The organism is Methylobacterium sp. CCH7-A2 (assembly GCF_001557075.1).
GTDB lineage: Bacteria > Pseudomonadota > Alphaproteobacteria > Rhizobiales > Beijerinckiaceae > Allobosea > Allobosea massiliensis.
Genome location: NZ_LSKN01000088.1, coordinates 55022 through 111330 on the forward strand (window position 1 = coordinate 55022; position 56309 = coordinate 111330).

Here is a 56309-nt window from a genome sequence, read left to right on the forward strand (position 1 = left end):
TGATGGTGACCACCTACATGGCCTACACCATCAAGGCGACGGAGTGGCGCATCGCCATCCGCACCCAGATGAACGAGTCCGACACCGACGCCAATTCGAAGGCGATCGACTCGCTGCTGAACTACGAGACGGTGAAGTATTTCGGCGCCGAGGCGCGCGAAACCGCCCGCTACGACCTCTCCATGGCGCGCTATGAGCGCAACTCGATCAAGGCCTACACCTCGCTCGCCTGGCTGAATTTCGGCCAGGCGGCGATATTCGCGATCGGCCTGACGATCTCGATGGTGATGGCGGTGCAGGGCTTCCGGGCGGGCACGCTCACGGTCGGCGACTTCGTGCTGATCAACGCCATGCTGATCCAGCTCTACCAGCCGCTGAATTTCATGGGCACCGTGTATCGCGAGATCAAGCAGGCGACGCTCGACATCGAGCAGATGTTCTCCCTCATCGGCAAGGACCCGGAGATCCAGGACAAGCCGGGCGCGAAGCCGCTCATCGTCCCCGCCGGCGAGGTCACCTTCGAGGACGTCCACTTCGCCTATATCCCCGAGCGGCCGATCCTGAAGGGCATCTCCTTCACCGTGCCGGCGGGCAAGACCATCGCCATCGTCGGCCCGTCGGGGGCCGGCAAGTCGACGATCTCGCGCCTGCTCTTCCGCTTCTACGAGCCGCAGAAGGGCCGCATCCTGATCGACGGCCAGCCGATCGCCGACGTCCAGCAGGTCTCGCTCCGTGCTGCCATCGGCATGGTCCCGCAGGACACGGTGCTGTTCAACGACACGATCGAATACAACATCCGCTATGGCCGGCCCGAGGCCAGCATGGCGGAGGTCGAGGAGGCCGCCCGGCTCGCCCAGATCGACCGCTTCATCAAATCCCTGCCGGAGGGCTATGCCACCTCGGTCGGCGAGCGCGGCCTGAAGCTGTCCGGCGGCGAAAAGCAGCGCGTCGCCATCGCCCGTACCATCCTCAAGGGCCCGCCCGTGCTGGTGCTGGACGAGGCGACCTCGGCGCTGGATTCCTTCACCGAGAAGGAAATCCAGGACGCGCTCGATCTCGTCAGCCGCGGCCGCACCACGCTGGTCATCGCCCACCGGCTCTCCACCGTGATCAATGCCGACGAGATCATCGTGCTCGACAAGGGGCTGATCGCCGAGCGCGGCAGCCACGCTACGCTGCTGGCGGCGGAGGGCATTTACGCCTCGCTCTGGAACCGCCAGCGCCAGGTCGACGAGGCCAAGGCGACGCTCCAGCGTGCCAGCGCCGAGGAAGAGCCGAGCGTGCGGGTTTCTCTGGCGCCCTGACGGCGGGGAGCGCGTCCGCTTGGCCCCAACGGCGCGCTTCCTGCATGCTGCCAGCGCCAACTCCGGCCCACCCGACGAGGCGAAGCGATGTTCAATCCCCTGAGTTTCGTCGGCTTCCACACCTGGCTCAGCCTCATCGCCATCGTCGCCGGCTTCCCGGTCGCGGCCGGGCTGCTCAGGGGCCATATCAGCCCGCGCTGGACGGGAATCTTCCTCTCCACAGCCTTCGCCACCAGCGCGACCGGTTTCGGCTTTCCGTTCAACGGCCTGTTGCCTTCGCACATCATCGGCGCCGTCGCGCTGGTGCTGGTCGTCGCGGCGGGCTTTGCGCTCTATGCCCGGATGCTCGAGGGCCGCTGGCGCGGCGTCTATGCCGTCACGGCGATGCTGAGCTTCTACCTGCTGCTCTTCGTTCTGCTAGCGCAGCTTTTCCAGAAGGTGCCGGCGCTCCATGCGCTGGCGCCGACCGGGTCCGAGCCACCCTTCGCCATCGCCGAGGGGCTACTCCTCGCGGCTTTCCTCGGCCTGACCTGGCTGGCGGCCAAGCGCTTCACCACCTACCGCCCGGTGACCTGAGCAGCCGCAATCTCAGCCGCGCGCGCTGGCGCGCATCTGCAGCGGGTGCTTGGGCCGCAGCGTGATCTTTAGCGTTGGTTCCGGCGCCTGGCCGGGCAGGGGCTCCAGCCGAAGCGCCGGCAGCAGCACGGCCAGGATCGCGACCGCTTCCATCGTCGCAAAGGCGCTGCCGATGCAGATGCGCGGGCCCGCGCCGAAAGGCAGATAGGCGTAGCGGTGGCGTCCGCGCCCCGCCTCGCTGAGGAAGCGCGACGGGTCGAACCGCTCGGGTTGCTCCCAAAGCTTCTCGTGACGATGCACCGCCTGGATCGGCACATAGAGCACCCAGCCCTGCTTCAGCGCGACGCCCCCCAGCGTGAAGGGCTCCTCCACTTCGCGTGTGATGACCGGAGCGGGGGGAAAGAGCCGCATCGCCTCCTGGAACACGGCTTTTGTCAGCGGCAGCGAAGCGACATGGCGCGGCTGCAGAGGTCCGCCCTCCGTGACGGCCGCGATCTCCTCCAGCACCCGCGCCTCCCAGTCGCGATGTTGGGCGAGGAGATGGAAGGTCCAGGCGAGACCCAAGGCCGTCGTCTCATGGCCGGCGGTGACGAAGGTCAGCAGATTGTCGACGATCTCCTCGTCGCTCATCGCCCGGCCGGTCTCGGGGTCGACGCTCGCCAGCAGCATGTCGAGCAGGTCGCCATGCTCGGGCGGTTCGGCCCGGCGCTGCGCCACCAGTGCCCGCAGGTTCTCGCGCAAATAGGTGACCGAGGCGCGCGCTTTCGCCCGGCCGGGATAGGGCAGCCAGCCCGGCAGGCCGAAGAGATTGTAGAGGAACATGAAATTGGACGGCTCAAGATAGTCCGAGATCGCCTGTTCGACCTTGCCGACATCGAGCGCCTGCGCGCCCGAGAGCATCGTCTCGATGATGATGTCGAAGGTCGTCCGCATCATCTCATGGCCGATGTCGAGCGGGGTAGTGGCCGCCTGCCAGCGCCCGCGTGTCGCTTCCGCCGCCTCGATCATCGCCGGCAGGAAGCCAAGCAGCTTCTCGTGCTGGAAGCCGGAGGCCACCGCCTGGCGCTGCCAGCGCCAATGCCCGCCATCGGCCGTCAGCAGCCCCTCGCCGATGGCCGGCCCGAGCACCTTGCGGATCAATTCGCCCTTGCCGAGCTTTCCGGCCTGTCGGGTCAGCGCCTCCTGGATCAGAGCGGGATCGCAGACATAGAGGCTCGTCCGCCCGCCCGTCTTCGCCAGCACCAGCCGCTCGCGATAGACCTCCGGCGGCAGCGCCTGCAGCGGGTTGCGCAGCAGCGAGGCGATCACCGAGAGCGTCGGTCGGCGGCTCTCCACGAGACCCGGGGAGGGGGGCATGTCGAGGGCGTCGAGTGTCGTCACGGCCGGTCTCCTGTTGAGGGCACAGCGTCGGCGTCGAATGGGGCGCGGCGATGACGCTCTTCCCTGCGCGGCCCGAACCCCCTAAACAGCGCCCAGACTAAGGCGGCCTGTTCCGCCGCAGACCGCATCGGGAGGCGCGACGGCCGCGCGCTCCGCATCACGGATTTCAAAACCCATGTCGCTCGTCGATTCCGTCCGCAAGGTGATCGTGCCCATCCACAAGGAGGGCTACGTCTTCATCGCCATCGCGCTCGTCGCGACGATCGTGCTCGCCAATCTCTGGTCGCCCTTCGGCTGGATCGGCGCGATCATCACGCTCTGGATCTGCTATTTCTTCCGCGATCCGGTCCGCATCACGCCGCAGCGCGAGGGGTTGGTGATCTCGCCGGCCGATGGCCGCGTCAGCCAGATCGCCTCGGCCCTGCCGCCGCCGGAGCTCAATCTCCCGGCCGAGCCGATGACGCGCATCTCGATCTTCATGAACGTCTTCGACTGCCATGTGAACCGCGCCCCCGTGCCGGGCCGCATCGTCAAGATGGCCTATACGCCGGGCCTCTTCCTCAATGCCGAGCTCGACAAGGCGAGTGACGACAACGAGCGCAACGCGCTGGCGATCGAAACCGCCCACGGCATCGTCGGTGTCGTCCAGATCGCGGGGCTGATCGCCCGCCGCATCGTCCCCTTCGTCAAGGAGGGCGAGGTCATCGGCACCGGCGAGCGCTTCGGCCTGATCCGCTTCGGCTCGCGCGTCGACGTCTATCTGCCACTCGGCGTCGTGCCGCTCGTGGGCGAGGGCCAGACAGCCTTCGCGGGCGAGACGGTGCTGGCCGATTTCGCCGGCAGCGAGCCCGCCCCGCGCAGCTTCCGGGGCCTCTGACGGCGCCCCGGCCGGGCGCCCCGCCTAGCCTCCGCTTCGAAAACGGCGTATCCCGGCTCGCATGAGCGACCTGTTTCCCCCCTTCGAGCCCGAGCGCGTCGAATCGAAGCGCGCCCGCTTCAAGCCGATTCCGTTCCGGCTGATCGCGCCCAACGTCATCACCCTGCTGGCGCTCTGCCTGGGGCTGACGGCGATGCGCCTCGTCGTCGAGGGCAAGCTCGAGCCGGCGACGATCTGCATCCTGATCGCGGCCGCATTGGACGGCGTCGACGGCCGGCTCGCCCGCATGCTCAAGGGCACGTCGCGCTTCGGCGCAGAGCTGGATTCGCTCTCCGACTTCGTCAATTTCGGCGTCGCCACGGGCTATGTGCTGTGGATCTTCGTCCTGCACGATTTGAAATCCTTCGGCTGGATCATCGTGCTGACGCTCGCCTGCGCCATGGCGCTGCGCCTGGCGCGCTTCAACGTCATGATCGACGATCCCAACCGTCCGGAATGGCAGAAGAACTTCTTCGTCGGCATGCCGGCTCCGGCCGGCGCGATCACGGCCATGCTGCCGCTCTACCTGCATTTCATCGGCGTGCCGGTGCAGGAATACGGCGCGGTGCCGGTCGGGCTCTACATCCTCTTCATCGCCTTCCTGACGATCTCGCGCATCCCCTGCTACGCCGGCAAGACGCTCGGCACGCGCATCCCCCGCGACAAGGTGCTGCCGATCTTCGTCGCGGTCGTGGTCGTGGCGGGGCTGCTCTTCGCCTACCCGTTCGAGATGCTGGCGCTGGTCGTGATCGCCTATCTCGCCCTGATCCCGCTCAGCGCCGCGCGCTATCGCCAACTGGATCGCGAGCACATGGCGTCGATCTCGGCCGCCCCGGCGCCGGCGGAAGGGCAGCCCCCCGCGGCCTGAGCCGGATTTCAGCCGCGGCGGCGCGAGCGGCCCAGCCGGGCGGCGTTGGCGCTGGTGCGGCGGGAGAACGGCTCAAGCGTCGAATGGGCGATGTCGGCCGCCGCTTCTGCGAAGTTGACGCTGCCGGGCGGGCTGAGCATCAGGCCCCACCAGAACAGGGCGCCGGCCTGGCCTGCGGCGAAGCCGCTCTCCAGCACCGCCGTGACTTTCTCCGTGACGGCCTTGGCCGCTTCGCGCTGGCCACGCCGGTCGCCGAGCGCGCCCTGCATCAGGATCGGCATTCGCATCGCGATCGTCAGGCCTGCATCGGCCTGCATCGTCGCCATCCGCGCGGCCAGCGCCTGCGCTGCTCCGCCCGCCGCGATCGCGGCGCGGGCCTTGCGTGGTGTCGGGGGCATGGGGGGAAGACTCCGGAACTGGCTGCGCGGATCGCCCTGAACCCAACGCGGGGCGGGCCTTGATGATCCAGCGACCCGTGACTGTGCGCCCGCCGTCGGCGACATGCAATCGCACAGAGGGCGATGGCCTGCATCAAATATGCGCACAGGGAATGGTGTGGCCAAAATCGGGGCAGTGAGGCGCGTCCGACGCGGGGCGAAGAAGGGCGGATTTATCCGCCATCAAAAATGCTCTAGAGCCATGGCAGTGCCGCGCGGCGCCCGGTCCGCGCCCAACCGGTTGGTTTCCCTTGAATCTTTTCGCCGCTCCCAAACATCCCGGCTGGCGCCCGATGCTGGTCCTGGCCTCGGCCTCGCCGCGCCGGCTCGCTTTGCTCGAACAGGTCGGCCTCAAGCCCGATGCGCTGCTGCCGGCCGATCTCGACGAGACACCGCTGAAAGGCGAGCGTCCGCGCGATCTTTCGCGCCGTCTCGCACGCGAGAAGGCCCAAGCCGCCCGCATCGGCGCCGCCGCACGGCCGGACCTCGAAGGCTGCTACATCGTCGCGGCCGACACCGTCGTCGCGGTCGGTCGCCGCATCCTGCCCAAGGCCGAGATCGTCGATGAGGCCGCCGCCTGCCTGCGCCTGCTCTCGGGCCGCGCCCACCGGGTCTACACCTCGGTCGCCCTGGTGACGCCGGGCGGGGCGGTGCGCGAGCGCGTCGTCGAGACGCGGCTGCGCTTCAAGCGGCTGTCGACCGAGGACATCGAGACCTATCTCGCCTCGGGCGAGTGGCGCGGCAAGGCCGGCGGCTATGCCATCCAGGGTATCGCCGGCTCCTTCGTCGTCAAACTCGTCGGTTCCTACAGCGCCGTCGTCGGTCTGCCCCTGCACGAAACCGTCAACCTGCTGGGCGGCGAGGGCTTTCCGGTCCGCTTCGGCTGGATGAATGTCGGCTGAACCCCGGCCGGGAGCTGCCGCAGGGGAGAGTGTCAGCAGCATTTGACGGTAGCAGTGTAAAATTGAATAGACGCTGTGTAAATTTGAGATGACGTAATGGAATGCACGTTTGTTAGTGTCTAAAATTTCGATTTAATCATTTATTAGTGTTTTCTTATTGTAATCTGTCGGCTGGCGGGTGTTGCCTGCTGGCGCCGGCGCGCGTGCAGCGGCCGTTCGCCCAAAACTATGCCAGATAATTCTCGTTCCCTGGAGGAGCCCCTGTGACGTCGCCCATTCACGACCGCCTGGACTTTCTGCAGATCGACCAGAAGACGAAAGACGACGTCAAGCGCCTGAAGCCCATCGTGGCCGCCCAGATGCCGGTCGCTCTGGCGCGCTTTTACGAACACATCAAGCGGTATCCCGAGACGCGCAAGTTCTTCTCCTCGGAAACCATGATGAAGTCGGCGCGGGATCGCCAGATCTCGCATTGGGACATTATCGTCGAGGGCGAATTCGGCGACGATTACTATCGGCGCGTCTCCACCGTTGGTCAGACCCATGCCCGCATCGGCCTTGAACCCCGTTGGTATATCGGCGGCTATGCGCTGGTCCTCGAGGATCTGATCCGTGCCGCCATCTCCGCCCAGAGCCGTCGCAAGGGCTGGTTCGGAGGCGGCGACGACAGCGACCAACTCGCCGATTCGCTGGCCAGCCTGAGCAAGGTGGTTCTGCTCGATATCGAACTGGCGGTCAGCGTCTATTTCGAGGCCGCCGAGAAGGCGCGGCTCGAAGCCGAGGCCAAGCAGGCCGAAGTCGCGGCGGAGGCGATCCGCACCTCCCAGCAGGAGGTCGTTGGTCTTTTCGGCGACGCGTTCGACAGGCTCGCCGCCGGCGATCTCGGCGTCCGCATCGATCGCGCGGTGCCGACGATCTTCGAAGGCATGAAGGACAACTTCAACCACACCGTCGAGACGCTCGCGCGCACCATGACGACGATCAAGGCGGCGTCCGCCGAAGCGCAGGCCAAGTCGGCCGACATCAAGTCCGGCGCGCATGACCTGTCCTCGCGCACCGAGCAGCAGGCCTCGGCCCTGGAGGAAACGGCGGCGACGAGCGAGGAGATGGCGGCTTCCGTCAAGGCCTCCGCCCAGGCGGCCCGGCAGGCCGCCGACCTCGCCGCTCGCGCCATGTCGAGCGCCCGCTCCGGCGGCGAGATCGCAACCCAGGCGGTCGAGGCGATGGGGATGATCGAGGACGCCTCGCACAAGATCTCCGACATCATCCGCGTCATCGACGACATCGCCTTCCAGACCAACCTGCTGGCACTCAACGCCGCGGTCGAGGCCGCCCGCGCCGGCGAGGCGGGTCGCGGCTTCGCGGTCGTCGCCAGCGAGGTCCGCACTTTGGCGCAACGGTCGGGCGAGGCCGCCAAGGACATTGCCGCTCTGATCGCCTCGTCGAACGTCCAGGTTCAGCAGGGCGTCTCGCTGGTGCGCCGGGCGGGCGACGCGCTCACCCAGATCGTGGTCGATTCGGGCGCCGTCTCGGACACGATCGTCGAGATTTCGGCCGCCGCCGCGCAGCAGGCCACGGGCGTCGACGAGATGAGTCAGGCCGTCGCGCAACTCGACCAGATGACCCAGCAGAACGCCTCGCTCGCCGAGCAGAGCGCCGCTTCCGCCGGTTCGCTCTTCGCGAAGATCGGCGAGCTCAATGAACTGGTCGCTGCCTTCCGCACCAGTCACCAGGCCGGTCTCGCGGTCATCGCGCGGTCGGGAGGCGATGGCAGAAGCGGCGCCCCGGCCTCCGAGCCCGAGCGACTGCGCAAACTCGCGGCGGCGGCTTTCGCCCCGACGAGGGCCGCGAAGCAGGTCGTCAACGGCGCTCCGCAGGCGAGCGGCTGGGACGAGTTCTAGGGCTTCCCGTCAGAACACCGCGTGGTCGCCGCGCTCCGGCGCGGCGGCTCCGCTGAGAACGGCGCGGTAGAAGTCGAACAGCGTATCCGTGCCGGTCGAGGGCGTCGCCGTCGCATCGTAGCGGCCCGTCTGCGGGTCCAGCACCAGCATCGACTCGGTGGCGTAGTAGCGGCCGATCCGGGCCAGTTCGGCCTTGGCGGCGAGGGACGGGATCACCCGGCCCCCGATGTTCAATCCCGCGATGATCGCATCGAGCAGCGCGACGGGGACATGGCGGAAGCGGGGCGGGCGGTCGAGCAGCGCAAACAGCGCCTCGCCCTGCTGCAGGGGCGTGATCGCCTCGCCCGGCCCCCCGATCGGCAGGATGCGGTTCCACCGGCTCTCGTCATCGAGGCAGCCTGCGATGAAATCCGCGAGGTCGCGGTCGCTGATCGGCTTGCAGGCGGTGAGGCGCCCGTCGCCGAAGAGCAGGAAGGGCTTGCCCGCCCGCACGCGCCCGATCTGCCCCGAGAGCGACTTGAAGAAGGCGGTCGGCCGGACGATCGAGTAGCGCAGCCCCGAGGCGGTCAGCGCCGCTTCGAAGGCGAGCTTCGCCTGCTGGAAGGCCAGCAGCGGCTTCTGAACGCAGATGGCGGACAGCAGCACGAAATGCGTGACGCCCGCCTGCCGGGCAGCCTCCAGCAGGGTCAGATGCGCCCGGTAATCGACCGCCCAGGCGTCGGCGGGCGCGCCCGTGCGCGAGGCCATGCACGACACCAGCGCGTCGAAGCGCTCTCCCGCAAACCCGTCGCGCATCAGTGCCGCGAGGTCCGACGGATCGACCACCCGAATCGCTGCGCCGGGAGGAGGTTCGGTCCGTCCCGGTGGGCCCGGCCGCACGACACAGACCACCTCATGCCCCCTGCCCAGCAGCGCCGCTGCCGTGGCCCGGCCGATCGTCCCGGTTGCGCCGGCGAGACAAACCCGTTGGCGCCCTCTCGCGGGCGGCTCGTCCGGGGCGCGATCGGCGGGCGACATGGGCTTCGGCGTGTCCTTCGCTGCGCTCGCCTGGGGCGGGCACAGACAAGTTCGGGCTGTCCGGATCAGACCCCCGGCTGCACGCTCTGACAAGTACTCACGAACCGCGCGTCTTGCACCGCAGGCCCCGAGCCCCGATCCTGCGGCCATGAGCAGCGCGCCAGCCTCACAAGGCGCGCCACAGGGAGGAGCGCGCATGTCGGGACGTCTGAGGGGCAAGGTCGCGATCGTGGCCGGGGCGGGGTCGATCGGGCCGGGCTGGGGCAATGGCAAGGCCACCGCCACCGTCTTCGCCCGCGAAGGCGCCAAAGTGATCTGCGCGGACATCAACCGCGACGCCGCGGAGGAGACGGCGGCGATCATCCAGAACGAGGGCGGCCAGGCCTTCGCCGTCCACGCCGATGTCACCAAGGCCGAGCAGGTCGCCGATCTCGTCGCGCGGACGCTCGGCCGCTATGGCCGCATCGACATCCTCGACAACAATGTCGGCATCGCTGAGGTCGGCGGTGTCGTCGACCTGCCGGAGGAGGTCTGGGACCGCGTCTTCAGGGTGAACCTCACCGGCGCCTTTCTGGCGATGAAGCATGTCATCCCGGTCATGCTGCGCCAGTTCGAAGAGAGCGGGCAGGGCGGTTCGATCATCAACATCTCGTCGATCGCCTCGATCCGCCACACTGGCGTTCCGTATGCCAGCTATTCCGCCACCAAGGCGGCCCTGAACCAGCTGACACGGACAACCGCCGTGCAATACGCCCCGCAGAAGATCCGAGTGAACACGATCCTGCCCGGCCTGATGAAGACGCCGATGGTCGCGCACTCCGCCGGTCTCGCCCAGGCCTATGGCGAGGGTGATGTCGAGGCGATGTGGGCGGCGCGTGACGCGCAGGTGCCGATGGGCCATATGGGCGAGGCCTGGGATGTCGCCTACGCGGCCCTGTTCCTGGCGAGCGACGAAGCGCGCTATGTCACCGGCCTCGACATGGTCGTCGATGGAGGGATTACGCTCAAATATGGCTGACAACGAGAACACGCCGCCAGCGATCCAACCGCCGCCGGCGAAGCCGCTCAAGCCCTGCGCCATCTGCGGCAAGCCGGCGCAGCCCCGCTACAAGCCGTTCTGTTCGGCGCGCTGCGCCGACATCGATCTCGGGCGCTGGCTGAAGGGAAGCTATGTGATTCCTGGCGCGCCGCTCGAACTCGACGAGAACGGCCCGTCGTCGCGAGAGCGTGACGACGACGCCTGAGGCGCGACGTCGCGCCGCGGCGCGTTTCAGCCGCCATTCATCCGGCTTGCGCTACGAAAGGCACAACGGCCATCCCCCCAAGCCACCGCGTGCGGATGGGCCACGCCAGGAGACTGCATGATGATGTCCAAGCTCGTCCGGATCGTCCTCGCCGGTGCGCTTCTGCTCGGCGCCCTGCCGGCGGGCGCGCAGGTCTACGATCCCTTCGCCAGCATCCGTCCGGGTGGCGGACGCGAAGCGCCGCCCCCGCCGCCCCCGTCGCAGCGCCAGTGGCAGCAGCAGGCCCAGCCCGATGGCCGCTACGACCGCGACGATGATCGCCGGAGATATGACCGTGGCTACGACCGGGGTTACGATCGCGGCTATGACCGGGGCTATGATCGCGGTCCTCGCTATTATGACGACCGTCCCCGTTATTACGAAGAGCGTCCGCGCTATCGAGAGGGCGGTCGGGGTGGCGCGTTCTGCGTGACCTCACGTGGCTCTTGCCCGGTGCCGCCGGCCCCGCGCGGCGCACCCTGCCGCTGCAACATCGACGGCCTGGACAAGCGCGGGGTCATCCAGTAGCCGACGGCCTGATCGTGTCGAGATACACCGACGAACTCGACGCGGTGATCGCAGCGGAGCAGCGGCTGCGCGGCGAGATCGCCGGCGTCATCGCCCGGGAAGAGGGCGCCACTGCGGCCTCAGCCCGTCATCTCGCGGCCGCCGATGCGGCGATCGACGCCTGGGCCGAGGAGGGCGAGGAGGCGCTGGACCAGCGCGCCTTCCGCCCCCTGACGCCGCTGCAGGGGTTGCTGGCCGAGCATCGCGCGCTGCTCGAGCGCATTGCCGACATCCAGGACCGGCGCCTGTCCTGATCCGGCCGTCGCTGCGGGGTCAGGCGCGCATCGTCTCCTCGATCCAGTTGGCCAGACGCTTTACGTCGGGCCGGCTGCGCAGATGCGGCGCGATCCAGAGATTGAGCTCGTGCGGCCCGTCGACGAAGCCGAAGGGCGCGAGGAGATGGCCGCGCGCAATCTCGCCTTCGACCAGAATCTCAGGGGCGATCGCGACACCGAGCCCGCAGGCCGCCGCCTGGTTCTGCAGGTAGAAATGCTCGAAGCTGTCCTGCGGCTGCAGGGGCTCGCCGCGATAGCCGAAGGCGTCCATCCATTCCCGCCAGGCATGGACTCGCGTCGCCGTCCCGAGGAGCCTCGCCTGCGCCAGGTCTGCGGGCTGCTTCAGCCCGAGCCGCTGCGCATAGTCCGGGTGGCAGACCGGGCCGACGCGCTCACGCAGCAGCGGCCGGATGATCACGTCCTGCGGCGCCTTGAACATCGTCGAGCGGATGGCGAGGCTGATCTCGTCGCGCAGGAAGTCGACCTCGCCATAGTTGAGGTTCAGCCGGATCTCGACATCCGGATTGGCGCGCTTGAACGCGCCGAGCCGGGGAATCAGCCAGTGCATGCTGATCGTGGCCGAGCAGGAAAGGGTGAGGGGCAGGGGTGCCAGCGCCGCCACGCCCTGCTGCATGCGCGCAAAGGCGTCGCCTAGCGTCGCGGCGAGCTGCCCGCCCTGCTGGGTCGGCTCGACCGACTTCGGCAGTCTCTTCAGAAGCGGCACGCCGAACTCGGCTTCCAGGCTGCGGACATGCCGGCTGATCGCGCCGTGTGTGACGCCCAGTTCGGCTGCGGCGGCGGACATGCTGTTGAGCCGCGCCGTCGCTTCGAAGGCGCGCAGCGCATTGAGAGGGAGGCGGGGAGATGCCATCGGGGAGGGGCCTTCTGCTGTGAGAAAACCTTACAGCAGCCGGCGTCGAATTGGGATGTCGTTCTCGCCGCCTCGTGTCTTAGCCTGTGATCAACGAGACGAACGAGCAGGCTCGGAAGACGCGAGGAGAGGGAGCGCCCCGACGGCGTGACCAAGCGAACGTCAGACGCCCGCCAAGAGGAAACGCCGATGAGTCCAGGCTCCGCATCCGCGGTGGCGTGGGACTGCGGCTGGAGGCGCGCATGGCCGGACGGCTTCAGGACAAGATCGCCATCGTCTTCGGCGCGGGTTCGGTCGGGCCCGGCTGGGGCAATGGCAAGGCGACGGCCGCCGTCTTCGCTCGGGAGGGTGCTCAGGTCGCCTGCATCGACGTCAGCCGCGCTGCCGCCGAAGAGACGGTCGCCATCATTACCGCCGAGGGCGGGCGCGCCAGCGCCCATGCCTGCGACGCCACGCGATCCGACGAGGTCGCGACGCTGGTGGCCGGGATCGTCGCGGCCCATGGTCGGATCGACGTGCTGCACAACAATGTCGGCTATGCCGGGATGGGCGGGCCGATCGAGCTCGACGAGGCCGACTGGCACCGCACGCTGGACCTCAACGTCACCACCTGCTTCCTCGCCGCCAAGCATGTGCTGCCGCATATGCTCGCCCGGAAGAAGGGCGCGATCATCAACGTCTCCTCGGTCGCTGCGATCCGCTACACGGGCTATCCCTACAGCGCCTATTACGCGGCCAAGGCGGCGGTGAACAACTTCACCATGGGTCTGGCACTGCAATATGCCCGCGACGGCATCCGCGTGAACGCGATCATGCCGGGCATGATGAACACCCCGCTGATCCACCAGCAGATCGCCGGGCAGTATGCCAGCACCGAAGAGATGATCGCGGCCCGCGACGCCGCCAGCCCGACGGGCAAGATGGGCACGGCCTGGGACATCGCCCATGCGGCGCTGTTTCTCGCCTCCGACGAAGCGGCCTACATCAACGGCGTGGCGCTGCCGGTCGATGGCGGCCTGACCTGCCGCGTGGCCTGAGAGGACGCGATCGATGCTGACGGACCGCTTCGAGGCCGATTATCTGCTGGAGACCCCGATCGATCCCGCGCGCGCCGCCGAGACGATGGCGGGCGAGCAGTCGAGTGGCACCTTCGTCGCCATTCCCGGCGAGACGCCGGAGCTGAAGTCGCGCGCCGCTGCACGGGTGGTGGCGCTCGATATCCTGGAGCGCGACGTTCCAGGCCGCTCGCTGCCCTCAAACGTCCCGAGCCCACCCCACGAGCGGATCACCCGGGCGCGCGTCACCCTGTCCTGGCCGCTCGCCAATATCGGCCCGTCCCTGCCCAATCTGCTCGCCACCGTCGCCGGCAACCTGTTCGAGCTGAAATCCGCCAGCGGCCTGCGCATCCTCGACATCCGCCTGCCGGCGGCCTTTGCCGCAGCCTATCCCGGCCCGCGTTTCGGCATCGCCGGCACGCGTCGCCTCGCCGGGGTGGAGGGGCGCCCGCTGATCGGCACGATCATCAAACCCAGTGTCGGGCTCGGTCCGGCCGCCACCGCCGCGCTCGTCGACGAGCTGTGCGGTGCCGGCATCGACTTCATCAAGGACGACGAGCTGCAGTCCGACGGGCCGGCCTGCCCCTTCGACCAGCGCGTCGCCGCGGTGATGGCGGTGATCGAGCGCCATGCCGACCGTACCGGCCGCAAGCCGATGTTCGCCTTCAACCTGACCGGCGATCTCGACCAGATGCGCCGCCGCCACGACACGCTGCTCGCCCATGGCGCCACCTGCCTGATGGCGAGCCTGAACTCGGTCGGCCTCGTCGGGATGATCGAGCTCGGGCGCTTCGCCCAGCTGCCGATCCACGCCCATCGCAATGGCTGGGGCTATCTCTCGCGCCACCCGATGCTGGGCTGGTCCTATGTCGCCTGGCAGAAGCTCTGGCGCCTGGCGGGGGCCGACCACATGCATGTCAACGGGCTCTCCAACAAGTTCTCGGAGACCGACGACAGCGTCATCGCCTCGGCCCGCGAATGCCTGACGCCGATGTTCGCCGACAAGCCCTGCACGGTGATGCCGGTGTTCTCGTCGGGCCAGACGGTGCGGCAGGCGCACGGCACCTATGCCGCGCTCGGCAGCACCGACCTGCTCATGACCGCCGGTGGCGGTGTGATGGCCCATCCCGACGGGGTCGCGGCGGGGGTGCGCTCGCTGCGCGAGGCCTGGGCGGCGGCGATCGCCGGCATTCCGCTCGCCGAGCACGCCCGCACCCATCCGGAACTCGGCCGGGCGCTGGAGATTGCGGCGTGAGCGCGCTGCGACCCCTCCCGGCGGGGCCGCTCGTCGCCTTCTATGGCGATGATTTCACCGGCTCCTCCGCCTCGATGGAGGCGCTCGCCTTCGCCGGTCTTGAGACGGTGCTGTTCCTCACCCCGCCGACGCCGGAGCGCCTGGCGGCCTTCCGGCATTGCCGCGGTATCGGCATCGCCGGCGTCGCGCGCTCGCGCAGCCCGGCCTGGATGGATGAGCACCTTCCGCCGATCTTCGCCGGGCTAAAGGCGCTCGGTGCGCCCATCCTCCACTACAAGGTCTGCTCCACCTTCGACTCCGCCCCCCATATCGGCTCGATCGGCCGTGCCGCGGAGATCGGTGCGCGGCTCTTCAAGGGCTGGATCCCGCTCGTCGTCGGCGAACCCGGCATGGGTCGCTTCCAGAGCTTCGGCCATCTCTTCGCGCTGTCCCATGGCCGCGGCTACCGGCTCGACCGGCATCCCGTCATGGCACGCCATCCGGTGACGCCGATGGACGAGGCCGATCTTGGCCGCCATCTCGCCCGCCAGACCAACCTGCCCATCGGCCTCGTCGATTTCGTCGCGATGAAGCGGGGCGCGGGCGACGCCGCGCTCGATACCGCCCTCGCGGATGGCGCAGCCATCGTCTCGATCGACGTCCTGGATGCGCAGACTCTGGAGGAGGCGGGCCGGCTGCTCTGGCAGCGCGCCGGACGGCCCTGTTTCGCCATCGGCTCGCAGGGCGTCGAGGCGGCGCTCGTCGCGCATTGGCGCGCCGCCGGCCTGCTGCCGGCCGCGCCGGCCCTGGCCTCGCCGGGGGCGGTCGTGCAGATCGCGGTCGTGTCCGGTTCGGTGTCCCCGGTCACTGCCCGGCAGATCGCCACGGCGCAGGAGCGGGGTTTCGCGCCGATCCGCATCGCGGCCGAGCGCGCGGTCGATGCTCGTGCCTGGGAGAGCGAAATCGAGGCTGCGACCCATCGCGCGCTGGCGGCGCTGGCGGAGGGCCAAAGCCCGCTCGTCTTTTCCGTCCAGGGGCCCGACGATCCGGCGGTCGCGCGGTTGCGCGAGGCGGTGGCTACCGCCGGGCTGACGATCGAAGCGGTCAACGACCGGATCGGCGCGGCGCTCGGCACCATCCTGGATCGCGTGCTGCGCGAGACCCGGCTGACGCGCGCGGTGATCTCGGGCGGCGACACCTCGAGCCATGCGGCAGGCCAGCTCGGCATCGACGCGCTGACCGCAATCGCGCCGGTTGCGCCCGGCGCGCCGCTCTGCCGCGCCCATGCGCCGGAGTCGGAGCGGGACGGGCTCGAACTGGTGCTCAAGGGCGGCCAGGTCGGCGGCGACGATGTCTTCGACGCAGTCCGCCGAGGCGGCGCCGCATGAACGGGCAAGGGACAGGAACGGACGCGATGGGCAGGCTCAAAGGTAAGATCGCCCTGGTGACCGGCGGCGCGCGGGGCATCGGCCTCGCCATCGCCCGCGCTCTGACGGCGCAAGGAGCCGTTCCGGTGCTCGCCGACATCAACGAGGAGGGCGCCCGTCAGGCGCTGGCCGGTCTTGGCGCGTCCGAAGGCATGGCGGCGGCGGTCGACGTCGCCGACCAGGGCTCTGTGACGGCGCTGATCGACGCCATCGTCGCCCGCTACGGCCGGCTGGACATCCTCGTCAATAATGCCGGCATCGGCGGCAACACGCCGTTCCTTGAGATCGACGCCGAGACCTGGAACCGCACCATCGCGATCAACCTGACTGGCGCCTTCTTCGTCGCCCAGGCCTGCGCGCGGGTGATGGCGAAGCAGCGCTCCGGCAAGATCATCAACATCGCCTCGCTCTCGGGCCAGCGCGGCGGCCATGGCCGCGGCGCCTATGGTGCAGCGAAGGCGGGGCTCGAGCTGCTGACCAAGGTGATGGCTGTCGAACTCGCGGAATATGGCATCAACGTCAACAACATCGCGCCCGGCGCCATCGAGACCGAGATGGCGAAGTTCGCCCATGATGCAGCCACCCGCGCCGCCTACAACTACCTGATCCCGATGACGCGCTACGGCACGCCGGAGGAAATCGCCGATGCGGCGGTGTTCCTCTGTTCCGACGAGGCCCGCTACGTCCACGGCCACACCCTCAATGTCGATGGCGGCTTCCGCGAGGCGGGACTGATGTTCCGCGGCGGCAAGGCCGCGCCGTCGTCCTGAACGGCCCACCAACCAAAAACAAACGGGAGGATACAACGATGACGCTTTCCATCAGCCGGCGCCGCTTCGCCACCCTCGCCGGCGCAGGCGCGATCTCTGCCGCGCTGCCGCTGCGCTATGCCCACGCTGCCGAGCACACGTTCAAGATCGGCACCAACGTTCCCGCCTCGCACCCGCTGAACGTCCACCTCACCAAGGCGGCCGAGCAGGTGAAGGAGCAGACCAACGGCAAATTCGAGTTCCAGCTATTCCCCAATAACCAGCTCGGCGCCGATTCCGACATGCTCTCGCAGCTGCGCTCGGGTGCGCTCGAATGCTTCCTGAATTCGGGCGTCAACGTGCTCTCGACGATCATTCCCGCCGCTGCGATCTCCGGCGTCGGTTTCGCCTTCAAGGACTATCCGGCGCTCTGGAGCGCGATGGACGGCAAGCTCGGCGCCCATCTGCGCCAGCAGATCACCCGCGGCGGCTTCGTCGTCATGGACAAGATCTGGGACAATGGCTTCCGGATGATCACCAACAGCTCCAAGCCCATCGTCCAGCCCGAAGACCTGAAGAACATGAAGATCCGCGTGCCGGTCAGCGCGCTCTGGCTCTCGCTGTTCAAGTCGCTGGGGGCCTCGCCAACCGGCCTGAACTTCGCCGAGGTCTATTCGGCGCTCCAGACCAAGGTTGTGGACGGGCAGGAGAATCCGCCGGCGATCATCTCTGCGGCCAAGCTCTTCGAGGTGCAGAAATACTGCTCCGTCACAAACCATATGTGGGATGGCTGGTGGTTCCTGATCAACCGCCGCGCCTGGGGCCAGGTGCCGGCCGATATCCAGGCGACTGTCTCCCGCGTCCTGAACAGCGCCTGCGAGGCCGAGCGCGCCGACGTCGCCGCCCAGAACATCGCACTTCAGAAGGATCTCGCCGCCGCCGGCATGATCTTCAACGATGTGAACCCGGCGCCCTTCCGCGACGCGCTGTCGAAGGCGGGCTTCTACAAGGAATGGCGCGGCAAGTTCGGTGACGAGCCCTGGGCCCTGCTCGAAGAAGCCGTCGGCACGCTCGCCTGACGCCCTTCATCATTCGGTCGCGCCGAGAGGCGCGGCCGCCTTGTCCAGCGTCGATCCCCAGCGAGACAGCGATGACAGACGCCACGCCGATCAGCGAAACCCAGGCCTTCGCCATCGAGGAACAGGTGCCGCCGCGCCCGTCTGCGCGGCTTCGCTTCCTGATGGCGCCGCTGGAAGCGTTCGCCGCGCTGTTGCTGGTCGGGCTGATCGGGCTCGTCCTCGTCGCCGTGTTCTGGCGCTATGTCCTGTCCTCGCCGATCACGGCGGCCGACGAGATCGCCTCCTTCCTCTTCCTCTGGATCGTGATGCTCGGCGCGGTCATCGCCATCGATCGCGGCGAGCATCTGCGCCTGGCGCTGGTGATCAACGCGGTTGGCCCGCGCGCCCGCGCGCTGCTGGAGACGACTGGCCTCGTCGTCATCGGCGCCTTCCTCGCCGCGCTGTTGCCCTCGGCGATCGAGCACTGGATCGACGAGTTTCCGGTGACCTCCCCGGCGCTCAACATCTCGACCGCCTGGCGGATCGCCGGCATCCCGATCGGCATCGCGCTGATGCTGTTCGTGCTGGCGGTGAAACTCTGGACCGAGGCGCCGCGCCGCGACCTCGTGACAGCGCTGGTGCTGGTGGCGGCCACCATCGGGCTGCTCTGGCTGCTCTCGCCGGTGCTGGCCGGGCTCGGCAAGGCCAATATCCTGATCCTGCTCGTCGGTGTCATCGCGCTCTGCCTCGCCATGGGCGTGCCGATCGCCTTCTGCTTCGGCGCGGGCGCGATGGCTTTCCTCGTCTTCTCGACCAAGCTGCCGGTGACGGTAATCGTCGGGCGCATGGATGAGGGCATGTCGAGCCTGATCCTGCTTTCGGTGCCGGTCTTCGTGCTGCTCGGCTGCATTCTCGATGCGACGGGCATGGGCAAGGCGATCGTCGATTTCCTCGCCTCGATGTTCGGCCATGTCCGGGCCGGCATGTCCTATGTGATGCTCGGTTCGCTCTATCTGGTCTCCGGCATCTCCGGCTCGAAGGTCTTGGACATGGCCACCGTCGCGCCGGCGCTCTTCCCCGAGATGAAGCGCCGCGGCAACAAGCCCGAGGAGATGGTCGCCCTGCTCGGCACGGGCGCGATCATGGCCGATACGGTGCCGCCCTCGATCGTGCTCATCGTTATCGGCTCCGTCGCGGGCATCTCGATCGCGGCGCTCTTCGCCAGCGGCTTCGTCGTCGCCTTCTTCCTGCTGCTGATCCTCGCCATCGCCGCCCGCTGGAAGGCGCGGGGAGAGGCGCTGGAGGGTGTGCGCCGGGCGCCTGTCTCGGTGATCGGCAAGGCGCTGGTGATCGCGGCGCCGGCGCTCGTCCTGCCCTTCCTCGTCCGCGGCGCGGTGACGGAGGGCGTTGCGACGGCCACCGAAGTCTCGACCATCGCCGTCGTCTACGCGCTGATCGCGGGCATGATCCTCTATGGCGGGCTCAAGGCCGCCCAGACGTACCGCATGCTGATCGAGACCGCCGCCATGACCGGCGCGATCCTGATCATCCTCGGCACGGCCTCGGCCGCCGCTTGGGTGCTGACCCAGACCGGCTTCGCGCAGTATCTCGCCGCGGTGATGAAGGGGCTGCCGGGTGGCTGGATCGTCTACATGGCGGTGACGATCGCGGTCTTCCTGACGCTGGGCTGCCTGCTCGAGGGCCTGCCGGCGATCGTGCTGCTGGCGCCGCTGATGTTCCCGATCGCCAAGGATCTCGGCATCCACCCGGTGCACTACGCCATGGTCGTGGTCGTCTCGATGAATATCGGCCTGTTCACCCCGCCCATCGGCATCGGCCACTACATCGCCTGCTCGATCGGCAAGGTCGATCCCGACGCGGCGATGAAGACGGTCTGGTTCTATCTCGGCGCATTGCTGCTCGGCCTGCTCGCCATCGCGCTGGTGCCGGCCATCTCGCTGGCGGTGCTCTGAGGCGCGCGCCTTACCCCTGCTGTCCGAGCAGATCCTGCAGCAGCGCGTTGCGGAAGGTTCGGGCCACTGTGACGGCGTAGAAGCGCTCGACGATGCCGGGCAGCGCGGCTCCGATCGCGAGCACGCCCTGCGCCAGCTCGTCCTGAATCACGATGGGCGGCAGCACGCCCAGGCCCACGCCCTCGCGCACCAGGAGGCGCATCATCGCCATGTCGTCGACCTCGGCGGCGATGCGCAGCGTGATGCCCGCCCGGTCGATCAGCGCGTCGATGTCGTCGCGCAGGCCCGTATGCAGCGGCGGCAGGATCACCGGATGGCGCGCGAGCAAGGCCTCGAAATCGCCGGCCTCAGCGACGAGGTCGCGCCGGCCGACCAGGCTCACCGGCTGCTCGGCCAGCTTGTGGGTGAGGAAGGCGCGCTCGGGATCCGCGGCCGGGGGTTGGTTGGTCAGCACCGCGTCGAGCTGATGCGCCGCAAGGGCGCGCAGCAGCTCCGGCGTCGCGCCCGACTTCAGGACCACCTCGACATCCGGCCGCCCGAGAATCGGGCGCAGGAAGGCGAGCTGGAAATTGCGCGACAGCGTCGCCTGCGCACCGACGCGCAGCACATGCCGCGACAGGCCGCTCTCGCGCAGCGTGCCGAGCAGATCGTCACCCGTCGCGAAGATGATATCGGCATGATCGCGGGCGATCCGTCCGGCTTCGGTCAGCAGCAAGCCGCGCCCGGCGCGTTCGAACAGCTGGTGGCCGAGTTGCTCCTCCAGCCGCTTGATCTGCACCGAAAGCGCCGACTGCGTCAGGTTCAGGCGCTGGGCCGCGCGGCCGAGATGGCCCTCCCGGGCGACCGTCCAGAAATAGCGCAGATGGTTGTAGTTGAGGCCAGCCATTCTTCGATGATAGCGAACGGAAACGCACAAACAATGAATTTTTAGCGCAGTGGGCCCGGTGATATTGCGGTGCGAGATCAACCAGCCCGTGAGACCGCCATGTCCCATCTCGCGCTACCCCTTCTGGCCCCGGCGATCTTCGCCGCCTTGGCGCTCCACCTGCTGCGCCGCGAGGCGACGCCGAAGGGGCCGGGGCCGTTGGCCGAGATCGCCGCGGCGGTTGCTTTCGTGGTGGCGCTTGCCGCTGCCGTCCAACTCGCCTGGTTCGGCCCCGCGACGCTGACGCTGCTCGCCCCCCGCGGCCTGGGCCTCTCGGCCCGCCTCGACATCGTCGGCGTGACGATGCTGCTGCTGATCACCTTCGTCGGCTGGGTCGTCCTGCGCTTCAGCCGCAGCTATCTCGCCGGCGAACCGGGGCAGAGCCGCTTCACGGGCTGGATCTGCGCCACGCTCGCCGCCGCGCTTCTGCTCGTGAGCGCCGGCAATCTGCTGCAGCTTCTCGTCGCCTGGGTCGCGACCAGCCTCTGCCTGCACCGGCTGCTGCTGTTCTATCCCGCCCGCCCGGCGGCGCAGCGCGCGGCGCGGAAGAAGTTCGTCGTCGCCCGGCTGGCGGATGGCGCGCTGCTGCTGGCCTGCCTGCTCCTGTTCGCGGGCTACGGCACCGGTGACATCGGCGCGATCCTGGCGCAGGCGCGCAGCGGGCCGGTGCCCGCCGGAACGGGCTGGGCGGTGGCGCTGCTGGTCATGGCGGCGCTGCTCAAATCGGCCCAGTTCCCGGCCCATGGCTGGCTGGTCGAGGTCATGGAGGCGCCGACGCCGGTCTCGGCCTTGCTGCATGCCGGCATCATCAATGCGGGCGGCTTCCTGCTGATCCGCTTCGCGGACCTGCTGCTGACGACGCCGGGCGCGCTGGCGGCGCTGGTGCTGATCGGCGGCTTCACCGCCCTGCTCGGCGGGCTGGTGATGCTGACCCAATCGGCGATCAAGACCTCGCTCGCCTGGTCCACCGTGGCGCAGATGGGCTTCATGGTGCTGCAATGCGGGCTGGCGCTCTTCCCGCTGGCGCTGCTGCACATCGTCGCCCACTCGCTCTACAAGGCCCATGCCTTCCTGTCGTCGGGCTGGGCCGTGGAGCAGGTCGCGGCCACGCGCCGGCCGGGGCCGGTCGCGGTCGCCAGCCTCCGCGTCGTCGCCCAGGCCTTCGCCTTCGCGCTGGCGCTCTATGCGCTGATGGGACTGAGCTTCGGCTTCGCCGACAAGTCGCCTCAGGCGATCGCGCTCGGCGCCATCCTCGTCTTCGGTGTCGCCTATCTGATCGCGCAGGGCCTCGCCGACGCCGCACCGCGCGCGCTGACGCTGCGGACGTCGGCGGCCTCGATCGCCGCCTCGCTGTCCTACTTCCTGCTGCAGCGCTTCGCGCAGTGGCTGACCTCGCCGACGCTGCCGCCGATCCCGCCGCCGACCGCGCTGGAATGGGCGCTGATCGTGTTGACGCTGCTCTCCTTCGGGGCCGTCGCCTTCGCCCAGGCGCTGTTCCCGCACTGGGCCGGGCATCCCGCTCTCGCGGGCCTGCGTGTCCATCTCGCCAACGGCTTTTACGGCAACGCCATCTTCGACCGTCTCACCGGCGGCTGGGCCCGGCCCGCATCATCCCACCTCACCAGCGAAAGGAGCCCGTCATGACCGCGCAGCCCGGACAGGACGCCCTGCAGGCCGCCCTGATGGCGCAGGCCGACCGTGCCGCCCGCATCATTCCGCCGCTCTGGCCGCTCTCGGCCTCCGTCGCGGTCAATCCCTTCCTCGGTCTGGCGGGGGAGACGCTGGCCGGCGCGGCGGCGCGCCTCGGCCGGGCCGGCGGCATCCCCGTCACCATGCCGCGGTCCTTCTACCGGGAGCGCTGGCGGGCTGGCGAGATCACGCCGGCCGACCTCGCCGAGGTGATCGCCGAGCGGCCGGGGGCGCCGGGCCACGCCGTAGTCGAGGCGGCCCTGTCCGAGAACCCTGCGCCCGCGGCGCCGATTCCGACCGTCGCGGCGCTCTGCGCCGAGGCCACCGGCGTCGACTGGCCGGGCTTCATCGCCGACCGGATCGGCGCCTGGGCCTCGGGCCATTTCGATCTCGGTCAGGCGATGTGGCCGAAGACCCAGGCCGCTGGCGCCTATGAATCCTGGCGCGCCTTCGCGACGCAGGATCTCTCGCCCGAGATCGCGGGGCTGAAGGGCTTCTGCCTGCGCATCTCGCGGGAGCCGCTGGGCGCCCCGGCGGCGATCCGGCGCGCCTGCCTCGCCCTCGGTCTGCCGCAGGCGGCGGCCGAGAGCTACTTCACGGCGCTGCTGACAGGGCTCGGCGGCTGGGCCCAATATGCCCGCCACCTTCAGTGGCAGGCGGAGCGCGATGGCGGGACCGACCAGACGATCACCGATCTGCTGGCCATCGCGCTCGCCTTCGAGGCGGCGCTGCACGCGCAGTTCGGGCGGCAGATCGCCGAGGCCTGGCGGCAGGCGATCGACGCCCATGCCGCGCCCGTCGAGCCGAGCGACGACCAGATCATCGACGCCCTGCTGCAGGAAGCCTATGACCGCGCTGCCCAGCGCCGGTTCTTCGCGGCATGGCAGCCGGCCGCCGCGAAGGCGGCGCCCGCGCGGCCTTCGGTCCAGGCGGCCTTCTGCATCGACGTCCGCTCGGAAATCATCCGCCGCGCGCTGGAGTCGCTCGATCCCGGCGTGGAGACGCTGGGCTTCGCCGGCTTCTTCGGCATCGGCGTCTCGCATCGCCGGCTCGGTTCGGTGGGCGGCGAGGCGCGGTTGCCGGTCCTGCTGAAGCCGGGCCTGGGGTCTTTCACCTGCGACGCTCCGGGCGAGGCCGCGGAAGAGAAGGTGCGCATCGGCGCCCGGGCCAAGCGCGCCTGGGGCCGCTTCAAGCGCGCCGCCGTCTCCTCCTTCGCCTTCGTCGAGGCCAGTGGCCCGCTCTATCTCTGGAAGCTCTTCCACGACTCCGTCACGGCCGATCACCGCCCGGAGAGCGACCGGACGGCACCGCGCCTCGACGCGACGCTGACCGTGGCGCAGCGGACGGAGATGGCCGCGGCGGTCCTGCGGGGCATGTCCCTGACCTCGGGCTTCGCCCGGCTGGTGCTGCTGGCCGGCCATGGCGCGCGGCTGGTCAACAACGCCCATGCCAGCGCCCTGCAATGCGGCGCCTGCGGCGGCTTTCCCGGCGACGTGAATGCCCGCCTGCTGGCCGGGCTGCTGAACGAGGCGGACGTCCGCGCCGGGCTGACGGGGCAGGGGATCGAGGTTCCGGCCGATACGCGCTTCGTCGCCGGCCTGCATGACACGGTCAGCGACGAGATCACGCTGTTCGACCGCGAAACCGTTCCGCCGTCGCACGCGGCCGATCTGGCGAAGCTGGACGCGCTGCTGGCCTCCGCCGGTCGGCTCGCCCGGACCGAGCGGGCGCTGCGGCTGCCCGGCGCGGCGGGCGAGGGCGACGTCGCGCGGCGCGGCCGGGATTGGGCGCAGGTGCGGCCGGAATGGGGTCTGGCCGGCTGCAAAGCCTTCATCGCCGCACCGCGCCGGCACACGGCAGGCGCTTCGCTCGCCGGGCGCGCCTTCCTGCACAGCTATGACTGGCGTGCCGACACCGAATTCAAGGTGCTCGAACTCATCCTGACGGCGCCGGTCGTCGTCGCGAGCTGGATCAGCCTGCAATACTACGGCTCGGCCGTCGCACCGGCGGCCTTCGGCGCCGGCAACAAGCTGCTGCACAACGTCGTCGGCGGCATCGGCGTCTTCGAGGGCAATGGCGGGCTGCTGCGCGGTGGTCTGCCCTGGCAGTCGGTCCATGACGGCGAACGCCTGATGCACGAGCCGCTGCGGCTGTCGGTGGTCGTCGCGGCCCCGCGCGAGGCGATCCTCGGCATCCTGGCGAAGCACCCGGACCTCCGGGCGCTGTTCGACCAGGGCTGGCTCGCCCTCTTCGCGATGGACGATTCCGGCCAGGTCTCCGCCCGTTATCGGGCCGGCGACGGCTGGATCGATATCGCATCGACACCGGGACCGGCTGCGCTGGCCGCCTGAACCTGGCGGCGCGGACAACCGCGCCGTTATGGTCCCACGGCCGCGGAGCGCTCGCAGGCTCCGCCGGCTCAGATCGCTAATCGTCAGACAATCTGTCAATCAGTTGACAGGGGGTCGACGCTTGTGGGATGCCTCTCCCCGCTGATGCCCGCAGAAGGCAGATCGTGGAGGAAGAGATGATCAAGCTGTCGCCCACCCGCCGTGGCCTCATGCTCGGCGCCGCCGGTGCCATCGCCGCCCCCTATGTCGTCCGCGACGCCATCGCCCAGGGCAAGGCCGTCAATGTCGGCGTCATCCTGCCGCTCTCCGGCGCCAACGCGCAGTTCGGCATCAATTCGCGCAATGGCATCGAACTGGTCGCGGACGAGATCAACGCCGCAGGCGGCATCAAGGCGCTCGGCGGCGCCCGGATCAATCTCGTCGTTGCCGACTCGACCTCGACCCCGACGACGGCCGCCAATGTCGCCCAGCGCCTGCTGACGCAGAACGACGTCGTAGCGATCCTTGGCGCCTTTGCCTCGTCGCTCACGATCGCGATCTCGGAAGTCACGGAGCGCCGGGGCGTGCCGCTGCTCACCATGTCCTTCTCGGACCAGATCACCGGCCGCGGCTTCGAGAACATCTTCCAGGTGGTCGCCAAGGCCTCGGTCATCGGCAAAGCGCAGTTCGACGGCACGGTCGCCATCGCAGCGAGTGCCGGCCAGAAGCTCGAGCGCATTGCGATCATGTATGAGGATACCGCCTATGGGACCTCGCAGGCCGGCGGTCTGCGCGAGGGCGCCAAGGCGGCCGGCGTCCAGATCGTCATGGACGACGCCTATCCGCTAGGCATCACCGACGTCACGCCGCTGATCAACAAGCTGCGCGCCTCCGGCGCCCAGGCGGTGTTCCCGGTTTCCTACCTCAACGATTCCCTGCAGATCATCCGCGCGATGCGCCAGCAGCGCATCACCATTCCCGCCATCGGTGGCGCGGCCGGCTATGTCATTCCGGATTTCGAGAAGGGGCTCGGCGAATTCGCCGAGGGCGTGCTCTCGATCTCGCCGGCCAATTACGACCTCGCGCCGGAGCTGACCGAGCGCTTCCGCAAGCGCTTCGGCTATTTCATGGTCCATGAGGCGCTCGAGCACGCCGTCTGCATGGATGTGCTGGCCCAGGCGATGGAGAAGGCCAAGTCGGCCAAATCCGAGGATCTGCGCAAGGCGCTGCATGGCGGTCGCTTCGAGGGCGGCTGGACCAAGGCCATGACGGGCGGGGCCGTCCAGTTCGACAAGACCGGCCTCAACACGCTCTCCGTCCCCGTCATGGTCCAGTGGCGTAACAAGGAACTCGTCACCGTCTGGCCCTCTGACGTCGCCAAGGCCAAGGCCGTCTGGGCCGGCTGAGCCGCGATCGGCAGCGGCCGGGCAGGGGAGAGAGGCGCTCATGGCGGTGGTTCAGGCCATCCTGGACGGCTTGATGATCGGCGGTGTCTACGCCGTCATCTCGATCGGCCTGACGCTGGTCTTCGGCGTGATGGGCATCGTGAACTTCGCGCAAGCGGAATTCCTGATGCTCGGCATGTTCGTGGCCTATTATGCCTGGGCTTGGCTCGGGCTCGATCCGCTGCTGGCGGCGCCGCTCGCTTTCGCGGTCGTGTTCCTGCTCGGGGCCGCGCTCCAACACATGCTGATCAGGCGCGTGCTCAAGGCCCCCGAGGTGGCGCAGATCTTCCTCACCGTCGGCCTGCTGATCGTGCTGGAGAACGCCGCGCTGCTGATGTTCGGCTCGGGCTTCCGCTCCGTCTCGACGCCCTACCAGACCTCGTCGCTGCAGCTCGGGCCGCTCTTCGTCTCCGTGCCCTATCTCGCCGCCTTCGCCATGTCGGTGGCCTCGGGGCTGGCGCTCTGGCTCTTCCTGAAGTCGAGCTGGTTCGGCCGCGCGATGCGCGCCACCGCGCAGGACCCGATGGCCGCGCGGCTGATGGGCATCGATGCCGACCGCATGCACATGCTCGCCTTCGCGCTCGGCGTCGGGCTCACCGCCTTCGGCGGCGCGGTAATACTGCCCTATCTGACGGCCTCGCCGACGGTCGGCACCCAATTCGCCGTGCTGATGTTCACCGTGGTGGTGCTGGGCGGGCTCGGCTCGGTCGCGGGCGCGGTGGTCGGCGGCCTCGCCGTCGGCATCATCCAGTCGCTCTCGGCGCTCGTCTTTCCGATCCAGCTGCAGAACCTCGTCCTCTTCATCGTCTTCATCGCGGTGCTGGCCTTCCGGCCGAAGGGCCTGCTGGGGGCGGCCCGATGAGCGCGCCATCCCTTCGGCAGACGGCCGGCCTCGCGCTGCTCGCGGCGTTCGCCATCGCCCTGCCTTTCGCCTTCGAGCCGCGCGGCTACGGCATCCGCATCCTCTGCCTGGCGCTTCTCTTCGCCGCCATGGCGCAGGCCTGGAACATCGTCGCCGGCCTCGCCAACCAGATCTCGCTCGGCCACGCCGCCTTCTTCGGCATCGGCGCCTACACCTCGACGCTGCTTCTCATCCATTTCGGCATCACGCCCTGGCTCGGCATGATGGCGGCGGCGGTGCTGGGCGGGCTCGCTGCGCTTCTGATCAGCCTGCCGACAATGCGACTGCGCGGCCACTATTTCGCGCTGGCGACGCTCGCCTTCGGCGAGGTCATGCGCGTCATCGGCAACAGCTGGGGCGGGCTGACCGGCGGACCGGTGGGCATCTCCGTCCCCTACGCCAAGCCGAGCCTCGGCCTGATGCAGTTCGCCGACACCCGCGCCTCTTACTGGCTGATGCTGGGGGCGCTCGTCGTGGTGACCGTGATCTTCGTCGCGATCAAGCGTAGCCGCCTCGGCTACCGGCTGCGCGCGATCAAGGAGAATGCCGACGCGGCCGAGGTCATCGGCGTCGACACCACCCGCACCAAGATCATCGCTGCGGTGATCTCGGGCGCGCTGACGGCGGCGCTTGGCACGCTCTACGCCCAGTTCCAGTTCTTCTTCGATCCCGACACCGTTTTCGGCGTCGCCTCGATCTCGGTGCGGATGGCGATGATCGCCATCGTCGGAGGCATCGGCACGGCGGCGGGCCCGATCCTCGGCGCCTTCTTCGTCATCCCGCTTGAGGAGATCGCCAACCAGGTCTTCTCCGCCCAAGCGGCGGGGCTGTCGCAACTCGTTTTCGGCGTGCTGCTGATCCTCGTGATCCTGGTCGAGCCGCGCGGCTTCATGGCGATCGGCCCGCGGATCAGGCGCCTGCTGCGCCGGGAGGAACGCTAATGGTCGCGCCACTGCTCCAGGTCAGCGGGCTCGGCAAGCGCTTCGGCGGGCTGCAGGCCTTGTCGGATGTGTCGCTCTCCGTGGCGCCGGGCGAGATCCTCGGGCTGATCGGCCCCAACGGCGCCGGCAAGACGACGCTGTTCTCGACGCTGGTCGGCCTGCACCGGCCCGATTCCGGCACGATCCGGCTCGACGGCCGCGACCTCGTCGGCCTCAAGCCGCACAGGATCGCCGCGGCGGGCATGGTCAAGACCTTCCAGAACGTCGCGCTGTTCCTCGACTCGACGGTCCTCGACAACGTCCTGACCGGCGGGCTGATGCGCCACGCGATTCCCGAGGCCAGCGAGCTGGCGGAGCGCTGCCTCGAGCGCGTCGGCATTGGCGCGATCGCCGGCAAACTCGCGCGCGATCTCTCCTTTCCGGAGCGGGCGCGTGTCGAGGTGGCGCGCGCGCTCTGCACCGAGCCGCGGGTCCTGCTGCTCGACGAGGCGATGGCGGCGCTCAACCATGCCGAGATGGACGCCTTCATGGATCTTCTGCGGCAATTGCGCGAGGAGGGGCTGACGCTGGTCGTGGTCGAGCACCACATGCGCGCCATCATGGCGCTGTGCGACCGGCTGGTCGTCTTGAACTTCGGCCAGATGATCGCGACCGGCACCCCGGCCGAGATCGCGCGCGACCCGGCCGTGATCGAGGCCTATCTCGGCCGGTCGGCGGCGTGAGGAGGGTGCGATGACCAGCCAGCCTCCGCTTCTCTCGATCGCCGGGCTGCATGCCGGCTATGGCGGCCTCGACGTGCTGCACGACGTCTCGATCGCGGTCGGCCCGGGCGAATTCGTCTGCGTGATCGGCGCCAACACGGCCGGCAAGAGCACCCTGCTGCGGACGATCTCGGGGCTTGTCTCCGCCCGCGGCAGCATCCGCTTCGATGGCACCGAACTCGTCGGCCGCCCCTCGCATGCGATCCCTGCGCTCGGCATCGCCCATGTGCCGGAAGGTCGCCATGTCTTCCCCGAGATGACGGTGGAGGAAAACGTCATGCTCGGCGCCTATGCAGTGCGCTCCGCCAGCGATCTCGCCACGCGGCGCGATCGGGTGCTGACGATGTTCCCCCGCCTGCGCGAGCGGCTCGGCCAGCTCGCGGGAACGCTCTCGGGCGGTGAGCAGCAGATGGTCGCGATCGGCCGGGCCTTGATGCTCCAGCCCCGGCTTCTCCTGCTCGACGAGCCGAGCCATGGCCTGGCGCCGAAGATCGTCGACGAACTCCACGACACCTTCCTGGCCGTCAGCCGGACGGGCACATCCATCCTGCTGGTCGAGCAGAACACCACGCTGGCGCTGTCCGTCGCCGGCCGTGGCTATGTGCTGGAAAGCGGCCGGGTCGTGCTTGAGGGCACGAGCGCGGAGCTGTCCGGAAACGACGCCGTCCGCAGCGCCTATCTCGGGCTCTGACGACCTCCGAACACCACCACGAAAGGGATCAAGGCCGATGTCGCACAGCGATCAGTTCAACAAGGGTCTCGAAGTCCGCCGCAAGGTGCTGGGCAGCGACTATGTCGATGGCAGCCTGGCCAAGGCCGACGACTTCATGATGGCCTTCCAGAACATCACCACCGAATGGTGCTGGGGCTATGCCTGGACGCGGCCGGGCCTCGAGCACAAGACCCGCTCGATGCTGAACCTCGCCATGCTGACGGCGCTCGGCAAGCCGGCCGAGCTCAAGCTCCACGTCAAGGGGGCGCTCGCCAACGGCGTGACCGTCGACGAGATCAAGGAAATCCTGCTCCACGCGACCGTCTATTGCGGCATCCCGGCCGGCCTCGACGCCTTCAAGGCGGCCCATGAGGTGCTGAAGGCCGAGGGGGCCGTGCCCAACGACAAGTGAGACCGGCGATGGCCGGCTGGGAGGTCTTCGCCCTGCGCTATGCCGTGCATGAGCGCCGGGCCTTCGAGAACTTCATCCGCACGCCCGATCCGCACGACGCGCCCATGCCCATGGACTATTTCGTCTGGGTCGTGCGGCGCGGCGGGCGGGTCGTCGTGGTCGACACCGGCTTCACCCCAGAGGGCGGAGCCAAGCGTGGCCGCACCCTGATCCGCCCCGTCGAGGCCGCACTGCGCCAACTCGGCGTGGATCCTGGGACGGTGGAGGACGTGGTCATCACGCATCTCCACTATGACCATGCCGGCAATCTCGATCTCTTCCCGAAGGCCCGCTTCCACCTTCAGGAGGCGGAGATGGGCTTCGCGACCGGCCGGCACATGTGCCAGGCCTGCATACGCTACCCCTTCGACGTCGAGGATGTCGTGCGGATGGTGCGTGCGGTCTATGCCGAGCGTGTCGTCTTCCATGACGGCGATGCCGAGATCGACGAGGGGCTGAGCCTGCACAAGGTCGGCGGCCACAGCGCCGGCCTGCAGATGGTCCGCGTCGAGACCGCCCGCGGGCCGCTGGTGCTGGCCAGCGACGCCGCGCATTTCATGGCCAATATCGAGCGGCAGAACCCGTTCCCGATCTTCTTCGACCTCGGCGCGCTGGCGCAGGGCTGGCGCGCCGCGCGCCGCCTCGCCGGGGCTGAGGAGCGGATCATCGCCGGCCACGACCCGCTGGTGCGGGAGCTCCATCCTCCCGTCGAGGGCTCGGAGGGCGAGACGGTGGCGCTCCACCTGCCGCCGCTGCGCTAATCAGAGTGGCCCTCCGACATGGGCCAGCGCCGCCAGCAGATGCGGGCGGAACAGGTCGGGGTGCTCGCACATCGGGAAATGGCCGAGCCCCTCCATGACGCGCAGATCGGCGCCGGGGATGAGCGCGGCGAGCTTGCCTCCGTCCTCCGGCGTCGCCGAATAATCATAGGTGCCGCAGAGCAGCGAGACCGGTGTCCGCGCCGCGTCGATGCGGGGCGCCACCTCCGCCCCGTCGAACTCGTCGGAATAGAAGACAAGGTCGCCGGCATAGATCTCGGGCGCGCCCTGCGAATAGATCCAGGCGGCCCGGCGGCGGCTGTCGATCGGGCTCGTCGGGCTCATCAGCCCGCGCACGAAGGCGGCGTTGTGCAGCCCGGCATGGACGCCGACATGGTGCTGGAACGGGTTGCGCCGCCCCTTCGAGCGGAAGGGCGGCTCGATCGCGATGACGCCCGCGACGAGATCGGGCCGCTCCGCCGCCAGCAGCAGGGCGAGCGCCGCGCCCATCGAGCCGCCGGCGACGATCGCCTTCGCGCCGATCACCTGCTCGATGATCGCCGCGCACCAGCCGAGATAGCGCGCGCCCGAGAGCCGGTAGGGCTCGCCCTGCCAGCCTTCGGGAGGCATCGAGCGGCCATGGAAGGGCATGTCCGGCGCGATCAGGCGCCACTCCGCGGCCAGTGCGACATCGGCGAGTTGCCCGTGGAACTGGCGGGAATCGGCGCCGGCCGTGTGCAGGAACAGCACCGGCCGCCCGCTTCCGGCGCGCTCGACATAAATCTCGGCTGCGCCCTCCGGCAGGGCGACCTGGTGATAGCGCCCCTCGATCTGGCCCATCCGCCGGGTGACGGAGGGCGCCGGAGCCGGGGGCGACAGCACGACGAGCTCGAACAGCCGCTCGATCACGGCCCGCGCCTGCGCGATCACGCGCGCGTCGCCGGAAAGAGTGAAGGCGGGGTTGGCGATCGCCAGCGCCGTGAAGGCCTGGAAGCGCGGCGGCGGCGGCAGGGTCAGGAGCCTCGCCCAGTCCTCTGCGGCTGCCGAGAGCACGATGTCCGGCGCGGCCGTGCCCTCGAACACCACGACGCCGTCATCGAGCCGCAGCAGGATGTCGTCGCCCGCGCCTTCGATCCGCAGCACCGCGACGAGGCCGGCGCCGAGGCGACGCAGTTCGGCGTCGCCGGCCGCCGCGGCGATGCGCGCCCGCAGGCCCATCAGCCGCGCGGGCCGCTGGCGGCGAGCGCCTGGAGATGGCGGTGGATCTCGGTGTGGTCGGCCTGCGCGCCAAGCCCGCACTTGGCCGCCTCCCACAGCGTAGCCACCGACTGGATCTGCGGCAGCGGAAGCTCGAGATGATCGGCGAGATCGGCGGCGATGCGCAGATCCTTCGCCATCAAAGCGAGCGAGAAGCCCGAATTGAAGGCCTCGGAGATCACGAAGGGCTTCATCTTCACTTCTGTCGAGTTGTTGCGGCCTGTCGAGGCGTTGAGCACGTCGACGATCGTCTCCGGCGCCAGGCCGAAGCGGCCGCCGACCAGCAGCGCCTCGCAGGCCGCGACCAGCCCGGCCGCCGAAACATAGTTGTTCAGCGCCTTCATCGCATGGCCGGAGCCGATCGGACCCGTGGCGAAGATCGACTTGCCCATCGCCGCCAGCACGGGCCGGGCGCGCTCGACCGCCTCGGCCGGTCCGCCCGCCATGATCGCGAGCGAGCCGTCGATGGCGCGCTTCACGCCGCCCGAGACCGGCGCGTCGATCAGCGGCAGGCCCAGCGGAACGAGGTCCGCCGCGAGAGAAACCGTATCGGTGGGCGCCGAGGAACTCATGTCGATGACGAGCGCGCCCTTGGCCAATGCGCCTGCCGCGCCGGCACCCAGCAGCACGTCGCGCACGATGCGGCCATTGGGCAGCATGGTGATCAGGATGCCGGCGCCTTCGGCTGCCTCTTTCGCATCGGCGAAGGCCAAGCCGCCCGCCTCGACCAACGCCTGTCGCGGCGCCTCGGCCGGGTCCGCGCCTCGCACCGTGAAGCCGGCCGCAATCAGCCGTCGCACCATCGGCAGTCCCATCTGGCCGAGCCCGATGAAGGCGATGGGGGCAGGGGAGCTGGCGCTGTCAGGCATGGATCGATCCTCCGGCGTCGCGTCAAGGGCAGCGCGGCGTCCGGCGGATTTCTGGGCGCTATCAGACAATCTGTCAATTCGCGGCGTCAGCCGCGGCGAGGCTCGCGCTCGAGCACGGCGAGCGCGACCTTCGCGGCCATGGCGATGTGATGCCGGCAGGCCTGTTCCGCGCGGGCGCCGTCGCGCGCCGCGATGGCGTCATGGATCGCCTCGATCTCGGCCACGCTGTCGTCGAGCCGGCCCTGCTGCGTCATCGAGGTGAAGCGCAGCAGGGTGATGCGGTTATGCAGCATCGTCAGCGACTGCTTGACGAAGATGTTGCCCGCCCCCTCCATCAGCACGCTGTAGAAGCGCGTCTTGGCGGCGACGAGCTGGGCGCGGTCGCCGTTGCGGGCCGCCTGTTTGAAGCCGGCGACGGCCTCCTTGAGATCCCGGATCGCCGCGTCGCTGCCCTGCTCGGCGAAAGCCCGCCCGGCGAAGCCCTCCAGCAGGGCCCGGACCTCATAGAGCTGCCGGGCCTCGTCGAAGGTGATGGACGAGACCTCGGGCCCACGATGAGGCACCGTCACGACGAGGCCCTCGGCCTCGAGCTGCCGCAGCGCCTCCCGCACCGAGGTCCGCCCCACGCCGATCTGCTCGCAGAGTTCCCGCTCGACGAGGCGCTGGCCCGGCCGGAAATGCCCGGAGGCGATCGCCTCGCGGATCCGGTCCTCCACGAGGAGACGCAGCGTGGCCGCCTGCCGCGGGATGCGAAGATTCATCTCGTTCATGCCGAACACATTGCCGCGCGCGCGGCCACCGTCAATCTCCGCGCTTGACCCTTGCGCGAACAGATTGTCTGATAGCAGGCAATCTAACGACAATATGGATGGGAGGCTTCATGAGAACCCTGTTGCTCGGCCTGATGGCCGCGGCCACGCTGGCGATCGCGCCCGCTTCGGCACAGAGCTATCCGACCCGCCCTGTAACCATGCTGGTGCCTTTCGCGGCCGGTGGCACCACCGATGTGCTCGCCCGCATCCTCGCCGAGGAGATGGGCAAGGCGCTGGGCCAGAACATCGTAGTCGAGAATGTCGGCGGCGCCGGCGGACGGACCGGGACCGAGCGGGTCACCCGGGGCGAGCCGGACGGCTACACCGTCCTCTTTGGCAATATGGGGCCGATGGCCGCCAGCCGGGCGCTCTTCAAGGACCAGCGCTACGACCCCCGCACCGACCTCGCCCCCATCGGTCTCGTCGCCGACGTGCCGATGGTAATGGCCGCGAGCAAGAAAAGTGCGGTCGCGGACCTCAAATCCTTCGTCGCGAAGGTCAAGGCGGAAGGCGACAAGGTCACTTTCGGTACGGCGGGCTTCGGTGCGACCTCGGATCTGGCGCCGCGGCTGCTGCTGCATCTCTCGGGGCTGAAGGCGACGATCGTGCCCTATAAGGGCGCGGGACCGGCGATCCAGGATCTGATCGGCGGTTTCGTCGATGGCGTCATCGACCAGACGGCAACGCTGCTGCCGCTGCACGCCTCCGGCACCGTCACCGCACTCGCCGTGACCGGCGACAGCCGCCTGCCGCAGGCGCCGGATGTGCCCACCTTCGCGGAAGCCGGGCTGCCCGATTTCGGCATGAAGGTCTGGAACGCGCTTGCCGTCCACAAGGACACCAATCCCGCCATCGTGGCGCGGCTGGTCGCGGCGCTGGACCAGAGCCTCTCCTCCGATTTCGTGCGGACGCGGTTCGAGGGCCTGGCCGTTCCGGTGCCGCCGGCCTCCGTCCGTGGCCCCGCGCATCTGGACCGGCTGGTCAAGGCCGAGGTCGAGCGCTGGGAGGCGGTGCTGAAGGACGTGCCGAAGCAGTGAGAGAAGGCGTGCCCGCGGTGTTCCAACCGCGGCGCGCCCGGCCTACCAGGTGACGATGACCGGCCGGGGCATCGTGTATTTCGAGACCAGGCAGCGAAGGGTGTCGACGATGTCGCGATCCTCGCTGGCCATGATCAGCGACCAGATGTCGCCGGTGAAGCGCAGCAGCAGATCCTCGATCTCGTCGTATTCGAGGTCGGAGAAATCGAACCCGACCGTGGTCGGGCTGGCGCGGTTGGGGACCTGGAAGGGGCTCAGGCGCTGCACCAGTTCCGTCAGCGCCATACCGGGCTTCGCAGCACCGGCGAGGTTGCGGGCCAGCACGGCGCCTTCCGCGGCCAGCGACATGATCCGCCCGATCACGATGCGCCTGTCCAACAGGCTCATCGTCCGCAGGCTGCCGCCGAAGCGCGGTGTGAAGGCCGCCCGCTTTGGTGCGGTCGCGCCCGGACCCGGCCGGGCATCCAGGGGTATCGGGGCCGAAAGCGGCAGGAAATATTCGAGATCGCAGGCGACGCCGCTGCACCAGACCCGCTGCGAACTGATCTCGACATCGACGATGCGGCCGGTCGCGCTGCGCACCTCGGCCCGTTCGGCGTCGTAATAACCGTTGGTCTCCAGCGGCCACAGCCGCCGGTCACGCTGCACGCTGCTCAGGGCCGTGCCGGCCGCCAGCAGTTCCTTGTGCTGGATTTCCGGCCAGACCCGTTCGACGAGGCGCAGATAGCCGGCATTGGCGGCGAGATACTGGGAACCGTTGGGACCGGCGGTCGAGAGGCAGGCCGGCACGTCTGCCTGCTGCACGAGATCGGCGGTGAGATTGCGGGTGGAAAACATGGCGAATCCGGCGACGAAACAATGTGCAGCTGATTAGAAATATTCCAAATGAGATGATTCGGCAGCAATTTTCTTTCGTCGAATCGGGGGTATCGGAATGTTTCGTGCATGGCCGGTTAAATGATTCCCGGAAAGACAGGCTCGCCCTCCGGCGGGTCCGCTTCTCGATGCTCCCGGCATGCCGAGGAGCCGCACGCCATGAACGCTGCTCAGCCGGTCGCGACCATCACGCGGCCTGAGCTTTGCCCGGCAGCGATGAGTGCGTCGATCAGATGATGGACGCGCAGCGCCTCCTCGCCCGTGATGCGAGGCGGGCGCTTCTGTCGGATGGCCTCAGCGAAATCGGCCATCACGGCGCGATGATAGTCATGGGGGAACGCCATCGGATCGGCGCCGGTGCCGCCGGCGCTCCGGTCCGGGTCCGTCGTGGTCCGCGTGCCGTCATGCCAGGCGATGTCCAGCGCGGTGCCGACGAGCGAGGCTGTCGCGTGCCGGCAGATCAGCTCGATCCGCTCCGGGAAACCGGGATAGGCCGCGGTCGTCGCATCGATGGTGCCGACCGCCCCATTGGCAAAACGGACCGCAGCGCAGACCATGTCCTCGGTCTCCATCCGGTGGACCGGGCTGGTCAGCGCATAGCCGCAGACCTCTGTAACGGAGCCGGCCAGGCTCAGCATCAGATCGAGCGTATGGATCCCCTGCGACAGCAGCACGCCGCCGCCGTCGCGCGCGAAGCTGCCGCGGCCGGGCTCATCGTAATAGGATTGGGGCCGCCAGAGCCGGATCACGGTCGAGCAGCCGACGATCTCGCCCATCCGGCCGGAATCGAGCTGTTCGGCCAGCGCCACGGCCGCCGGCTTGAAGCGGTGCTGCAGCACGATGCCGAGCGTGACGCCGGCGGCGCGGCAGGTCGCGACCAGGTCCTTCGCCCGCGCGGTGGTGATGTCGATCGGCTTTTCCAGCAGAACATGCTTGCCCGCCTGCGCGCAGCGCCGGGCGACGTCGAGATGCGTGTTGGCGGGAGTGAGCACCAGCATCGCCGTGACGCTTTCGTCGGCGAGCAGCGCCTCGAGATCGTCGCAGAGCGGAAAGGGGAAGCGCGCGCCGAAGGCGGCGCGGCGCTCAGGGCTGGGGCTGTAGGCACCGGCGACCTCGATCTGGTCCTGAAGGTCGACGAGACCCTTGGCGTGGGGCGTCACCGCCATGCCGAGCCCGACGATGCCGATGCGCAGTCTGCTCATGATGTCGCTCCGATGACCGGGACCCGAGCCGGCGCAGCGGCGTCGGCAACCGGAAGCAGACATAAGGAACGGCAAGGCCGCGGTCACCTGTGGCCGGCAGGCCAGCGCTGATGACCGGACAGCTCTGCGTCGTCTTGGGCGTCAGTGCCGTGAGCGGGTCGGCCATCGGATGCAGCCGGTGAGCCTGCAGGTTTCCTTAACCCTGTCCGTTTACCATGACCATGGGGAAGTCGTCGGCTGTTTCGCTTTCCCGAAGAGGGTGGAATGGCGGATTCAACGACAGCGTCGATGTTCCGGAGCGAGGCTTTGGATGCGCGCGGCCGCATCGAGGCGCTGCCGACGACGATGCATGTCACCGACAGCTGGACGCGTGCGGTGATCGGAGGGGTGGCGCTGGCCGTGCTGGCGGCCTTGGTCGCGAGCACGCAGGTCATCATCCCGATCCAGATTCCCGCCAGCGGCGTCGTGGTCGACCGCTCGGGCTATCTGCTCACAGCCGTCCCGGCCTCGGCGGGCGGCTTTGTCGAGGCGCTGAAAGTCCGGGCCGGCGACCATGTCGTGAAGGGCCAGGAACTTGGCCGGCTGACGCTGCCCGAGCAGTCCGAGACGATCACGCGCCTGCGCGGCGCATTGGAGGGGCTGAAGCGCGACGATCTCGCCATGGCCGCCCTGGCCGAGCAGGACCGGCGCAGCGAGCAGGCCGTGCGCGACCGGAACGCCGCCAATCTCGACGCGCGGATCGCCAGCCATGAGCAGCGGATCGGCTGGCTGCAGCAGCGCCAGAACGCCGAGGCGGAGCTCCTGCGCAAGGGCATCTCGACAGAGACCCGCATTATCGCGGCCCGCATCGCGCTGCAGGAGGCGATCGCGGAGCGCGACCAGATGCGCTTTGAGCGCAGCTCGCTGCAATCGGCCGCGCTCGAGGCCGAGGCGCGGCGCGAGCGGGAGCGTCTGGGGCGGGCTCTGAAGATCGAGCAGGCGGCGATCGATCTCGCCGCGGCCGAAGCCAATCAGGCAGTCCGCCAGGTGCTGCGCGCGCCCGTCGACGGGGTCGTCGCCGAGGTTCCGGCGCGTGTCGGCGAATCGGTCTCCAGCGGCGAGGCCATCGTCGTTGTCATGGCGCAGGGGGGCAGCCGCGCGGAGGATCTCGAGGCGGTTCTGTTCGTGCCGCTCGGCGCCGGCAAACGCGTCTCCCAGGGCGACCGCGTGCTGATCGCGCCCGCGTCCCTGCCGCAGGGCGAGCATGACCGGCTGCTGGGGCGGGTGGGCACGGTTTCTTCGACCGTCACGACGCGGGATTCCCTGCGCTCGACGCTCGGCAGCGAACAGCTCGCCGAACTGGCCGCCCGCGAAGGGCCGGTCTTCCGCCTCGTCGTCGAGCTGGAGAAGCGCGACGGCGATCCGAGCCGTCTGGCCTGGACGTCGGGAGGAGGTCCCAACCTGTCGCTCACCCGCGGCACCCCCGTCTCGGCGCAGATCACGACCGAGCACACGAGCCTGCTCTCGCTTGCCCTGCCGGCGCTGCGGCGCCTGTTCGAACCGTCTCGCTCGGTCTGGACGGACCGCGGCTGATGTCCATTTTCGGCGGCGGCACCCCCGTCATCCTCCAGATGGAGGCGACCGAATGCGGCGCGGCCTGCCTTGCCATGGTTCTGGCGGCTCATGGTCGGCCGATCACGCTGGAGGAGGCGCGGGTAGCCTGCGCGACCGCTCGCGACGGCGTCGATGCCGCCCGACTTGTCGTCGCCGCCCGCAGCTTCGGGCTGGAGACCCATGGGCTGCGGCGCGAGCCCGAGGATCTGGCGTTGCTCCCCATGCCCCTGATCCTGCACTGGAATTTCGACCATTTCGTCATTCTCGATCGCGTTACGCGCAGCGGCTTCGTGATCCTCGATCCGGCCTGCGGCCGGCGGCTCGTCGATCGGGCCGAATTCGGGCGCTCCTTTACCGGTGTCGCGCTCAGCTTTCAGCCGGGGCCCGGTTTCGAGCGCCGGCCTCCGCGCCGCACCACGCTCGGTCTGCTACTCGACGAGGCCCGGCGCTCTCCCGATGCGATCGCGCTGACGGCGCTGCTCGGGCTGGTCGGCATCGTGCCGGCGCTCGCCCTGACGGCAGCGATCGGCGTCTTTGCCGATCATGTCGTCGGGCAGTCGCGCCTGGCCTGGGCGCTCGCGCTGCTCGGCGCCATTCTCGGCGCGGGCCTGCTGCAGTTCGTGCTCGGCGTGCTACGCGAGCGCATCGTCGCCGCCTTGCGGAGCAAGATCGCGACCCATGTCGCGGTCGCCGGCTTCTGGCGCGCACTGCATCTGCCGGCCTCCTTCTTCGCCCAGCGCAGCGCTGGCGAGATCGTCTCGCGCCTGCGGCTCGGGTCCTCCGTCGGCGAGATCGTCGGCGGGCCTCTGGCCCGGCTGGTGCCGGATGGTGTTCAGGCGCTTGGCTATCTCGGGGTGATGGCCCTCTTCTCGCCGGGTCTCGCTGCGGTTCTGGCGGTCGTCTGCTGCGTCAACCTGATCTCGATGACCGCGCTCAGCCGACGCGTGGCCGCGGCCAATGCGGCGGCGCAGGTGGCGGAGGGCGCCGCGGCCGGCATTGCGACGGCAGGCATGGCGGCTCTGTCAACCTACCGCCTGCATGGGCGCGAGCGGCTTCTGGTCGAGCGCATCGCCGCAGCGGAAGATACGGCTCTCGATCGCGAACAGCGCATCGGCGTTCTTCGCGCGATCGGCCTCGCGGCGCCTGCGGCATCGGGGCTGGCCATGACCATCGCGGTGCTGACGGTCGGCGCGGTGCTTGTCATGGACGGCGCTCTGACGCTGGGCGGGCTGATCGCCTGCCAGATGATCGCAGGCCTCATCAACGGGCCGGTCGTCTCGCTCGCCGCCGCCATGCCGCATCTCCAGGAGGCTGGCGGGGCCTTCGCCCGGATCGACGATCTGCAGCGTTATCCGCTGGCCCGCGCGTTCGAGCCCGACCGGCAGGCCCAGGAGCGCCAGCCTTTTCGGATCACGGGCCATGTGCGGCTCGAAGCGGTGTCGTTCGGTTTCGCTCCCGGTCAACCGCTCCTGCGCGACATCACGCTCGACATTCCGCCGGGCCGCATCCTCGCCATCCTCGGACCGTCCGGGTCCGGCAAATCCACGTTGGCCCGGCTGATCGCCGGCATGACCGAGCCGGATGCCGGCCGGGTCCTGCTGGACGGTATCGGTCTGGAGGATTGGCCGCAGCCGCTGCTGCGCCGCACCCTGCAATATGTCCCGCAGCAGGCGGCTGTGTTTTCGGGATCGCTCGACGACAATCTCCATCTCTGGGACCACGCGATCCGTCAGCAGGACAGCGCGCAGGCGATCCTCCGGACCGGGCTGCACGGCGTCGTGGCGGCGCGGGCTCACGGCATGCACTCGCTTCTGTCGGGCCATTCGCCGGCGCTCAGCGGCGGCGAAATCCAGCGCCTCGCTCTGGCGCGGGCGCTGTCGCGAGCGCCCAGGGTGCTGGTGCTGGACGAGACCACCAGTGCGCTCGACTTCGCCGCCGAGGCCGACATCCTGGACCAGCTGCGCCTGAGCGGGGCCACGGTGGTCATCGTCACCCACCGCACCGGCACCGCGCTGCGCTGCGATGATGCCATCCTGCTCGATCAGGGCGCGATCGTCGCCTGCGGCGCGCCGGGGGCGATCCTCCTGCGCGAGACCATGGCAGCGGCCGACCCCTCGCTGCCGCGGCCGGATCGGGCCGAGGCGCGAGCCGCCATCGGAGCGGCAAGCCGATGAGCCTGACAGCGCATCTCGATGGCAACGGCCCGATGCGGGGCAGCCGGGCGGAGCCGAACGAGCTGTCAGCCCGTCTCGACCGCATCGAACGCCTGCTGGACGACCGCTTCAGCGATGCCGGCGATGATGCCGTGTTGGGCGCGCTCGATATCGCGGCCCGGGCTCTCGGTGCGACGTGGCCGAAGCTTCCGGCTCCGCCGCCCGAAGAGCCGCTGGACACCGCGCTTCATCGGCTCGCGGAGCAGGGCGGGCTCCTGGCAAGGCCGGTAGCGCTTGACGATCGGTATCTCGCCTCGGGCAGCGGCCCGGTGATCGGTCGGCGGGCGGACGGGGCCGTGTTGGCGCTGGTTCGCAAAGGGCGAGGCTGGTTGCTGCACGAGCCCGGCGGCCTGGCTCCGCCGCCACACCTCGACGGTCAGGCCCGTGCGTCCTTGCCGACGAGCGGTTTTCAGATCGGTTTGGCGCTGCCGGCAAAGGCGATCACCCCGCGAGAACTGCTGACATTCGGCTGGTGGAGCGTCTGGCCGGACCTTGCAGGCTATGCGCTGATGACGGCCCTCGCAGGTCTGGTCGCCGCCCTGATCCCGATCCTGACCGGCACGATCGTCGGCACCGTCGTGCCGGGGCGCGAACTCGGTCTGCTGATCGACATCGCTCTCTTCCTCTGCGTGCTCGCGGTCGTGAACGTGGCCGTCAGCATGGCGTCGCAACTCGCCTTGCTCAGGATTCGCGGGAGGCTCGGCTCGATGCTGCGCGCGGCCGCGATCGACCGCGCGGTCAGAATTCCGGCCGGCCAGCATGCGCCCGTGCCGCCGCCGATCATGGTGCTGGCGATCCGCGCCGTGGAAGGCTGGCATCGCGGTGTCTGGTCTCTCGGCCTCGGCCTGCTCGCGAGCCTTCTGATGGCGCTGCCGAGCCTGTTCGTGATGGCGACGACATTGCCTGGCGCGGCGCTGGCGGTGCTGGCGGTGGGCGCGGTCGCCTTCGCGGCCGCCTGGTCGATCGGTCGGCATCAGCAGGCTCTGATGATCGCGCCGGGCCCCGGTTCGCCCGTCAGCTGGATGGCGACCGCCTACGAGACCTTTTTCAACATCGACACGGTGCGCGCCACGGCCACCGAGACCGCGATGTTCAACCGCTGGGCGGCCGGCTTCTCGAGCCTTCAGGTCAAGCAGTTGCGGACGGCGCGGCTGGGCGCCTGGTCGGCGGGAATCGGGGCGGCGGTCGAGAGCCTGTTCCTGCTGGCCGCGATCGGCGCCGTGGTCCTTGCGGGGGTCCTGAGCGAGCCGGACCGCACCGTCTCCTTCGTGGTGGCGGCAGGCGTCGTCGTCGGAGCCGTCTCGACCATGATCGCCAGCGCCTCCGAGCTCTCCATGCTGGCATTGCAGCGCCGAATTGCCCGGCCGCTGCTGCTCGGCGTGCCAGGCGTGGAAGCGGATGGCGAGCCGCTGGCGGAGCCGCAGGGCGCGGTCTCGGTCGTCTCGCTGACCTATCGCCATGACGAAGCCAGCCCCGCCGTACTTCAGGGTGTCGATCTCGCCGTCGCACCGGGCCAGTATGTCGGCATCGTCGGGGCCTCCGGTGCTGGAAAATCCACGCTGATCCGGCTGATCCTGGGGCTTGCCACGCCCGAAACGGGAGCCGTCTTTCTCGACGGGGTCGATACCCGCAAGCTCGACATGGCGGCGATGCGCCGACGCATCGGTATCGTCGGGCAGGGGGCGAGCCTGTTTCCGGGAACGTTGCGCGACAATGTCGCCCTCGGCGCCGGGCTGCGGGACGCTGAGATCTGGGAGACCTTGCGCCTGGCCGGTGTCGCCGATGACATCGCCGCGATGCCGCTCGGGCTCGGCACGGTGATCGGCGACACCAATCCGATGCTGTCGGGCGGGCAGGTCCAGCGTCTGCTCTTCGCCCGTGCCATCGCGACCCGGCCGAAGCTGATGATCCTCGACGAGGCGACGAGCGCGCTCGATCCGGTCGCGCAGGCGACCGTCACCCGCACCATCCGCGCCCTTGGGATCACCGTCATCGCCGTGGCGCATCGTCTCGAGACGCTGCAGAGCTGCGACTGCATCTACATGCTGGAGCGCGGCCGCATCGTCGAGAAAGGCAGCTTCGCAGAGCTCGCGGGACACGATGGCCCCTTTTCCGCGATGCTCGCCCGGCAGTCTTGAGGCCGGACGGGCCGTCAAGGCTTTCTTCAACATGAAACAGCGAAGCGGGGCAGGCGCTTGGCCCGTCAAGACTTTGTTGGGCGATGTTCCCTAACGTCGCCTGGCTGCAGAACGCAGCGCCGGTGCCCATGAGGGCCGGCCCGGGCACTGGACCGACAGAAGGACCCACAGCGATGCAGACCGCCAAAGCCGCCGCCCCGATCCTGGCCGAGGAGCTGGATCTCGACGCATTGAGCAAGGTGGCCGGTGGCACCCGCAGCCAGCCCTCCGGTCCGGATTCAAGCGCCATGCTCGACGCGGTGCATGCATCGGACGGGTCCCATCCGCTTGAGATGGGCCATGGTCCTGTGGTCGAGAACCCGGTGCACAGCGCGCAGGCCCATCTCGCACACACCCTCAATGCCACGGCCGTCCCGCAGGGCGAGGTTCACACCTCGGTCGACACACACGCCTCGGCGGGCGGCCATGATGCTCATGTCTCGGCCCAGGCCGGCGCCGGCGCCTCGGCGAGCACGCATCACGACGGCAGCAGCGCCAGCGCCTCCGCGCGGGCCGAAGCGAGCGCCTCCGCCAGCGGTCATGTCGGCAGCGGGCCTGTCTCGATCGATGGCCACGCCAGCGCCGAGGCGTCCGCTTCCGCCGACGGCCATGCCGGCATTTCCGGCAGCTCCGCGGACATGCAGGGTTCGGTTCATGCCGGCGCCTCGGCCAGCGGCGACGTCACCCGCACCGTCGATGCGGGACACGGGATCACCGAGACAGACAAGGCCTCGGGCACGGTCTACGCAAAGGCCGGCGCCGATGACTCGGAGAGCGCCCAGTTCGGGCATGGCAGCTACGGCGCCTCGTCCAGCGGCGGCGCCTTCGCCGGTGTCGGGGCCCAGGGCAGCGAAAGCGCCTCGCTCGACGTCAAGGGCGTCACCGTGACCGACAAGGGCGGCGTCACGGCGGGCGCGGAGGTCGGCATCAGCGGCGGAGCCCATGCCGGCTACTCGGATCATCATCTCAACATCGGTGTCAGCGGGGCTGTCGCGGCCGGGCTCGGCCTCAATGTCGATCTGAACGTCAGCATCAACACCAAAGGCATCGAGGATGCTGGCAAGGCTGTGGGCGAGGGCACGGTCGTCGCAGCCCATGCCGTCGACCACGCGGCGACCGAGGCCGGCCATGCCGTTGCGCACACGGCCGAGGCCGCCGGACGCGATGCCGAACACGCCGCCGCTGCGGTGGGGCATGAAGCCGGGCATGCCGCCCATGAGGTCGGGCATGCCGCCAGCCATGCGGCTCATGAGGTCGGCCACGCGGCGAGCCATGCCGCCCACGAGGTCGGCCACGCCGCCAGCAGTGCCGTGCATCACGCCGCCCACGCGGTGAAGCACTTCTTCCACCACTGGTGAGGCGGCCGGGCGAGGCGCCGCTCAGGCGTCGTCCCGCTCTGCCGGGACGCTCCTCCCCGGAGCCATGACACCGGCCGGGTCGAGCGCCCGAGCGAGGCGCCGCAGGACGGCGTCGTAGCTCGCTTCGGCCTGCGCCTCTCGCAGGCCCGGATGACCGAGCCGGAACGCACGATAGCCGCGTGCGGCCAGCGCTGCGGCAACTTGCCGATACAGGGCGAGCGCCGCGTCGTCGGCCATGCTGTCGGCGCGGTCCCAGGCCAGCGAGACGTAGCCGTGAAGCGCGCGGCCCGAGACCGCCTGCGCGCCGAGCGCGGCGAAGAAGGGCCGCTCCCCCACCGCCTCCGCCAGCAGCGCCTCGACCTCCCGCAGTGCCGCGCCGGAAAAGGGCAGGACGGGGCACAGCCACAGGAAGCCGCAACCGTCCCGGTCGGGGTCGAGGGGCTCTTCAATCGGGCCGGGCTTGGCCGCATAGAGGCTGGCGAGATTCCCGCCATGGCTGAATCCGGTCAGGAAGGTCTCGAGCCGTTCTCCGGAATCCGTTCGGTCCTCCATCGTGTCGATGCTGCTGGCGAGCCCTGCGAAGCTGCGGCGGATCACGGCGACCCTGGCATCGAACAACTCGCGGTGATCGCCCGCGACGATCAGCGACAGCCCCCAGCCGGCAGCCCCTTGCAGCGCCGGCGCCAGCGCGTCCCGGCCGCGAAGGAGGGACGAGAGCCGCTTCGCCCGGTTCCAGATCGCGACGTCATAGGCGTTCAGGACCCCGCTCTCTACGAGCCGCCGCAGGACGGCGAGCGCGAGGTCGAAGGCCGCTTCCGTCTCGATCTCGACGAGCAGCGCCCCCGCATGGTCGAGCGTCGGGTTGAGCGCGACCCGCCCCGACAGCACGACGCCCAGACTCGATTGGCTGAACAGCCCCTCGATCAGCGGGCCCGCCGGGCGCCCGTGAAGTTCGGCCGCGATTCCCGGGCCGAGACGGCGATGGCCGGTGCGGATGCGCTCGCCCGTCGATAGCGCGATGTCGAGATCGAACAGGCCGGCATGGCGGTCGCCCATCGGCCCGGCGCCGTCGCCGCGCTCGAGGGCGTTGGCAAGGACACTGGCGTCGATCGGCCCGCCGAAGCTGGGCAGGTGATAGCGCAGGCCCTCCGCCTTCAGCCGCGCCTGGAGCTGCGCGAAGGTGACGCCGGGCTCGATCCACGCCGTCCCGTTCGCCATGTCGATGTCGAGAATGGCGTCGAGACGCGACAGATCGAGGATCGCGGCATCGACAACGGGCAGCCGCGAGCCCAGCCCCCAGTTGCGCCCGCGCGACAGCGGGTGGAGGGGCTGGCCTGTCTGGCCGGCGATGGTGACGACATGGGCGGCCTCGGCGCTCGTGGCGGGGCGGACGATGGCGAGCGTGCGCGCCGGCCAGGGAAAGGTGGCTGCCTGACATTCGTCCCGGGCCGGCCGCGACGCCGAGATGCCGGCCGCGGCCAGCGCAGCCAGGAACGCGTCGAGCCTGGCGACGGGATCAGACATTCTCGCCTCGCAGTCCCGTCACCCTACCGGGACGCAAGGGAAGGTGACGCGATTCCCGCCTGCGGGAAAGGTGGCTCAGAACAGCCCGGAAACGAGGCTGACCGTCAGCCCCAGCACCGTCATGTTGAAGAAGAAGGCGTAGATGCCGTGGCAGAGCGCGGTGATGCGGATCGACCGGGAGTGGATGCTGATGTCCGCCGTGGAATTGGCCAGACCGATGACGAAGGAGAAGTACAGGAAGTCCGACAGGGTGAGCTTCTGCGGATCGCCCGGAAAATCGAGCCCGCGCTCGGCATTGAGCAGATCGCCGGTCTCGCGGGCGCTGCCGTTGAAATACTGGTTGGCGTAGTGGATCGCGAATTTGAAATGGACGAAAGCCCAGGTCGTCAGCACGGTCGCGACCGTCAACGCGATGTGCTCCGGCAGCAGCATGCCGCTGTCCTTCTTGACCAGCATCAGCTCGATCAGCACCGCAGCGAGGCTGATCGCCGCCGCGATCACGGAGGCCGCCAGCGTGAACAGGCGGCCTTGGTCGCTGACCGAAACGAGATCGCGCAGTGGATAGCGGGCGCTGCGCGACAGGCCGAGGGTAAAGGCCATGAAGAGCAAGGCCGACGCGTTCCAGCCCAGCAGGGCCCGCGTGGTGGCGCGGAAACTGTCGGGCAGCGCAAGCGCGACGAGCAGGCCTGCGAGCAGGCACAGCAGGATGCGGACATGCGGCCCGGTGTGCCGCCGTCCTAAGACGGGGGCGCTGCGCGGCAACTGCGAGTCGAGCGACGTCATCTGGCTTCGTCCCTTCGGCGCAGGGACTGTCTGCGACCGTGGGACCGATCTTGCGCGCGCCTCGTGTCCAACGTCTTGCCGTTGCGGCAGTGATGTGCGGACAGGGTTTCCGGTTCCTTAACCGAAGGGACGATCGCATCCCTCGGGGAACCGAGCGATGCTGTGCTGGCTGTCACGTCGCATGGTGTCGCCCCGCAAAGGCAGGCCGCTCGCCCGTGGGATGCTGAGCGCAGATCGCCATGCGAATAAGCGGCTAGCGCTAAGCGTCACTCTCTCGCGTCCGATTTCCCGCTCACAGTCCGGCGAAAATCCTGAGGGGATCCGCCCTCCCAGCGCCGGAACGCCCGGTTGAAATGGGCAGCATCGGAATAGCCCAGTTCCATCGCGACTGCCGTGACGCTGGCGCCGGGGCGGGCGAGAAGCTCCCGCGCCGTTACCTTCCGGCAGTCGTCGACAAGGGTTTCATAATCGGTGCCGTCGTCGGCCAGGCGCCGTTGGATCGTGCGCGCGGACTGGCCGAGGATTCCGGCCGCCTGCGGGAGTGTCACCGGCCCTTCCGGCAGGCTGGATCGGATGATGCGCTCGACGGCCCTGCGCGTGTCGCTCGCGCCGAGCCGGATGGTCCCGACATTGGACGTGTCCTCCCGTCCACCCGGGCTTCCACCGGCGAATGCGCCCGCGCGCAGCGCGCCGGCCAGCGACGCGCGCTGCATATGGATCCTGACCCGAGAACCGCTGCCGAACGTGACGGGCGCCTGGAACCAGTCCTCATAGACTGTACGACGGCCCTTGCAGGCATGGGGAAAGACGACCTTGTCGGGGGTCCAGTCGGCGCCGAGGAGCTGACGCAGCATGAAGACATGGAACGCGGCCGCTCCCTCGTAGAGCAGCCAGGCCGTCTCGTCGTCGCCGATCAGCCCGTGGACCATGACGGCGTCCGGTCCCTGCTTGAGAAGCTGGAGCGTGACATGCGATTGCAAGGTCGGCATCGCGGCGATGTGGGCCTGCAGGCAGGCCTCGGCTGAACGGCCGGCCGCCAGAGCATGCCCGATCGGGCCGAGCTTCGCCGCATCCGCGCTGCCCCCGAGCGATAGTCCGATTTCGGCGACTCCCAGATGCCGTGCGGCCACTTCGAGAGCATGATGGATCTGGGCGCGCGGCACGATCCGCCCGGTCTGGACATCCTCGACGCTGAGCCCGGCCCGGTTCAGGACCCGTTCCGGGTTCTCCCCCACAGCCGCGAGATGCCCAGGGAGCATATGCAGGAGGATCGCCCGGGCGGCCGCGCGTGACATGGTGCTCTCCGACGACGGTCGACGAACAGAAAACCCGCTGCTTCCGTAGGGAAGCAGCGGGTCAACATCATGCCGATACTGCGTGGCGCCGCAATTCGAAATTGGCGAAGCTTTCACCCCTGTCTGGCGCAGCAGCGTCAGTCGCCCTGGATGAAGAAGGCGTCGTCGTTGGGAAAGACGGGGGCGGGCGCATGCCGTCCGAGATAGGATTTGAAGGTTTCCTGGAAGAACAGGGAAGGCTTCATCTCCCTGGAGAGATCGTCGATCCGCTTCTGCAGCGCCGCAACCAGCGGGGCGTTCTCCGCGGCGAGATTGGTCGTCTCGCCGGGGTCTTTCGCGATGTTGTAGAGCTCGACCTTCGCCGGCAGGGTCGCGCGCAGGTTCAGCTTCCAGTCGCCCTGACGCAGGGCGGCCCTGAACATCTCGACATTGTAGACGATCTCCGTGCGCGGCGAGGGCGCGCCCCGGCTGAGCGTCTGCCAGACATCGACACCGTCGAGCGGCTTGGTGCCCGCAAGCGATGCGCCCGCACGCGCCGCCAAAGTGGGCAGCATGTCGACGACATGCATCGGCTGGTCGACCTTGCCGGGCTTGATCCGCCCGGGCCAGTTCGCCAGCGCGACAGCGCGCGTGCCGCCCTCGTCGAGCGAGCCCTTGCCGTTGCGAAGCGGCGTGTTGCGCGCCGGCAGCTGGCCCTTGGTCTCGATCTGACCTGCGAAGGCGGCCGAGGTGACGCCGCCATTGTCGCTGTGGAAGATCACCAGCGTGTCCTCCCGCATGCCCTTGCGCGAGAGTTCGGCCAGCACGGCGCCGATCTGCTCGTCCATGGCATTGATCATCGCCGCATAGGTCCGGCGGTTGGGATCGGCGATCGAATTGAAACGATCGACATACTCCTTCGGCGCCTGGAAGGGCGTGTGGGGCGCCGTGAAGGCGAGATACATGAACAGCGGCTTGGCCGGATCATGCTGCCGGATATGGCGGACCGCGTCCTTCCCGAGCAGGGTGGTCACATAGCCGGGCTCGTCGAGCTTGCGGTTGTTGCGATACCAATCGGTGACGCCGTGCACCTTGTGTGTGTTGTAGTCGATCTCGCCGATCAGCGCGCCGTACTGGTAGTCGAACCCGCGCTGCTTCGGCCAGAGCTTGCGGTCGGCATGGCCGAGATGCCATTTGCCGATGATCGCTGTGCTGTAGCCGGCTTCCTTCAGGATCTGCGGCAGCAGCTTCTCGTCGAGCGGAATCCCGTAGTTCTGCTCGGGCAGGATGACGAAGCTCTGCAGCCCGTAGCGCATCGGGTAGCGTCCGGTCATCAGAGCCGCCCGCGTCGGCGTGCACATCGGCTGGACGTAGAACTGCTCCAGCTCGGCGCCCTCGCGGGCCAACTGGTCGATCGTCGGCGTCGCGATCTCCGGGCTGCGGAAGCCGACATCGGCAAAACCGAGATCGTCGGCGACGATGTAGAGGATGTGGGGCTTGCGGGCGGCCTGCGCCTGTGCGGCGACGGGCGCGAGCAGGGCGAGCGCCAGACAGGCGAGGCGAAGCGGCGAACGGATCATGGTCCTATCCCTGGCGGTCGGCGTCAGAAGCGCGAGGTCAGCCCGAGGACCGGGCCCTGCTGGAGCGCATCGAAGATGAAACTGCCGTTGCGGTGATCGACCTTCATCGCGCGATAGCCGGCGAAGGCGGACCAGCGCTGGTCGATGGCGTATCCGACGCCGCCGAACACGTCCCATTCGTAGCGGGAGGCGCCCTTTCCGACGAAGCCGATGGTCGTCAGATACCAGGAGGGCGTCAGATTGAGCCGGAACCGGGCGCCGACCACGGCGTCCGCCCATTGCTCGCTCTCGCTTAGCTTGAGGGTGCCTGGCAGCAGCTGGACGCGCAGCGTGTTCTTGGTGGAGAAGCCGCGCACGCCCGCAAAGCCGTCGAGACTGTAGCTCTCGGTATCCACGAAGCGGTAGCCGGCGGCGGCGAGACCGATGAACGACGCGCTGTCGACCTTGACGCCGGCCGGGACGCCGGCCGGAAACACGGTCTTGTTGGGCGAGATCTTCGAGGCGATGACGTCGAAGAACAGCAGATAGCGCCCGTAGCCGATTTCGCCAGCGCCCATGATGCCGCCGTCGAAATTCTTCATGACCTGGTCGAAGCCGATATCAACCTTGACCGTCGGCAACGGTGGCAGGGTCCGCATCCGGCCCTCGAGGCCGGTGGCCCAGAGATAGGCTGCGCCCTTGAAGGTCAGCGCCGGCGCCAGCGGCAAGGGGGCCGCCGGCTCCTGACGGGGCGAGGGGATATCGGCGGCGCGGGCCGCGAGGGCGGTGCCGGTCAGAACGGTGGCGGCGAATGCGCCGCGCAGGAGGGTGTTGAAGCTTGTCATGGCTGCCTCGGCGCGACGCAATAGTTCCAGTAGCCGCGGGTCTTGCTGGAATCGCTCCAGAACCAGCAGAGTTCGGGTGACGGCGCCTTGGGCACCGCATTCACGGCCGCGACGGTCACGATCGCGCCGATGGTCACCCCGGCGACGACGCTGCCCCAGTACCAGGGCCGCACCGCGGGAACCGGCCTGACCGGAGCGACGACGACCGTTCGCCGGACGGTGCGCACCGGCGGCCGCCGGACGACGGTGCGGGGCGCCGTGCGGACCACCGCTGTCGCGGCCTGGGCCTCGAACAGCGGGGCGAACGGCTCGAGCGGCCCGCAGACCGTCAGGGCTGCGAGGGTGGCGACGGCGGCGCGGCGAAAGAAGCGGTCGGGGGGCATCGGCAGGCGTGAATCCAGATGGCGCAGGGGTGTCGACGCTTACCCGTCTGCTTCCTCGCGCGATTGCCATTTCGCGCCAGTCTGACGCAGAGGCAGCGGCTCGCCCGTCGCGGCTCATCCCTGGGCACGATGATAGAGTGGCCGCCATGTTGAGGGATCTGTCGCGCGCCTGGCGCCAGTGGCGCTTTCTCACCCCCTGGCTCGCGCTTGTCCTGTCGGCCTTCATCCTGACCGCGATCCGCACGCAGGCGCAGATCGCCCCCGCACAGCGCGATGTCCGCGACGCCGGGCCGGCCCGCCATGTCGGCTCGCAAGCCTGTACAACCTGTCACGCCAGCCAGAGCGCCGCCTGGGCGGGCTCGCATCACGCCCATGCCATGGACCACGCCCGCCCTTCCTCGATGCGGGGCGATTTCGCCGACCGCACCGTCGAGGAGGCGGGCCGCAGGGCGCGCTTCTTCCGCGATGGCGAGGTCTATCGCGTCAACATCGAGGGGGCGGATGGCCGCCCGGCCGACTTCACGATCTCTCACAGCCTCGGTTGGGAGCCGCTGCAGCAGTATCTCGTCACCTTCCCGGATGGACGCCTCCAGGTGCTGCCCTGGGCCTGGGATACGCGCAGTGCGGCCGACGGCGGCCAGCGCTGGTTCCTGGTCTCCGGTGCCGAGGCGATCGCACCCTCGGACAGCCGCCACTGGACCCGGCTGCAGCAGAACTGGAACCATATGTGCGCCGAATGCCACACGACCGATCTGCGCAAGGGCTACGATGCGCGGGCGGATCGGTTCGAGACGCGCTGGTCCGAGCTCGCCGTTGGCTGCGAGGCCTGTCACGGCCCCGCCGGTCTTCATGTTTCATGGGCGCGCAGTGGCGCCAGCGCGGCCGATCCGCTCAAGGGCTTCGCCGCGGTCGCGCCAGCCGGTCCGGCGCGCCACTGGACACCGGCAACAGCCGAGACACGCCCGGCCGTCACGACCGGTCGGCCCGCAGGGGATTCCGTCGAAACCTGCGCCCGCTGTCATTCGCGCCGGGGGCAGATCGCTGCGGACTGGAGGCCGGGGCGCCCGCTGACGGAAACCCACAGCCCTGTACCTCTAGCGGCGGGGCTGTTCGAGCATGACGGGCAGATGAAGGACGAGGTCTTCAACGATCACAGCTTCAAACAGAGCCTGATGTATCATCGCGGCGTCAGCTGCACGGACTGCCATGATCCTCACAGCGGCAGGCTCAAGGCCGCGGGCGCTGCGGTCTGTTCACAATGCCATGCGCCGGCGCGCTTCCAGACAGCCGCCCACAGCGGACATGCGGACCGGGCCGGGGCGCCCGACTGCATCAGCTGCCACATGCCGGCACGGACCTATATGCAGGTCGATCGCCGTCACGACCATTCCTTCCGGATCCCCAGGCCGGACCTGACGATCTCGACCGGCATCCCCAACACCTGCCAGGCCTGCCATGGCGACCGGACGGCGCTCTGGGCCGCCGAGGCGGTCGAGCGCTGGCACGGACCGGTCCGCAAGGGGTTCCAGACCTACGCCACGGCCTTCCACGAGGCGCGCGCAGGCGAGCCGTCCGGCCGTGACGCGCTGCTGCGTCTCGCGGTCGACCCGGCGGCTCCGGCTCTCGCCCGCGCCACGGCCATCGGCGAACTCGCGGCCTGGCCCGGCGCTCAGACCGATGCCGTCGGGCTGCGCGCTCTCGACGACCCCGATCCGCAGGTGCGGGCCGCCGCCATCCGCCAGCTGGAAGGGCTGCCGCGCGAGAGGCGGCTCGTCGCAGCGCCGCTCCTGGACGATCCGAGCCGGCTCGTCAGGATCGCGGCAGGCTTTCTCCTCGCGGACCTGCCGGTGGAACTCCTCCCGCCGAAACTCCAGCCGGCGCTGGCCGAGGCGGTGGCGGCCTATGTCGCGGCGCAGGAGCTGGATCTCGACAGGCCGGAGGCCCGCGCCAATCGCGCCCAGCTGCATCTGAAGCAGGGGCGGGCCGAAGAGGCGGAGCGCGACTATCGCGCCGCGCTGCGGCTCGATCCGACCGCCGGGCTGATCGCGGCGCAATTCGCCGAACTGCTGCGACGCACGGGCCGGGAGGATCAGGCGGAGGCCATGTTGCGCAGCGTCCTCGCGGTCGATCCCCGCTCCGGTGCGGCTCTGCATGCGCTGGGGCTCTCGCTTGTTCGCCAGAAACGCCTTCCCGAAGCCCTCGGCAGCCTCGCCCAGGCCAGCGAAGCGGAACCGGGCAATCCCCGCTATGCCTTCGTCCATGCGGTAGCGCTGCGCTCTGCAGGCCGGGCGCAGCAGGCGCGGTCCGTCCTTGAAGAAAACCTCGCGCGTCATCCCGGCCATGTCGACACGGCGGTCGCGCTGCTCCATGAGGCCCTCCAGAACCGCGACCACGGCCGCGCCGCCCAACTGGCGAAACGGCTGACGGCCCTGCGGCCTGACGACCGACGCTTCGAGGGCATTAGCCGGGACCTCAACCGCTGAAGGCGCTGTTTCGCCGATCTTTGCTCTGAAAGCGGCGCTCTGCGGTGGGCCTGAAGTCGGGCCCTGCCGGAATCAGGCAAGGGAAAGCGACGATCTGCGTCCTGACCGGCGTCCTAGGCCGTGACGCGCGCAGCATCCATGAAGCGACGGCAGAGATCGAGATCCCAGCGCAGCACGTCGGAAGCCGCCGCGTCCTTGCGCATCAGGGCCGTGGAGACGATCACGCCGTCGGCGGCGCTGAGCGCCTCGCCGACATTGCCGGTCGTCACGCTGCCGCCGAGCAGGATCGGCCGCTTGATTCCCGTCTCGCGGGCCCGACGGATCCGGGCCAGCGAATCCGCCCAGTCCGCTCCGGTCAGGATCAGCCCGTCGGCCCCCGTCTTCTGCGCCCATTCGGCGGCGAATTCCGGCGTCTCGGACGACATCGGCACGGCGGTGCGATCATGCACGTCGGCGAGGATCGCGATGTCGTCGCGGCCGAGCGCATTGCGGAAGGCGAGCGCCTGCGCGCCCATGCCGGTGCGCGGCCCCTGCGCCGTCATCGCGGCCCCAACGAAGACCTTGAGCCGCACGAAATCGGCCCCCGCCGCATGGGCGATCGAGAGCGAGGCGACCGGATCATGCGCCTCGACGATGATACCGAGCCCGATACCGGGCACCTCGGCCCGCAGGAAGCGGGCGAGCGCGGCGGTGATGGCGAGCGAACTCGCCGCCATCGGCCCGGCCTCGCGGGTCTGGTCCTGCAGCTTGATGTAGGGCACGCCGGCCTGCGCGAAGACCTGCGCGTTGGTCGCTACGTAATCCTCCAGCCAGGCCATGCTTTTGTCGCGCATCCGGCCGAAATCCGGCAGGTGCAGCGCGGCGATGACGAGGGGGCGGGCGGCGAAAACGCGGAGCGTGGTCAAGGCGGGCTTCCTGGGCGGGTGGGGGCAGGGGGCAAGGATCAGGCGGACAAGGGTCAGGCAGGCATGGGCGCGCGGGCGAGGGAGGATGTCAGGCGTGCCAACATTTCGCGGCAGGCGGCGCGGTCGATCGGCAGCGCCCCGTCGGCGCCATGGCGGCTGACGATCAGCGAGGCCGAGACAGCGCCATAGGCGGCCGCGAGAACGGCGTCGCCCGTCTCGACGAGCCCGGCGAGGAAGCCGCCGCAGAAGGAATCGCCTGCGCCGGTCGGGTCGATGGCATGGGTCGGGATCACCGGCACGGCGACCGGCGCGCCGGCCTCCTTGTCCCAGACCAGGCAGCCGCGCGGCCCGAGCTTCACCGCCGCCGTGCCGCGGCAGCGCGCTGCGGCGAGCGCCAGCGCCTGCTCGATCGGCACGCCGGGGACGAGCGCGGCGAGCTCGATCTCGCTCGGCAGGAAGGCATCGACCTGCGCGAGGAAGGGCGAGAGATCGTCGAGGGAGAGTTCCGCCAGCTGCCAGCCGGCATCGAGCGTCACCACCATGCCGCGGCCGTTGAACAGCGGCAGCAGATCGGCCAGCACGACCGGGCGGCTCGGCGCGCAATGGGCCCCCCGGGCGCGCAGATAGTGCTCCGGCACCTGCGCGGCGACCATCGGATGCGTGTCGCGGAACTGCGAATAGGACAGCTCGCCGCCGTCGCCGCGCCGGCGCAGATGCGTCTGCCAGTCATCGACCTGCTGGGGCGTCAGCCGGTCGGTCGGGAAGCCGGCCTGTGCCAGCTCCTCCGGGCGGCTGGTCAGCCGCTCGCTGCGATGGCCTTCATGGTCGTAGATGAACCAATTGCCGCTCTCGAGCGCGACATCGACCATGACGACACCGTCGAGCGCGACACCGTTGTCGCGCAGCCGCGCCAGCGTCTCGCGCGGGTAGCTCGCCACGGCGACGCTGACGAGGCCGACGCGCTCGCGCCAGCACAGGGCGCCGACGCTGGAATAGGCGCCATTGCCACCCACCCGCGCCAGCGCGACCGTCCCGTCGGCCGAGATCACGTGATCGACCGTCAGCCCGCCCGCGGTGACGAGCTCCGGCGTCACGCAGCGAGGCCGCCGAGCCGCGGGGCGCCGAGGCCGAGCGCGTCGCGCGCCTTGGTCACGTGGTAGCCGAAGAGATGCAGCGGCACGCTGTAGACCAGCGGCGCCAATTCGATCCGCACGGGCGGCAGATGCCAGACATGGGCGCAATAGGCGCCAAAACCGGTCTCGCCCTCCGGCACCAGCGCAATGGTGTGCCCTTCGACGCCTTTGCCGACGATGGCGGTCTCCAACGCGCGCTGCCGGCTCGCCTGGTCGGGCGCGATCAGGAAGAGCGGGTCGCCGGCCTTCTGCGTACGGTAATGGTGGTATTCCTCCAGCGGGAAGGCGATGGCGTGGATCGGCGCCAGCTCCTTCAGCTTGGCCGCGCCGAAGGCGGCGGGTGCCAGATGCGGGCCGGCTCCGGCCAGCAGCATCATGTCGCTGCGCGCCAGCTCCGCGCCCAGCGCTTTCGCCTTGTCGTAGAAGCCCGTTGCGACGGTATCCATCACCGCGGGGAGCGCGGCGAGGTCGCCCGCGAGCCCCGGCGCCTTGCCTTCGCCGAGGCCCTTCGCGTCGGCGATCGCCAGCGCCAGAGCGATCAGCAGCGCCATGGCGGCCGTGCTGGATTGCGTCGGCCAGCCGCCGCGCGTGGCCTGGATCAGCAAGGCGGACGGAAACTCCCGCATCATCGCCGAGGTCGCGGTGTTGGTCAGCGCGACGGCATAGCCGCCCTGCGCGATCGTGGCCTTCAGGCTCGCGCTCACCGGCGCCGTGTTGCCGCTCGAGCTCAGCCCGATCATCAGCGTGCCGTCGTCGACGAGGTCGAGCCCGTATTGCTCGAGATCGAAGGCCTCATAGGGCTCGCAGGGAACGCCGAGCAGACGCTCATAGGCCAGCCGGACGCCGATGCCGGCGATCCAGGAATCGCCGCAGCCGGTGATGACGACGCGCCGCAGCGGCCGCGCGGCGATCTCGCCGGCAATGCGCTTCACCGCCTCCGCCGTGGTCGCGAGCGTGCGGGTCATGGCGTCGCCCTGCGCCATCATTTCCGTATGCGTCAGCTCCACGCGCCGGAAGCGCTCAGGATCGCCAGGCGCATCCGATGAGGATTCGCGCTTGAGGGCTTTGAACTGCTGCATGTGGTCGGCCATGCTGGTCCCGTCCTGTCGAAGGTCTCGTGCCGGATCCGCTCGCCGGATCTGGGCTCGACTTTCGATATCCTTCATTTTATCTGGTAACGCAAGTGACAACGAAGCCTGCCATGCCCCCGACGCAAGTCCTGCCCGAGCTCGCCCGCGGCCGCACCCTGCCGCGCCATGAGCGCATCATCGAAAGGCTCTCGGCCAAGGGTGTGGTCGAGGTCGCTGCACTGGCCGAGGA

51 protein-coding genes (2 of these 51 running past the window's edge) are annotated in these 56309 nt (G+C 69.2%); 32 read left to right on the plus strand and 19 right to left on the minus strand.

The genetic code is table 11. From position 1 onward, the window contains the following. Both AX750_RS06930 and AX750_RS06935 read left to right on the plus strand, forming a co-directional pair. Nucleotides 1-1304, plus strand: partial view of an ABC transporter ATP-binding protein/permease gene (locus AX750_RS06930; RefSeq protein ID WP_082735207.1) — the 3' portion only. The gene continues 610 nt to the left of window position 1, outside the view; the window shows 1304 of its 1914 coding nt (coding positions 611-1914); its start codon lies off the left edge, out of view; its stop codon occupies nucleotides 1302-1304. An 87-nt stretch (nucleotides 1305-1391) separates the two neighbouring features. Further along, nucleotides 1392-1880 carry a hypothetical protein gene (locus AX750_RS06935; RefSeq protein WP_197426710.1) on the plus strand — a complete coding sequence of 163 codons (489 nt, stop codon included), beginning with the start codon at nucleotides 1392-1394 and terminating at the stop codon, nucleotides 1878-1880. Between the two features lie 12 nt (nucleotides 1881-1892). On the opposite strand, the gene AX750_RS06940 is transcribed toward AX750_RS06935, so the two are convergent. Continuing rightward, on the minus strand, nucleotides 1893-3260 hold the full coding sequence (locus tag AX750_RS06940) for a cytochrome P450 (RefSeq protein WP_245282331.1): 1368 nt from the start codon (nucleotides 3258-3260) through the stop codon (nucleotides 1893-1895). Nucleotides 3261-3423: 163 nt separating this feature from the next. On the opposite strand from AX750_RS06940, the gene AX750_RS06945 reads away from it, so the two are divergent. After that, nucleotides 3424-4137 carry a phosphatidylserine decarboxylase gene (locus AX750_RS06945; protein ID WP_280939898.1) on the plus strand — a complete coding sequence of 238 codons (714 nt, stop codon included), beginning with the start codon at nucleotides 3424-3426 and terminating at the stop codon, nucleotides 4135-4137. Between the two features lie 61 nt (nucleotides 4138-4198). Next, nucleotides 4199-5044 carry a phosphatidylcholine/phosphatidylserine synthase gene (locus AX750_RS06950; RefSeq protein WP_066725202.1) on the plus strand — a complete coding sequence of 282 codons (846 nt, stop codon included), beginning with the start codon at nucleotides 4199-4201 and terminating at the stop codon, nucleotides 5042-5044. A gap of 8 nt (nucleotides 5045-5052) precedes the next feature. Here the strand turns inward: AX750_RS06950 and AX750_RS06955 are convergent, their stop codons facing one another. Continuing rightward, nucleotides 5053-5442, minus strand: coding sequence for a hypothetical protein (locus tag AX750_RS06955; RefSeq protein WP_066725216.1), 390 nt, complete (start codon nucleotides 5440-5442; stop codon nucleotides 5053-5055). A gap of 332 nt (nucleotides 5443-5774) precedes the next feature. Here AX750_RS06955 and AX750_RS06960 point away from each other — a divergent pair, with 332 nt between their 5' ends. Together AX750_RS06960 and AX750_RS06965 are read left to right on the plus strand one after the other, a co-directional pair. Then, the gene (locus tag AX750_RS06960; protein WP_066725227.1) at nucleotides 5775-6383 is read left to right on the plus strand and encodes a Maf-like protein; all 609 of its coding nucleotides are present in this window, start codon (nucleotides 5775-5777) and stop codon (nucleotides 6381-6383) included. Between the two features lie 263 nt (nucleotides 6384-6646). Beyond that, on the plus strand, nucleotides 6647-8284 hold the full coding sequence (locus tag AX750_RS06965) for a globin-coupled sensor protein (protein WP_066725229.1): 1638 nt from the start codon (nucleotides 6647-6649) through the stop codon (nucleotides 8282-8284). 9 nt (nucleotides 8285-8293) lie between these two features. Here AX750_RS06965 and AX750_RS06970 read toward each other — a convergent pair whose 3' ends face one another. Next, nucleotides 8294-9301, minus strand: a complete 1008-nt coding sequence (locus tag AX750_RS06970; protein WP_066725231.1) for an NAD(P)H-binding protein — start codon at nucleotides 9299-9301, stop codon at nucleotides 8294-8296. Between the two features lie 196 nt (nucleotides 9302-9497). On the opposite strand from AX750_RS06970, the gene AX750_RS06975 reads away from it, so the two are divergent. The 4 genes from AX750_RS06975 to AX750_RS06990 all read left to right on the plus strand — a co-directional run bounded on the left by AX750_RS06975 (nucleotide 9498) and on the right by AX750_RS06990 (nucleotide 11405). After that, nucleotides 9498-10319 (plus strand): glucose 1-dehydrogenase, encoded by an 822-nt coding sequence (locus tag AX750_RS06975; RefSeq protein ID WP_066725233.1) that lies wholly within the window; start codon nucleotides 9498-9500, stop codon nucleotides 10317-10319. Beyond that, nucleotides 10312-10545, plus strand: coding sequence for a DNA gyrase inhibitor YacG (gene yacG, locus AX750_RS06980; RefSeq protein ID WP_066725235.1), 234 nt, complete (start codon nucleotides 10312-10314; stop codon nucleotides 10543-10545). The genes AX750_RS06975 and yacG overlap by 8 nt, the downstream gene beginning before the upstream one ends. 117 nt (nucleotides 10546-10662) lie before the next feature. Then, entirely contained in the window at nucleotides 10663-11112 is a 450-nt protein-coding gene (locus AX750_RS06985) for a hypothetical protein (RefSeq protein WP_066725238.1), read from the plus strand. Nucleotides 11113-11126: 14 nt separating this feature from the next. Then, entirely contained in the window at nucleotides 11127-11405 is a 279-nt protein-coding gene (locus tag AX750_RS06990) for a hypothetical protein (protein ID WP_066725241.1), read from the plus strand. A gap of 19 nt (nucleotides 11406-11424) precedes the next feature. Here AX750_RS06990 and AX750_RS06995 read toward each other — a convergent pair whose 3' ends face one another. Further along, entirely contained in the window at nucleotides 11425-12297 is an 873-nt protein-coding gene (locus tag AX750_RS06995; RefSeq protein WP_066725244.1) for a LysR family transcriptional regulator, read from the minus strand. Between the two features lie 242 nt (nucleotides 12298-12539). Here AX750_RS06995 and AX750_RS07000 point away from each other — a divergent pair, with 242 nt between their 5' ends. The 6 genes from AX750_RS07000 to AX750_RS07025 all read left to right on the plus strand — a co-directional run bounded on the left by AX750_RS07000 (nucleotide 12540) and on the right by AX750_RS07025 (nucleotide 19793). Next, complete coding sequence (locus tag AX750_RS07000) at nucleotides 12540-13334, plus strand: SDR family oxidoreductase (protein ID WP_066725348.1); 795 nt, start codon at nucleotides 12540-12542, stop codon at nucleotides 13332-13334. Between the two features lie 13 nt (nucleotides 13335-13347). Beyond that, complete coding sequence (locus AX750_RS07005) at nucleotides 13348-14607, plus strand: ribulose-bisphosphate carboxylase large subunit family protein (protein ID WP_066725247.1); 1260 nt, start codon at nucleotides 13348-13350, stop codon at nucleotides 14605-14607. Further along, the gene (locus tag AX750_RS07010) at nucleotides 14604-15974 is read left to right on the plus strand and encodes a four-carbon acid sugar kinase family protein (RefSeq protein WP_066725249.1); all 1371 of its coding nucleotides are present in this window, start codon (nucleotides 14604-14606) and stop codon (nucleotides 15972-15974) included. The genes AX750_RS07005 and AX750_RS07010 overlap by 4 nt, the downstream gene beginning before the upstream one ends. Nucleotides 15975-16000: 26 nt before the next feature. Continuing rightward, on the plus strand, nucleotides 16001-16783 hold the full coding sequence (locus AX750_RS07015; RefSeq protein WP_066725252.1) for a 3-oxoacyl-ACP reductase family protein: 783 nt from the start codon (nucleotides 16001-16003) through the stop codon (nucleotides 16781-16783). Between the two features lie 38 nt (nucleotides 16784-16821). Next, nucleotides 16822-17841, plus strand: coding sequence for a TRAP transporter substrate-binding protein (locus AX750_RS07020; RefSeq protein WP_066725255.1), 1020 nt, complete (start codon nucleotides 16822-16824; stop codon nucleotides 17839-17841). 71 nt (nucleotides 17842-17912) lie between these two features. Continuing rightward, nucleotides 17913-19793 (plus strand): TRAP transporter large permease subunit, encoded by a 1881-nt coding sequence (locus tag AX750_RS07025; RefSeq protein WP_066725258.1) that lies wholly within the window; start codon nucleotides 17913-17915, stop codon nucleotides 19791-19793. A 10-nt stretch (nucleotides 19794-19803) separates the two neighbouring features. On the opposite strand, the gene AX750_RS07030 is transcribed toward AX750_RS07025, so the two are convergent. Beyond that, on the minus strand, nucleotides 19804-20679 hold the full coding sequence (locus tag AX750_RS07030) for a LysR family transcriptional regulator (RefSeq protein ID WP_066725260.1): 876 nt from the start codon (nucleotides 20677-20679) through the stop codon (nucleotides 19804-19806). A gap of 99 nt (nucleotides 20680-20778) precedes the next feature. On the opposite strand from AX750_RS07030, the gene AX750_RS07035 reads away from it, so the two are divergent. The 9 genes from AX750_RS07035 to AX750_RS07075 all read left to right on the plus strand — a co-directional run bounded on the left by AX750_RS07035 (nucleotide 20779) and on the right by AX750_RS07075 (nucleotide 30709). Next, nucleotides 20779-22362, plus strand: coding sequence for a proton-conducting transporter membrane subunit (locus AX750_RS07035; protein WP_066725269.1), 1584 nt, complete (start codon nucleotides 20779-20781; stop codon nucleotides 22360-22362). Continuing rightward, nucleotides 22359-24758, plus strand: a complete 2400-nt coding sequence (locus tag AX750_RS07040; protein WP_066725271.1) for a DUF2309 domain-containing protein — start codon at nucleotides 22359-22361, stop codon at nucleotides 24756-24758. Before AX750_RS07035 ends, AX750_RS07040 begins: the two co-directional genes overlap by 4 nt. 176 nt (nucleotides 24759-24934) lie before the next feature. After that, the gene (locus AX750_RS07045) at nucleotides 24935-26143 is read left to right on the plus strand and encodes an ABC transporter substrate-binding protein (protein ID WP_066725273.1); all 1209 of its coding nucleotides are present in this window, start codon (nucleotides 24935-24937) and stop codon (nucleotides 26141-26143) included. 40 nt (nucleotides 26144-26183) lie between these two features. Beyond that, the gene (locus AX750_RS07050) at nucleotides 26184-27044 is read left to right on the plus strand and encodes a branched-chain amino acid ABC transporter permease (protein WP_066725275.1); all 861 of its coding nucleotides are present in this window, start codon (nucleotides 26184-26186) and stop codon (nucleotides 27042-27044) included. Further along, nucleotides 27041-28024, plus strand: coding sequence for a branched-chain amino acid ABC transporter permease (locus tag AX750_RS07055; protein ID WP_066725289.1), 984 nt, complete (start codon nucleotides 27041-27043; stop codon nucleotides 28022-28024). Before AX750_RS07050 ends, AX750_RS07055 begins: the two co-directional genes overlap by 4 nt. Next, the gene (locus AX750_RS07060) at nucleotides 28024-28746 is read left to right on the plus strand and encodes an ABC transporter ATP-binding protein (protein ID WP_066725291.1); all 723 of its coding nucleotides are present in this window, start codon (nucleotides 28024-28026) and stop codon (nucleotides 28744-28746) included. Before AX750_RS07055 ends, AX750_RS07060 begins: the two co-directional genes overlap by 1 nt. A gap of 10 nt (nucleotides 28747-28756) precedes the next feature. Continuing rightward, complete coding sequence (locus AX750_RS07065) at nucleotides 28757-29476, plus strand: ABC transporter ATP-binding protein (RefSeq protein WP_066725294.1); 720 nt, start codon at nucleotides 28757-28759, stop codon at nucleotides 29474-29476. Nucleotides 29477-29513: 37 nt separating this feature from the next. After that, on the plus strand, nucleotides 29514-29909 hold the full coding sequence (locus AX750_RS07070; protein WP_066725297.1) for a carboxymuconolactone decarboxylase family protein: 396 nt from the start codon (nucleotides 29514-29516) through the stop codon (nucleotides 29907-29909). Between the two features lie 8 nt (nucleotides 29910-29917). Then, nucleotides 29918-30709: an N-acyl homoserine lactonase family protein gene (locus tag AX750_RS07075; protein WP_066725300.1), complete on the plus strand. Its 792-nt coding sequence runs from the start codon at nucleotides 29918-29920 to the stop codon at nucleotides 30707-30709. On the opposite strand, the gene AX750_RS07080 is transcribed toward AX750_RS07075, so the two are convergent. The 3 genes from AX750_RS07080 to AX750_RS07090 form a co-directional block, all read right to left on the minus strand. Continuing rightward, entirely contained in the window at nucleotides 30710-31924 is a 1215-nt protein-coding gene (locus AX750_RS07080; protein ID WP_066725303.1) for an alpha/beta fold hydrolase, read from the minus strand. It lies immediately after the preceding gene. Further along, the gene (locus tag AX750_RS07085) at nucleotides 31924-32832 is read right to left on the minus strand and encodes an NAD(P)-dependent oxidoreductase (protein ID WP_066725305.1); all 909 of its coding nucleotides are present in this window, start codon (nucleotides 32830-32832) and stop codon (nucleotides 31924-31926) included. The genes AX750_RS07080 and AX750_RS07085 overlap by 1 nt, the downstream gene beginning before the upstream one ends. Nucleotides 32833-32918: 86 nt before the next feature. Beyond that, nucleotides 32919-33602: a GntR family transcriptional regulator gene (locus AX750_RS07090; RefSeq protein WP_066725351.1), complete on the minus strand. Its 684-nt coding sequence runs from the start codon at nucleotides 33600-33602 to the stop codon at nucleotides 32919-32921. Between the two features lie 110 nt (nucleotides 33603-33712). On the opposite strand from AX750_RS07090, the gene AX750_RS07095 reads away from it, so the two are divergent. Beyond that, entirely contained in the window at nucleotides 33713-34681 is a 969-nt protein-coding gene (locus tag AX750_RS07095; protein ID WP_066725353.1) for a tripartite tricarboxylate transporter substrate-binding protein, read from the plus strand. Between the two features lie 42 nt (nucleotides 34682-34723). Here the strand turns inward: AX750_RS07095 and AX750_RS07100 are convergent, their stop codons facing one another. Next, nucleotides 34724-35518, minus strand: a complete 795-nt coding sequence (locus AX750_RS07100; protein WP_066725308.1) for a hypothetical protein — start codon at nucleotides 35516-35518, stop codon at nucleotides 34724-34726. Nucleotides 35519-35727: 209 nt separating this feature from the next. After that, complete coding sequence (locus AX750_RS07105) at nucleotides 35728-36759, minus strand: Gfo/Idh/MocA family oxidoreductase (protein WP_066725311.1); 1032 nt, start codon at nucleotides 36757-36759, stop codon at nucleotides 35728-35730. Between the two features lie 264 nt (nucleotides 36760-37023). Here AX750_RS07105 and AX750_RS07110 point away from each other — a divergent pair, with 264 nt between their 5' ends. From AX750_RS07110 to AX750_RS07125, 4 genes are all read left to right on the plus strand, one after another. Further along, a complete protein-coding gene (locus AX750_RS07110; RefSeq protein ID WP_082735206.1) occupies nucleotides 37024-38331 on the plus strand; it encodes an HlyD family efflux transporter periplasmic adaptor subunit in 1308 nt (435 codons plus the stop codon). Further along, a complete protein-coding gene (locus AX750_RS07115; protein WP_066717261.1) occupies nucleotides 38331-40526 on the plus strand; it encodes a cysteine peptidase family C39 domain-containing protein in 2196 nt (731 codons plus the stop codon). The genes AX750_RS07110 and AX750_RS07115 overlap by 1 nt, the downstream gene beginning before the upstream one ends. Next, complete coding sequence (locus AX750_RS07120; protein ID WP_066717264.1) at nucleotides 40523-42703, plus strand: ATP-binding cassette domain-containing protein; 2181 nt, start codon at nucleotides 40523-40525, stop codon at nucleotides 42701-42703. Before AX750_RS07115 ends, AX750_RS07120 begins: the two co-directional genes overlap by 4 nt. A gap of 173 nt (nucleotides 42704-42876) precedes the next feature. After that, nucleotides 42877-44100: a hypothetical protein gene (locus AX750_RS07125; RefSeq protein ID WP_066717267.1), complete on the plus strand. Its 1224-nt coding sequence runs from the start codon at nucleotides 42877-42879 to the stop codon at nucleotides 44098-44100. 21 nt (nucleotides 44101-44121) lie between these two features. Here AX750_RS07125 and AX750_RS07130 read toward each other — a convergent pair whose 3' ends face one another. The 6 genes from AX750_RS07130 to AX750_RS07155 all read right to left on the minus strand — a co-directional run bounded on the left by AX750_RS07130 (nucleotide 44122) and on the right by AX750_RS07155 (nucleotide 50468). Further along, entirely contained in the window at nucleotides 44122-45624 is a 1503-nt protein-coding gene (locus AX750_RS07130) for an FAD-binding oxidoreductase (protein ID WP_066717270.1), read from the minus strand. A 75-nt stretch (nucleotides 45625-45699) separates the two neighbouring features. Further along, nucleotides 45700-46407, minus strand: a complete 708-nt coding sequence (locus tag AX750_RS07135) for a DUF1345 domain-containing protein (RefSeq protein ID WP_066717273.1) — start codon at nucleotides 46405-46407, stop codon at nucleotides 45700-45702. A 266-nt stretch (nucleotides 46408-46673) separates the two neighbouring features. Next, nucleotides 46674-47702 (minus strand): AraC family transcriptional regulator, encoded by a 1029-nt coding sequence (locus tag AX750_RS07140; RefSeq protein ID WP_066717289.1) that lies wholly within the window; start codon nucleotides 47700-47702, stop codon nucleotides 46674-46676. Nucleotides 47703-47839: 137 nt separating this feature from the next. Next, nucleotides 47840-49261: an arylsulfatase gene (locus tag AX750_RS07145; RefSeq protein ID WP_082735205.1), complete on the minus strand. Its 1422-nt coding sequence runs from the start codon at nucleotides 49259-49261 to the stop codon at nucleotides 47840-47842. Between the two features lie 23 nt (nucleotides 49262-49284). Next, nucleotides 49285-50085 carry a hypothetical protein gene (locus AX750_RS07150; RefSeq protein WP_066717292.1) on the minus strand — a complete coding sequence of 267 codons (801 nt, stop codon included), beginning with the start codon at nucleotides 50083-50085 and terminating at the stop codon, nucleotides 49285-49287. After that, nucleotides 50082-50468: a hypothetical protein gene (locus AX750_RS07155; RefSeq protein ID WP_066717295.1), complete on the minus strand. Its 387-nt coding sequence runs from the start codon at nucleotides 50466-50468 to the stop codon at nucleotides 50082-50084. The genes AX750_RS07150 and AX750_RS07155 overlap by 4 nt, the downstream gene beginning before the upstream one ends. A gap of 146 nt (nucleotides 50469-50614) precedes the next feature. Here AX750_RS07155 and AX750_RS07160 point away from each other — a divergent pair, with 146 nt between their 5' ends. Next, nucleotides 50615-52951, plus strand: coding sequence for a tetratricopeptide repeat protein (locus AX750_RS07160; RefSeq protein WP_066717298.1), 2337 nt, complete (start codon nucleotides 50615-50617; stop codon nucleotides 52949-52951). Between the two features lie 113 nt (nucleotides 52952-53064). Here AX750_RS07160 and AX750_RS07165 read toward each other — a convergent pair whose 3' ends face one another. Genes AX750_RS07165 through AX750_RS07175 form a run of 3 tightly spaced genes read right to left on the minus strand, consistent with a single transcriptional unit; the run spans nucleotide 53065 to nucleotide 56080 of the window. Next, nucleotides 53065-53856 carry a BtpA/SgcQ family protein gene (locus tag AX750_RS07165; protein ID WP_066717300.1) on the minus strand — a complete coding sequence of 264 codons (792 nt, stop codon included), beginning with the start codon at nucleotides 53854-53856 and terminating at the stop codon, nucleotides 53065-53067. A gap of 53 nt (nucleotides 53857-53909) precedes the next feature. Beyond that, a complete protein-coding gene (locus tag AX750_RS07170; RefSeq protein WP_066717307.1) occupies nucleotides 53910-54950 on the minus strand; it encodes a carbohydrate kinase family protein in 1041 nt (346 codons plus the stop codon). Then, nucleotides 54947-56080 (minus strand): SIS domain-containing protein, encoded by a 1134-nt coding sequence (locus AX750_RS07175; protein WP_082735236.1) that lies wholly within the window; start codon nucleotides 56078-56080, stop codon nucleotides 54947-54949. The genes AX750_RS07170 and AX750_RS07175 overlap by 4 nt, the downstream gene beginning before the upstream one ends. A 110-nt stretch (nucleotides 56081-56190) precedes the next feature. On the opposite strand from AX750_RS07175, the gene AX750_RS07180 reads away from it, so the two are divergent. Continuing rightward, nucleotides 56191-56309, plus strand: the start of a protein-coding gene (locus tag AX750_RS07180; protein WP_066717310.1) for a DeoR/GlpR family DNA-binding transcription regulator. 697 nt of this gene lie beyond the right edge of the window; 119 of the gene's 816 nt are visible here — the first part of the coding sequence; it begins with the start codon at nucleotides 56191-56193; its stop codon lies off the right edge, out of view.

Bases quoted from the DNA above. Each gene is read 5' to 3' on its own strand.
- AX750_RS06935 (WP_197426710.1), top strand. From the start codon at position 1,392: ATGTTCAATCCCCTGAGTTTCGTCGGCTTCCACACCTGGCTCAGCCTC.
- AX750_RS06950 (WP_066725202.1), top strand. From the start codon at position 4,199: ATGAGCGACCTGTTTCCCCCCTTCGAGCCCGAGCGCGTCGAATCGAAG.
- AX750_RS06955 (WP_066725216.1), bottom strand. From the start codon at position 5,442: ATGCCCCCGACACCACGCAAGGCCCGCGCCGCGATCGCGGCGGGCGGA.
- AX750_RS06960 (WP_066725227.1), top strand. From the start codon at position 5,775: ATGCTGGTCCTGGCCTCGGCCTCGCCGCGCCGGCTCGCTTTGCTCGAA.
- AX750_RS06970 (WP_066725231.1), bottom strand. From the start codon at position 9,301: ATGTCGCCCGCCGATCGCGCCCCGGACGAGCCGCCCGCGAGAGGGCGC.
- AX750_RS06975 (WP_066725233.1), top strand. From the start codon at position 9,498: ATGTCGGGACGTCTGAGGGGCAAGGTCGCGATCGTGGCCGGGGCGGGG.
- yacG (WP_066725235.1), top strand. From the start codon at position 10,312: ATGGCTGACAACGAGAACACGCCGCCAGCGATCCAACCGCCGCCGGCG.
- AX750_RS06985 (WP_066725238.1), top strand. From the start codon at position 10,663: ATGATGATGTCCAAGCTCGTCCGGATCGTCCTCGCCGGTGCGCTTCTG.
- AX750_RS06995 (WP_066725244.1), bottom strand. From the start codon at position 12,297: ATGGCATCTCCCCGCCTCCCTCTCAATGCGCTGCGCGCCTTCGAAGCG.
- AX750_RS07000 (WP_066725348.1), top strand. From the start codon at position 12,540: ATGGCCGGACGGCTTCAGGACAAGATCGCCATCGTCTTCGGCGCGGGT.
- AX750_RS07005 (WP_066725247.1), top strand. From the start codon at position 13,348: ATGCTGACGGACCGCTTCGAGGCCGATTATCTGCTGGAGACCCCGATC.
- AX750_RS07015 (WP_066725252.1), top strand. From the start codon at position 16,001: ATGGGCAGGCTCAAAGGTAAGATCGCCCTGGTGACCGGCGGCGCGCGG.
- AX750_RS07020 (WP_066725255.1), top strand. From the start codon at position 16,822: ATGACGCTTTCCATCAGCCGGCGCCGCTTCGCCACCCTCGCCGGCGCA.
- AX750_RS07025 (WP_066725258.1), top strand. From the start codon at position 17,913: ATGACAGACGCCACGCCGATCAGCGAAACCCAGGCCTTCGCCATCGAG.
- AX750_RS07030 (WP_066725260.1), bottom strand. From the start codon at position 20,679: ATGGCTGGCCTCAACTACAACCATCTGCGCTATTTCTGGACGGTCGCC.
- AX750_RS07035 (WP_066725269.1), top strand. From the start codon at position 20,779: ATGTCCCATCTCGCGCTACCCCTTCTGGCCCCGGCGATCTTCGCCGCC.
- AX750_RS07040 (WP_066725271.1), top strand. From the start codon at position 22,359: ATGACCGCGCAGCCCGGACAGGACGCCCTGCAGGCCGCCCTGATGGCG.
- AX750_RS07045 (WP_066725273.1), top strand. From the start codon at position 24,935: ATGATCAAGCTGTCGCCCACCCGCCGTGGCCTCATGCTCGGCGCCGCC.
- AX750_RS07050 (WP_066725275.1), top strand. From the start codon at position 26,184: ATGGCGGTGGTTCAGGCCATCCTGGACGGCTTGATGATCGGCGGTGTC.
- AX750_RS07055 (WP_066725289.1), top strand. From the start codon at position 27,041: ATGAGCGCGCCATCCCTTCGGCAGACGGCCGGCCTCGCGCTGCTCGCG.
- AX750_RS07060 (WP_066725291.1), top strand. From the start codon at position 28,024: ATGGTCGCGCCACTGCTCCAGGTCAGCGGGCTCGGCAAGCGCTTCGGC.
- AX750_RS07065 (WP_066725294.1), top strand. From the start codon at position 28,757: ATGACCAGCCAGCCTCCGCTTCTCTCGATCGCCGGGCTGCATGCCGGC.
- AX750_RS07070 (WP_066725297.1), top strand. From the start codon at position 29,514: ATGTCGCACAGCGATCAGTTCAACAAGGGTCTCGAAGTCCGCCGCAAG.
- AX750_RS07075 (WP_066725300.1), top strand. From the start codon at position 29,918: ATGGCCGGCTGGGAGGTCTTCGCCCTGCGCTATGCCGTGCATGAGCGC.
- AX750_RS07080 (WP_066725303.1), bottom strand. From the start codon at position 31,924: ATGGGCCTGCGGGCGCGCATCGCCGCGGCGGCCGGCGACGCCGAACTG.
- AX750_RS07085 (WP_066725305.1), bottom strand. From the start codon at position 32,832: ATGCCTGACAGCGCCAGCTCCCCTGCCCCCATCGCCTTCATCGGGCTC.
- AX750_RS07090 (WP_066725351.1), bottom strand. From the start codon at position 33,602: ATGAACGAGATGAATCTTCGCATCCCGCGGCAGGCGGCCACGCTGCGT.
- AX750_RS07095 (WP_066725353.1), top strand. From the start codon at position 33,713: ATGAGAACCCTGTTGCTCGGCCTGATGGCCGCGGCCACGCTGGCGATC.
- AX750_RS07100 (WP_066725308.1), bottom strand. From the start codon at position 35,518: ATGTTTTCCACCCGCAATCTCACCGCCGATCTCGTGCAGCAGGCAGAC.
- AX750_RS07105 (WP_066725311.1), bottom strand. From the start codon at position 36,759: ATGAGCAGACTGCGCATCGGCATCGTCGGGCTCGGCATGGCGGTGACG.
- AX750_RS07110 (WP_082735206.1), top strand. From the start codon at position 37,024: ATGGCGGATTCAACGACAGCGTCGATGTTCCGGAGCGAGGCTTTGGAT.
- AX750_RS07115 (WP_066717261.1), top strand. From the start codon at position 38,331: ATGTCCATTTTCGGCGGCGGCACCCCCGTCATCCTCCAGATGGAGGCG.
- AX750_RS07120 (WP_066717264.1), top strand. From the start codon at position 40,523: ATGAGCCTGACAGCGCATCTCGATGGCAACGGCCCGATGCGGGGCAGC.
- AX750_RS07125 (WP_066717267.1), top strand. From the start codon at position 42,877: ATGCAGACCGCCAAAGCCGCCGCCCCGATCCTGGCCGAGGAGCTGGAT.
- AX750_RS07130 (WP_066717270.1), bottom strand. From the start codon at position 45,624: ATGTCTGATCCCGTCGCCAGGCTCGACGCGTTCCTGGCTGCGCTGGCC.
- AX750_RS07135 (WP_066717273.1), bottom strand. From the start codon at position 46,407: ATGACGTCGCTCGACTCGCAGTTGCCGCGCAGCGCCCCCGTCTTAGGA.
- AX750_RS07140 (WP_066717289.1), bottom strand. From the start codon at position 47,702: ATGTCACGCGCGGCCGCCCGGGCGATCCTCCTGCATATGCTCCCTGGG.
- AX750_RS07145 (WP_082735205.1), bottom strand. From the start codon at position 49,261: ATGATCCGTTCGCCGCTTCGCCTCGCCTGTCTGGCGCTCGCCCTGCTC.
- AX750_RS07150 (WP_066717292.1), bottom strand. From the start codon at position 50,085: ATGACAAGCTTCAACACCCTCCTGCGCGGCGCATTCGCCGCCACCGTT.
- AX750_RS07155 (WP_066717295.1), bottom strand. From the start codon at position 50,468: ATGCCCCCCGACCGCTTCTTTCGCCGCGCCGCCGTCGCCACCCTCGCA.
- AX750_RS07160 (WP_066717298.1), top strand. From the start codon at position 50,615: ATGTTGAGGGATCTGTCGCGCGCCTGGCGCCAGTGGCGCTTTCTCACC.
- AX750_RS07175 (WP_082735236.1), bottom strand. From the start codon at position 56,080: ATGGCCGACCACATGCAGCAGTTCAAAGCCCTCAAGCGCGAATCCTCA.